Source organism: Rhabdaerophilum calidifontis, from assembly GCF_008641065.1.
GTDB classification, from domain to species: domain Bacteria; phylum Pseudomonadota; class Alphaproteobacteria; order Rhizobiales; family Beijerinckiaceae; genus Rhabdaerophilum; species Rhabdaerophilum calidifontis.
The window spans coordinates 336,679-379,575 of the sequence record NZ_VTRS01000003.1 but is presented as its reverse complement, the minus strand read 5'-3'; the positions used below and the strand labels follow the sequence as shown (position 1 = coordinate 379,575).

General features: G+C 67.5%; 36 protein-coding genes and 3 tRNA genes (1 of these 39 only partly in view). 37 read left to right on the top strand and 2 right to left on the bottom strand.

Translation table 11 applies throughout. From position 1 onward, the window contains the following. Positions 1 to 381: 381 nt before the first annotated feature. The 9 genes from FWJ24_RS08160 (at position 382) to FWJ24_RS08120 (ending at position 9,732) form a co-directional block, all read left to right on the top strand. Positions 382 to 466: transfer RNA gene (locus tag FWJ24_RS08160), tRNA-Leu, on the top strand. Between the two features lie 156 nt (positions 467 to 622). Then, the gene (gene tig, locus FWJ24_RS08155) at positions 623 to 2,062 is read left to right on the top strand and encodes a trigger factor (RefSeq protein ID WP_150287304.1); all 1,440 of its coding nucleotides are present in this window, start codon (positions 623 to 625) and stop codon (positions 2,060 to 2,062) included. Positions 2,063 to 2,281: 219 nt separating this feature from the next. Continuing rightward, a complete protein-coding gene (locus FWJ24_RS08150; protein WP_150287303.1) occupies positions 2,282 to 3,442 on the top strand; it encodes a benzoate/H(+) symporter BenE family transporter in 1,161 nt (386 codons plus the stop codon). A gap of 104 nt (positions 3,443 to 3,546) precedes the next feature. Next, positions 3,547 to 4,182: an ATP-dependent Clp protease proteolytic subunit gene (locus FWJ24_RS08145; protein WP_150287302.1), complete on the top strand. Its 636-nt coding sequence runs from the start codon at positions 3,547 to 3,549 to the stop codon at positions 4,180 to 4,182. 275 nt (positions 4,183 to 4,457) lie between these two features. Continuing rightward, on the top strand, positions 4,458 to 5,723 hold the full coding sequence (gene clpX, locus FWJ24_RS08140; RefSeq protein WP_150287301.1) for an ATP-dependent Clp protease ATP-binding subunit ClpX: 1,266 nt from the start codon (positions 4,458 to 4,460) through the stop codon (positions 5,721 to 5,723). A gap of 328 nt (positions 5,724 to 6,051) precedes the next feature. Beyond that, on the top strand, positions 6,052 to 8,499 hold the full coding sequence (gene lon / locus FWJ24_RS08135; RefSeq protein ID WP_150287300.1) for an endopeptidase La: 2,448 nt from the start codon (positions 6,052 to 6,054) through the stop codon (positions 8,497 to 8,499). A 115-nt stretch (positions 8,500 to 8,614) separates the two neighbouring features. Then, a tRNA-Val gene (locus FWJ24_RS08130) sits at positions 8,615 to 8,690 on the top strand. Between the two features lie 251 nt (positions 8,691 to 8,941). Then, on the top strand, positions 8,942 to 9,565 hold the full coding sequence (locus FWJ24_RS08125) for a COG3904 family protein (protein WP_150287299.1): 624 nt from the start codon (positions 8,942 to 8,944) through the stop codon (positions 9,563 to 9,565). Between the two features lie 90 nt (positions 9,566 to 9,655). Then, positions 9,656 to 9,732, top strand: a tRNA-Asp gene (locus tag FWJ24_RS08120). Between the two features lie 108 nt (positions 9,733 to 9,840). Here FWJ24_RS08120 and FWJ24_RS08115 read toward each other — a convergent pair. Then, the gene (locus tag FWJ24_RS08115) at positions 9,841 to 10,590 is read right to left on the bottom strand and encodes an SDR family NAD(P)-dependent oxidoreductase (RefSeq protein ID WP_150287298.1); all 750 of its coding nucleotides are present in this window, start codon (positions 10,588 to 10,590) and stop codon (positions 9,841 to 9,843) included. 201 nt (positions 10,591 to 10,791) lie between these two features. Here FWJ24_RS08115 and FWJ24_RS08110 point away from each other — a divergent pair, with 201 nt between their 5' ends. The 22 genes from FWJ24_RS08110 (at position 10,792) to FWJ24_RS08005 (ending at position 33,456) form a co-directional block, all read left to right on the top strand. Next, positions 10,792 to 11,157: an NADH-quinone oxidoreductase subunit A gene (locus FWJ24_RS08110; RefSeq protein WP_150287297.1), complete on the top strand. Its 366-nt coding sequence runs from the start codon at positions 10,792 to 10,794 to the stop codon at positions 11,155 to 11,157. Positions 11,158 to 11,176: 19 nt separating this feature from the next. Then, complete coding sequence (locus tag FWJ24_RS08105; RefSeq protein ID WP_150287296.1) at positions 11,177 to 11,740, top strand: NuoB/complex I 20 kDa subunit family protein; 564 nt, start codon at positions 11,177 to 11,179, stop codon at positions 11,738 to 11,740. A 111-nt stretch (positions 11,741 to 11,851) separates the two neighbouring features. Further along, a complete protein-coding gene (locus tag FWJ24_RS08100; RefSeq protein ID WP_150287295.1) occupies positions 11,852 to 12,454 on the top strand; it encodes an NADH-quinone oxidoreductase subunit C in 603 nt (200 codons plus the stop codon). Positions 12,455 to 12,459: 5 nt separating this feature from the next. Beyond that, a complete protein-coding gene (locus FWJ24_RS08095; RefSeq protein WP_150287294.1) occupies positions 12,460 to 13,653 on the top strand; it encodes an NADH-quinone oxidoreductase subunit D in 1,194 nt (397 codons plus the stop codon). Between the two features lie 271 nt (positions 13,654 to 13,924). After that, positions 13,925 to 15,058 (top strand): NADH-quinone oxidoreductase subunit NuoE, encoded by a 1,134-nt coding sequence (gene nuoE, locus FWJ24_RS08090; protein ID WP_150287293.1) that lies wholly within the window; start codon positions 13,925 to 13,927, stop codon positions 15,056 to 15,058. 3 nt (positions 15,059 to 15,061) lie between these two features. Continuing rightward, the gene (locus FWJ24_RS08085; protein ID WP_150287292.1) at positions 15,062 to 15,589 is read left to right on the top strand and encodes a peptidase associated/transthyretin-like domain-containing protein; all 528 of its coding nucleotides are present in this window, start codon (positions 15,062 to 15,064) and stop codon (positions 15,587 to 15,589) included. A 6-nt stretch (positions 15,590 to 15,595) separates the two neighbouring features. Then, positions 15,596 to 16,897, top strand: coding sequence for an NADH-quinone oxidoreductase subunit NuoF (gene nuoF, locus FWJ24_RS08080; protein WP_150287291.1), 1,302 nt, complete (start codon positions 15,596 to 15,598; stop codon positions 16,895 to 16,897). 5 nt (positions 16,898 to 16,902) lie between these two features. After that, positions 16,903 to 18,966 (top strand): NADH-quinone oxidoreductase subunit NuoG, encoded by a 2,064-nt coding sequence (gene nuoG / locus FWJ24_RS08075; protein ID WP_150287290.1) that lies wholly within the window; start codon positions 16,903 to 16,905, stop codon positions 18,964 to 18,966. A gap of 8 nt (positions 18,967 to 18,974) precedes the next feature. Then, positions 18,975 to 20,147 carry an NADH-quinone oxidoreductase subunit NuoH gene (gene nuoH / locus FWJ24_RS08070; RefSeq protein ID WP_150287289.1) on the top strand — a complete coding sequence of 391 codons (1,173 nt, stop codon included), beginning with the start codon at positions 18,975 to 18,977 and terminating at the stop codon, positions 20,145 to 20,147. Between the two features lie 11 nt (positions 20,148 to 20,158). Further along, positions 20,159 to 20,650, top strand: a complete 492-nt coding sequence (nuoI, locus tag FWJ24_RS08065; RefSeq protein WP_150287288.1) for an NADH-quinone oxidoreductase subunit NuoI — start codon at positions 20,159 to 20,161, stop codon at positions 20,648 to 20,650. Between the two features lie 12 nt (positions 20,651 to 20,662). Then, a complete protein-coding gene (locus FWJ24_RS08060; protein ID WP_150287287.1) occupies positions 20,663 to 21,337 on the top strand; it encodes an NADH-quinone oxidoreductase subunit J in 675 nt (224 codons plus the stop codon). A gap of 2 nt (positions 21,338 to 21,339) precedes the next feature. Continuing rightward, the gene (gene nuoK, locus FWJ24_RS08055) at positions 21,340 to 21,657 is read left to right on the top strand and encodes an NADH-quinone oxidoreductase subunit NuoK (protein ID WP_150287286.1); all 318 of its coding nucleotides are present in this window, start codon (positions 21,340 to 21,342) and stop codon (positions 21,655 to 21,657) included. A 6-nt stretch (positions 21,658 to 21,663) separates the two neighbouring features. Then, on the top strand, positions 21,664 to 23,757 hold the full coding sequence (gene nuoL / locus FWJ24_RS08050; protein WP_150287285.1) for an NADH-quinone oxidoreductase subunit L: 2,094 nt from the start codon (positions 21,664 to 21,666) through the stop codon (positions 23,755 to 23,757). Next, entirely contained in the window at positions 23,757 to 25,259 is a 1,503-nt protein-coding gene (locus FWJ24_RS08045; RefSeq protein ID WP_150287284.1) for an NADH-quinone oxidoreductase subunit M, read from the top strand. The genes nuoL and FWJ24_RS08045 overlap by 1 nt, the downstream gene beginning before the upstream one ends. A 12-nt stretch (positions 25,260 to 25,271) precedes the next feature. Beyond that, the gene (gene nuoN / locus FWJ24_RS08040; protein ID WP_150287283.1) at positions 25,272 to 26,714 is read left to right on the top strand and encodes an NADH-quinone oxidoreductase subunit NuoN; all 1,443 of its coding nucleotides are present in this window, start codon (positions 25,272 to 25,274) and stop codon (positions 26,712 to 26,714) included. 1 nt (position 26,715) lies between these two features. Continuing rightward, a complete protein-coding gene (locus FWJ24_RS08035; protein ID WP_150287282.1) occupies positions 26,716 to 27,507 on the top strand; it encodes a biotin--[acetyl-CoA-carboxylase] ligase in 792 nt (263 codons plus the stop codon). Next, entirely contained in the window at positions 27,504 to 29,168 is a 1,665-nt protein-coding gene (locus tag FWJ24_RS08030; protein ID WP_150287281.1) for a ribonuclease J, read from the top strand. The genes FWJ24_RS08035 and FWJ24_RS08030 overlap by 4 nt, the downstream gene beginning before the upstream one ends. Positions 29,169 to 29,171: 3 nt before the next feature. Beyond that, on the top strand, positions 29,172 to 29,576 hold the full coding sequence (gene mce, locus FWJ24_RS08025; protein WP_150287280.1) for a methylmalonyl-CoA epimerase: 405 nt from the start codon (positions 29,172 to 29,174) through the stop codon (positions 29,574 to 29,576). Further along, positions 29,576 to 29,803 carry a DUF1467 family protein gene (locus FWJ24_RS08020; RefSeq protein WP_150287279.1) on the top strand — a complete coding sequence of 76 codons (228 nt, stop codon included), beginning with the start codon at positions 29,576 to 29,578 and terminating at the stop codon, positions 29,801 to 29,803. Before mce ends, FWJ24_RS08020 begins: the two co-directional genes overlap by 1 nt. Before the next feature lie 391 nt (positions 29,804 to 30,194). Then, positions 30,195 to 31,517, top strand: a complete 1,323-nt coding sequence (gene proS / locus FWJ24_RS08015; RefSeq protein WP_150287278.1) for a proline--tRNA ligase — start codon at positions 30,195 to 30,197, stop codon at positions 31,515 to 31,517. Further along, positions 31,514 to 32,767 carry a lipoprotein-releasing ABC transporter permease subunit gene (locus FWJ24_RS08010; protein WP_150287277.1) on the top strand — a complete coding sequence of 418 codons (1,254 nt, stop codon included), beginning with the start codon at positions 31,514 to 31,516 and terminating at the stop codon, positions 32,765 to 32,767. The genes proS and FWJ24_RS08010 overlap by 4 nt, the downstream gene beginning before the upstream one ends. A 5-nt stretch (positions 32,768 to 32,772) precedes the next feature. Further along, complete coding sequence (locus FWJ24_RS08005; RefSeq protein WP_150287276.1) at positions 32,773 to 33,456, top strand: ABC transporter ATP-binding protein; 684 nt, start codon at positions 32,773 to 32,775, stop codon at positions 33,454 to 33,456. A gap of 16 nt (positions 33,457 to 33,472) precedes the next feature. On the opposite strand, the gene FWJ24_RS08000 is transcribed toward FWJ24_RS08005, so the two are convergent. After that, the gene (locus FWJ24_RS08000; RefSeq protein ID WP_166443632.1) at positions 33,473 to 34,528 is read right to left on the bottom strand and encodes a CHAD domain-containing protein; all 1,056 of its coding nucleotides are present in this window, start codon (positions 34,526 to 34,528) and stop codon (positions 33,473 to 33,475) included. A gap of 329 nt (positions 34,529 to 34,857) precedes the next feature. On the opposite strand from FWJ24_RS08000, the gene dnaE reads away from it, so the two are divergent. The 6 genes from dnaE to FWJ24_RS07970 all read left to right on the top strand — a co-directional run. Next, positions 34,858 to 38,310, top strand: coding sequence for a DNA polymerase III subunit alpha (dnaE, locus tag FWJ24_RS07995; protein WP_150287274.1), 3,453 nt, complete (start codon positions 34,858 to 34,860; stop codon positions 38,308 to 38,310). Positions 38,311 to 38,458: 148 nt separating this feature from the next. Next, on the top strand, positions 38,459 to 39,451 hold the full coding sequence (locus FWJ24_RS07990; RefSeq protein ID WP_150287273.1) for a 30S ribosomal protein S2: 993 nt from the start codon (positions 38,459 to 38,461) through the stop codon (positions 39,449 to 39,451). A 99-nt stretch (positions 39,452 to 39,550) separates the two neighbouring features. Further along, on the top strand, positions 39,551 to 40,477 hold the full coding sequence (gene tsf / locus FWJ24_RS07985) for a translation elongation factor Ts (protein WP_150287272.1): 927 nt from the start codon (positions 39,551 to 39,553) through the stop codon (positions 40,475 to 40,477). A gap of 99 nt (positions 40,478 to 40,576) precedes the next feature. Beyond that, positions 40,577 to 41,317 carry a UMP kinase gene (gene pyrH, locus FWJ24_RS07980; RefSeq protein ID WP_150287271.1) on the top strand — a complete coding sequence of 247 codons (741 nt, stop codon included), beginning with the start codon at positions 40,577 to 40,579 and terminating at the stop codon, positions 41,315 to 41,317. 151 nt (positions 41,318 to 41,468) lie between these two features. Further along, positions 41,469 to 42,032 carry a ribosome recycling factor gene (gene frr / locus FWJ24_RS07975; protein WP_150287270.1) on the top strand — a complete coding sequence of 188 codons (564 nt, stop codon included), beginning with the start codon at positions 41,469 to 41,471 and terminating at the stop codon, positions 42,030 to 42,032. A 196-nt stretch (positions 42,033 to 42,228) separates the two neighbouring features. After that, positions 42,229 to 42,897, top strand: partial view of an isoprenyl transferase gene (locus FWJ24_RS07970; protein WP_150287269.1) — the 5' portion only. Its footprint extends 93 nt past the window's final position; 669 of the gene's 762 nt are visible here — the first part of the coding sequence; it begins with the start codon at positions 42,229 to 42,231; its stop codon lies off the right edge, out of view.

The window sequence follows — 42,897 nt, the reverse complement described above, 5'->3', positions numbered from 1 at the left end:
GGCTGGGCGCGGGCAGCGGAGGGCGGGGCGATGCCGCCGGCCAGCAGCGCGGCGAGCCCCGCCAGCGCCGCGCGCCGGTTTGGGGCCGCGAATTCTGCCGGCGCCGCGCGCCGGCTTGGGGCGGCGGGTTGCGGCTCGGTTGCGGGCGGGGAGGGAGTGGCGCGCATGGCGGATCCGGATCGGGGCGGGGAGCATGGCAATGGCCGGGCCGGTGCGGCGGCGTCAAGGGGCGCGTCGCGGCCCGACATGCCGCGCGATGCCGCGCGCGCGGCGGGAGAGCCGGATTTTTTTGCTGCGGAGCGCGAAAACCGTGATATGACGCCGCCGCGGACGGGGTCTGGCCCCGCCGCGCGCGCGATCATTTCGGATCGCAGATCCCTTGCGGGCGTGGCGGAACTGGTAGACGCGCCGGATTTAGGTTCCGGTGACGAAAGTCGTGGGGGTTCGATTCCCTTCGCCCGCACCAGCCGCCCGCGACGGACCCTGCGAGGGAGAGCGTGCCGCCGGGTCGGCGGCGGGCGGGAATGCGGCGCGCATAGGGCAACACAGGCATGCTCGTAAGGGGCTTGCTTTATCGGAACGACGCGGGCGGAACGCCCGGCATTGGCAATCAAGGTTCATCATGCAGGTCACCCAAACCCTCGCCGAAGGGCTCAAGCGTCAGTTCAAGGTGGTCATCCCCGCGGCGGATCTCGGGCAGCGGTTCGACAGCGAGATCGATCAGCTCCGCGGCAAGGTCAATCTCAACGGGTTCCGGCCGGGCAAGGTGCCGGCCGCGCATCTGCGGCGCCTCTACGGCAAGTCGGTGATGGCCGATGTGATCCAGAGCAGCGTCAACGACGCCAACAAGAAGATCGTCGACGATCACGAGTTGCGCCTTGCGGCCGAGCCGCAAGTGACCTTCCCCGAGGACCAGGCGGTTATCGAGAAGGTGCTGAACGGCGAGGCCGATCTCGATTTCGCGGTCGATCTCGAGATCCTGCCGGAGGTCGAGATCAAGGATCATACCGGGCTGGCGCTGACGCGCGAGACGGCCAAGGTCGAGGAGAGCGAGATCGATTCGGCCATCGAGCGCATGGCCGCCGCCCGCCGGCCCTTCACGCCGCGGGGCGACCAGGAGACGGCCGCGGCCGGGGATCGCGTCACGATCGATTTCGTCGGCACGATGCAGGGCGAGGCCTTCCCCGGCGGCAGCGGCACAGATGTCAATCTCGTGCTGGGCTCCGGCCAGTTCATCCCCGGCTTCGAGGATCAGCTCGTCGGCGCCCGGAAGGGCGAGCAGCGGCAGGTGAATGTCCGCTTCCCGGACACCTATCAGGCCGTCGATCTCGCCGGCAAGGAGGCCGTGTTCGCGGTGACGGTGAAGGCGGTCGCGGCGCCGGGCGAACTGGCGATCGACGACGAATTCGCGAAATCCTTCGGGCTCGACACGGTCGAGAAGCTGCGCGACGCGCTGCGGGCCTCGCTCCAGCAGGAGCTGGACGAGCAGGCCCGGCTCAAGGTCAAGCGCCGCCTGCTCGATGCGCTCGACGCGGTCTATGATTTCGACCTGCCACCGTCGATGCTCGAGCAGGAATTCAGCGTGGTCTGGCAGCAGATCATGACCGACATGCAGCGCAGCGGCCAGAGTTTCGGCCCCGGCGAGGAAGAGGAGACGCGCGCCGAATACCGCAAGATCGCGGCGCGGCGTGTCCGGCTCGGCCTCGTCCTCGCCGCGATCGGCGAGAAGATCAGCGTCAAGATCACCGACAAGGAGATCACCGACGCGATCGTCGAGCGTGCGCGCCAGTTCCCGGGCCAGGAGAAGCAGGTCTTCGAATATTACCGCAAGAACCCGGAAGCGATCGCCGATCTCCGTGCGCCGCTGATCGAGGAGAAGGTGGTCGATTACCTGCTCGGCATCGCCAATGTCGCCGAGACGCCGGTGAGCCGCGAGGTGCTGTTCGCCGATCCGGATGCCGAGCCTGCCGAAGCGGCCACGCCGGAGAAGCCGAAGAAGGCGAAGGCAACCAAGAAGGCGGCCGAAACCTCTGCCGGCACGGAGGCGGGTGCCGCCGAATAGGCGGGCAGCCATCCGCTCGCCCGGCTCCGGCCTTGCGCGGCCGCGCCGACGCGGCCATGATCGAGGTCATCCTCGCGCGGTTCCGCGCGAAATCCCGGGGCCAATCCCGCGCCGCCTTCCGGGGCGGCGCGCTCCTTTCGGAGCCTTGACCATGTATCGTTTCGCATGAGCGGTCTCGAACGCGGCAAGGCCGCCGGAGCAGGCGGCTTGCGCGGATTTATGGCGGATTTTTCGGCCCAGGCGCTGATCCAGGGGCTGATCGTCGCGATCGTTGGCTATGCGAGTTCGGTCGCGATCGTGATCAAGGGGCTCGCGGCGGTCGGGGCCGGCGCCGATGAAATCGGCTCGGCGCTGCTTTTCGTCGGGCTCGCGATGGGCATCGCCTCGATCCTGCTCTCGCTGCGGAGCGGGATGCCGGTCTCGGTGGCGTGGACCACGCCCGGCATGGCGCTGCTCGCGGGCACGGGGACGGTCGCCGGCGGGTTCGGCGCGGCGGTCGGCGCCTTCGCCGCGGTGGGGCTGCTGATCGTGCTGGCGGCGTTCTGGCGGCCGCTCGCGGCTCTGGTCGCGGCGATCCCGAAATCGATCGCCAATGCGATGCTGGCCGGGATCCTGCTGAAGCTCTGCCTCGCGCCGTTCCTCGCCCTGCGCGAGACGCCGGTTACCGCCTTCGCGATCCTGGCGGTCTGGCTGGTCATGCTGCGGGTCGCGCGGCTCTGGGCGGTGCCGGCGGCCGTTATGGTCGCGCTGGCGGCGATCGTCCTGCAGACGGGCGGGCAGGCGGGCATCTCTGGTGGGTTCGCGCTGCCGAGGCCGGTTCCGGTCCTGCCGGTCTTCACGATCGAAGCGCTGTTCTCGCTCGCGCTGCCGCTCTTCGTCGTCACCATGGCCTCGCAGAACATCACCGGCCTCGCGGTGCTCGCGACCTTCGGCTATCGCCATCCGGCGCGCGAGGGGCTCGCGGTCACGGGGCTGCTTTCGGCGCTGACGGCGCCGTTCGGCGCGCCGACGATCAATTATGCCGCGATCACCGCGGCGCTCTGCGCGGGGAGCGACGCGCATCCGGATCCGGCGCGCCGCTATGTCGCGGCGGTGTTCTCCGGCATCGGCTACATCCTGCTCGTCGTGCTCGCGGCGGCGGCGGCCCGGCTCGTGCTCGCGGCCTCGCCGGCGCTGATCGAGGCGGCGGCCGGGCTCGCGCTCGTCGCGGCGTTCGGCGGCGCGATCAAGGCCGCGACCGAGGACGAGGCGGAGCGGCTGCCGGCGCTGCTGACCTTTCTCGTCACGGCCTCGGGGTTCTCGGCCTTCGGCATCGGCGGTGCGTTCTGGGGGCTTGTCCTGGGCTGGGGCGTGCGCGCCGCGTTCCGCGCCGGCGGCTGAGCCGGCCTGCCCCCTTTTCACGGCCGGCGGGGCCGCTTATCTGACAGAAGAGTTCACGACACGGATTCGGCCGGTTCCGGCCAGAGCAACGAGCAGAGGCAGCCATGCGCGACCCGATTGAGACCTACAATTCGCTTGTCCCGATGGTGGTCGAGCAATCGAGCCGCGGCGAACGCGCCTTCGACATCTTCTCCCGCCTCCTGCGCGAACGGATCATCTTCCTGATCGGCCCGGTCGAGGATTCGATGGCGAGCCTCGTCGTCGCGCAGCTGCTCTTTCTCGAGGCGGAGAACCCGAAGAAGGAGATCTCGCTCTACATCAACTCGCCCGGCGGCGTCGTCACTTCCGGCCTGTCGATCTACGATACGATGCAGTTCATCCGCTGCCCGGTGACGACGCTGTGCACGGGGCAGGCGGCCTCGATGGGCTCGCTGCTGCTCACCGCTGGCGCCAAGGGCCAGCGCTTCGCGTTGCCCAACGCGCGGATCATGGTCCACCAGCCTTCCGGCGGCTATCAGGGCCAGGTAACGGATATCCTGATCCACGCCAAGGAGGTGGAGAGCCTCAAGAAGCGGCTCAACGAGATCTATGTCCAGCATACCGGCCGCGATTACGAGACGATCCACAGCGCGCTCGAGCGCGACAATTTCATGACCGCCGAGATGGCGAAGGAATTCGGCCTGATCGACCAGGTGCTCACCAAGCGCCTCGACGAGCCCGAGCCGCCGAAGCCGCTCTGAGCCCCTTCACGTCCCGGAACGGGGCGGACGGGACGGCCTGCGCCACCCGATGCGTCGCATCGGGGCAGGCGGGGCCGGAAATCTGCGGTCTGTGTCTTGCAACGCGGGATGAAGTCATTACCCTTGGTTGACCGGGGGCGGCCCGGCGTCGATTAACGTTTCTTTCGTTGCCCGGCGCCGATAGTATTGGAATTGTTCGGGCGCGGTCCGCCGCGCCATTGTCCGGAATGCGTGCGGCCAAGGCCCGCGGCACCCCCCGGCGAGGAGGTTATGCGATGAGCAAGTCAGCCGGCGGCGATTCCAGGAGCACTCTCTATTGCTCCTTCTGCGGCAAGAGCCAGCACGAGGTGCGCAAGCTGATCGCGGGCCCCACCGTCTTCATCTGCGACGAATGCGTCGAACTCTGCATGGATATCATCCGCGAGGAATCGAAGACGCTCGTCAAGGCGAAGGACGGCGTGCCGACCCCGAAGGAGATCGCCAAGATCCTCGACGATTACGTGATCGGCCAGTTCTACGCCAAGCGCGTGCTGGCCGTGGCGGTGCACAACCATTACAAGCGCCTCAACCACGCGTCGAAGCACAACGACATCGAACTCGCGAAGTCGAACATCCTGCTCATCGGCCCCACCGGCTGCGGCAAGACCTATCTCGCCCAGACGCTCGCGCGCATCCTCGACGTGCCCTTCACCATGGCGGACGCGACGACGCTGACCGAGGCGGGCTATGTCGGCGAGGATGTCGAGAACATCATCCTGAAGCTGCTCCAGGCCGCCGATTACAATGTCGAGCGCGCGCAGCGCGGCATCGTCTATATCGACGAGATCGACAAGATCAGCCGCAAATCCGACAATCCCTCCATCACCCGCGACGTTTCGGGCGAGGGCGTCCAGCAGGCACTGCTCAAGATCATGGAGGGCACCGTCGCCTCGGTGCCGCCGCAGGGCGGGCGCAAGCATCCGCAGCAGGAATTCCTGCAGGTGGACACCACCAACATCCTCTTCATCTGCGGCGGTGCCTTCGCGGGCCTCGAGAAGATCATCTCCTCGCGCGGCAAGGGCACCTCGATCGGCTTCGGCGCCAAGGTCGAGGCGCCGGATGATCGCCGCGTCGGCGATGTGTTCCGGCAGGTCGAGCCGGAGGATCTGCTGAAATTCGGGCTCATCCCGGAATTCATCGGCCGCCTGCCGGTGATCGCCACCCTCGAGGATCTCGACGAGGAGGCGCTGAAGCGCATCCTGACCGAGCCGAAGAACGCGCTGGTCAAGCAGTATCAGCGCCTGTTCGAGATGGAAGATGTCGAGCTGACCTTCAACGACGATGCGCTCTCGGTCGTCGCCCGCAAGGCGATCGAGCGCAAGACCGGCGCGCGCGGCCTGCGCTCGATCATGGAGGCGACGCTGCTCGACACGATGTTCGACCTTCCGGGCCTCGACGGGGTCGATCAGGTGGTCGTCGGCGCCGAGGTCATCGAGGGCAAGGCGAAGCCGCTCTATATCTACGGCGAGCGCAAGGAAGAGCCGGAGGCGGCGAGCGCCTGAGCGCCGCCGCCCGGCCGTTCGGCCCGCCCCAGCCGGCGCGGCGTTTCTCCCGGGGCGTCAGCCGGGGAGCGGCGCCGCCCGGCTTCACGATCATGCGAGGGTGGAAGATGCGCGCCGCGGCGTCGCCGCCCCTTGCACCGGGGGCGAATCCACCCCACGTTCGGATTCAACCAGGCATCGCGGGGCGCCTCCGAGGGTCCCGCCCTTTCCCAGCGCAGAAGCGGGGAGGCACGGATGCCGCCATCATTCCCGGCCGCCGCGCCGGGGGCCGTGCCCATATCCGGAGCCGTGATTTCCGGCGGGGCGTGCCGCAAGAGAGGACTATCCCATGAGCGCCGACAAGAAGCGTCCGCATCCCGTTCCCGGCTCCGTCGAGGCGGTTCCGGTGCTGCCGCTGCGCGATATCGTCGTGTTCCCGCACATGATCGTGCCGCTTTTCGTCGGCCGCGAGAAATCGATCCGCGCCCTCGAGGAGGTGATGAAGAGCGAGCGGCACATCCTGCTCGCCACGCAGTTCAACGCAACCGATGACGATCCCTCGCTCGACCAGATCTACGAGGTCGGCAGCCTCGCCACCGTGCTCCAGCTCCTCAAGCTGCCGGACGGCACCGTGAAGGTGCTGGTGGAGGGCGTGAGCCGCGCCAAGCGCCTGCGCGCGGTGGAGAACGAGGCCTTCCTCGAGGCGGAGGTGACGGTGGTCGCCGAGGATTACGGCGACAAGGTCGAGACCGAGGCGCTCGCGCGGTCGGTGACGACCGAATTCGAGGGCTATGCCAAGCTCAACAAGAAGGTTTCACCCGACATCGTCGCGACGGTGGGGCAGATCGAGGATTATTCCAAGCTCGCCGATACGATCGCCTCGCATCTCGCGGTCAAGATCGCCGACAAGCAGGGCGTGCTCGAGGCGTTCAAGGTCTCGAAGCGTCTCGAGAAGGTGCTCGGGCTGATGGAGAGCGAGATCTCGGTTCTCCAGGTCGAGAAGCGCATCCGCACGCGCGTCAAGCGCCAGATGGAGAAAACCCAGCGCGAATATTACCTCAACGAGCAGATCAAGGCGATCCAGAAGGAACTCGGCGACGAGGACGGCAAGGACGAACTCGCCGAGCTTGAGGACAAGATCGCGCGCGTCAAGCTCTCCAAGGAGGCGCGCGACAAGGCGCATCACGAGCTGAAGAAGCTGCGGCAGATGTCGCCGATGTCCGCCGAGGCCACGGTGGTGCGCAATTACCTCGACTGGATCCTCTCGCTGCCCTGGGGCAAGAAATCCAAGATCAAGAAGGATCTCCGCCTCGCGCAGGAGATTCTCGACGCGGATCATTTCGGCCTCGAGAAGGTCAAGGACCGGATCATCGAATATCTCGCGGTGCAGAGCCGCGCCAACAAGCTCACGGGGCCGATCCTGTGCCTTGTCGGCCCGCCCGGCGTCGGCAAGACCTCGCTCGGCAAGTCGATCGCGAAATCGACGGGGCGCGAATTCGTGCGGATGTCGCTCGGCGGCGTGCGCGACGAGGCCGAGATCCGCGGCCATCGCCGCACCTATATCGGCTCGATGCCGGGCAAGATCATCCAGTCCCTGCGCAAGGCCAAAACCGCGAACCCGCTGTTCCTGCTCGATGAGATCGACAAGATGGGCATGGATTTCCGCGGCGATCCGTCCTCGGCGCTGCTGGAGGTGCTCGATCCCGAGCAGAACACCACCTTCAGCGACCATTATCTCGAGGTCGATTACGATCTCTCGAACGTCATGTTCGTGACGACGGCGAACACGCTCAACATCCCGGGGCCGCTGATGGACCGGATGGAGATCATCCGCATCGCCGGCTATACCGAGGATGAGAAGGCCGAGATCGCCCGCCGTCACCTGATCCCCAATTCGCTCAAGAAGCACGGGCTTGACGACAAGGAATGGTCGATCACGCCCGAGGCGCTGCAATTCCTCGTCCGCCGCTACACGCGGGAATCGGGCGTGCGCAACCTCGAGCGCGAGATCTCGAATCTCGTGCGCAAGGCGGTGAAGGAGATCCTGCTCTCGGCCGGCACCGATCAGCCGGTCCGGAGCGTGGTGATCGACGAGGCCAAGGTGCAGGATTATCTCGGCCCGCCGAAATACCGCTATGGCGAGGTGGAGGCCGAGGACCAGGTGGGCGTCGTCACCGGGCTCGCCTGGACGGAGGTCGGCGGCGAATTGCTGACCATCGAGGGGGTCATGATGCCCGGCAAGGGCAAGATGACCGTCACCGGCAACCTGCGCGACGTGATGAAGGAATCGATCTCGGCGGCGGCGTCCTATGTCCGCAGCCGCGCGATCGAGTTCGGCATCAAGCCGCCGCTCTTCGACAGCCGCGACATCCATGTCCATGTGCCGGAAGGCGCGACGCCGAAGGACGGCCCCTCCGCCGGCATCGCCATGGCGACGGCGATCGTCTCGGTGATGACGGGCATTCCCGTGCGGCGCGACATCGCCATGACCGGCGAGGTGACGCTGCGCGGCCGGGTTCTGCCGATCGGCGGCCTGAAGGAGAAGCTGCTCGCGGCGCTCCGCGGCGGCATCCGCATGGTCCTGATCCCCGAGGAGAACGTCAAGGATCTTGCCGATATCCCGGCCAATGTGAAGAACGGGCTCGAGATCGTGCCGGTTTCGAGCATGGGCGAGGTGCTGCGCCGGGCGCTGCTCCGCCAGCCCGAGCCCATCACCTGGGACGAGGAGGTCGAATCCCGCCCGCGCGCCCAGCCGGGCGCCGAGGAGGAGGATGCGGTCGCCGCCCGCGCGCATTGAACCCGCGCCCGGATCCGGGCGTCGCAGCACCCGGCGCTCGCCTCTTCCCGTGCGGGCCTTGTCTCGCGCGGGAAGATCGTGTTTACCGCATTCTCGCGGAGCGGCCAAACCGGCCGGGCGGTTAGCTCAGTTGGTAGAGCGCCTCGCTTACACCGAGGATGTCGGGAGTTCGAGCCTCTCACCGCCCACCAGCCGCGCCGATGGTGCCCGCGTCCCTGCTTGGGACGCCGCCGCGCGGCGGCGGGCAACGTTGCGTAAAGACCGTTCGTTCACCATAATCATGCCGTCTCGTTCAGGCGGTGCGTTGGTGTCGGGGGTCTTTCGATCCATGCGTTCGCGTGTCCTTTGCCGTTCTCGTGCCGTTTTCCGTTTCTTTCCGCGTTGCGCTTCTGTCGCGCTCGCCCTGCTGGGCGTCCTTGCCGCCGGCCGCATGGCCGGCGCCATGGAGTTTGCCACCATTCCCGTCGGCGCGCGATGCGATGCGACGGCCTGTCCGCGCGCTCTGATTGCCGAGGGCGAGATCACGGCGGATGCGCCGGCGCGGTTCGCGCGGTTCCTGCGCCAGGAATTGCAGACACCCGGCCTGCACGCCGTGGTGTTTCTCAATTCTCCCGGCGGCAATGTCGAATCCTCGCTCAAGCTCGGCGCGATGATCCATGATGCCGGCGCGGCGGTGGTGATCGGACGGCCGCTGGCGATGAACGGCGCCGCGCCGCGCGGCCGGCGGGTCAGCGTCGGCAGCATCGGCGTCGTGCCGGGGCAATGCGCCTCGGCCTGCGTCTATACGCTGATGGGCGCGCGCCGGCGCGTGGTGCCCAATGGCGCCCGGCTCGGCGTGCACCGGATGTCGGCGCGGCTCTACGCGCTCGATCCCGCCGGCGGCGGCGCGCGTACTGGGCGGGTCTATGCCGGCAGCGAGGAGATCGCGACGCTGCGCGCCTATGCCAGCCGGGTCGGCGGCAGCCAGGAACTGATCAGCCTCGCCGAATCGATCCCGCACGACCAGATCCGCATCCTCTCGGGTGCCGAGATCCGGAAATACCGGCTCGGCACGCCGGCGCTGTGACAATGGAAAAGCCTGCCGGAGCGGCTTGACAGGCAAGCGGCGCTTCGCGTAACCCTTGCCGCCTCGCCGGGGGGGCTTCCCCGGCCGGTTGCGGGCGTAGCTCAGTCGGTTAGAGTGCCGGCCTGTCACGCCGGAGGTCGCGGGTTCGAGCCCCGTCGCCCGCGCCATCTCCCCGATATCCCGGTGCCGGATATCTCCTCCCCTGGCGATCCCTGCCTGCTGGGCATTGCACCGGGCGGATGACGGCCCGATTCGGCGGCGTCCGGCTGCGCGCCTCAATAGGTTGCCCGACCGCCGGAAAGGTCGAACACCGCGCCGGTTGTGAAGGAATTCTCCTTGCTCGCGAGCCAGGCGACCATGTTCGCGATCTCCTCGACCTCGACGAAGCGGCCGCGCGGGATCTTGGAGAGCATGTATTCGATGAATTCCGGCTTCATCTGCTCGAAGATCGCGGTGCGCGCGGCGGCGGGCGTGATGCAATTCACCGCGATGTCATGGGTGGCGAGTTCCTTGCCGAGCGATTTCGTCAGCGCGATCACCCCCGCCTTCGAGGCCGAATAGGCCGACGCGTTGGGGTTGCCCTCCTTGCCGGCGATCGAGGCGGTGTTGACGATGCGGCCATAGCCGCGCGCCACCATGCCCGGCACCACGGCCTTGCAGCCATGGAACACGCCGTCGAGATTGATCGCCATGATCCGCCGCCATTCCGCGACCGGGTATTCGGCGACGGAGGTGTTCATGCCGGCGATCCCGGCATTGTTGACCATGATATCGATCGGGCCGAGCGCCTTCTCGACCGCTTCGATCGCGCCCGCGACCGAATCAAAATTCGTGACGTCGGTCCGGATCGCGATCGTGTTCTGGTTCAGGGCACGCGCCGCCGCCTCGGCGAGAGGCAGGTCGAGATCGAGCAGCGCGACCCGCGCGCCCGAGGCGACGAAGCGGCGGGCGATGGCGAGCCCGATTCCCTGCGCGCCGCCGGTGATCGCGGCCACGCGGCCGGCGAGATCGATCTGATTGGCCATAAGATGAATTTCCTCCCTGTTCCGTCCATTGAGGCATCCGAATCGGGTGCGCGCAAGGGGGGCGAGGGGGGGCGCGAGGGGGCGCGGGGCCGGAGCAGCGCGCGCCCTCCAACGGAAGGATGAGGCGGGGGGCGCGGAAAGCGCCCGGCCGCGACGAGGCGGCGCTTGCGCCGGGGCGCGGGCTCGATTAATCGGGGGGGCATGCAAACGCTTCTCGCCGATTACCTGCCGCTGGTGCTCTTCATCGGGCTGAGCCTCGTCGTCGGGCTCGCCTTCATGGTGGCGCCGTTCCTGCTTGCCTACAGGAACCCGGATCCGGAGAAGCTCTCGGCCTATGAATGCGGCTTCAACGCCTTCGACGATGCGCGCATGAAGTTCGATGTGCGCTTCTACCTCGTCGCGATCCTGTTCATCATCTTCGACCTCGAGGTCGCCTTCCTGTTTCCCTGGGCGGTGGCGCTCCAGGATGTCGGGACATTCGGCTTCTGGTCGATGATGATCTTCCTCGCCGTGCTGACGATCAGCTTCGTCTACGAGTGGAGGAAGGGCGCGCTCGAGTGGGATTGATGGAACGTCCGGTGAGATCATGAACACGCTCGTCGCGCCTGCGCCCAAGGGCATTCTCGACCCCGCGACCGGCAAGCCGGTCGGGGCGACCGATCCGTTCTTCACGGAGATCAACAACGAACTCGCGGACAAGGGGTTCCTCGTCACCGCGACGGACGATCTCATCGCCTGGGCCCGCACCGGCTCGCTGATGTGGATGACCTTCGGGCTCGCGTGCTGCGCGGTCGAGATGATGCAGCTCTCGATGCCGCGCTATGATGTCGAGCGTTTCGGCTTCGCGCCCCGTGGCTCGCCCCGCCAGTCCGACGTGATGATCGTCGCTGGCACGCTGACCAACAAGATGGCGCCGGCGCTCCGCAAGGTCTACGACCAGATGCCGGAGCCGCGCTACGTCATCTCCATGGGCTCCTGCGCCAATGGCGGCGGCTATTACCATTACAGCTATTCGGTGGTGCGCGGCTGCGACCGCGTGGTGCCGGTCGATATCTATGTGCCCGGCTGCCCGCCGACCGCCGAGGCCCTGCTTTACGGCGTGCTGCTGCTCCAGAAGAAGATTCGCCGCACCGCGACGATCGAACGGTGAGGGACGGCTCGGGCGGATGGTCGGGAATGCCCCGCGATCCGCGACCTGAGCACAACGAGACCAGGACGGGATGCCCGGCGCAAGGCCGGGCATGACGTTGGAGAGGACCTGATGACCGAGCCCCTTTCCCTCCTTGCCGCGCATGTCGAGAAGGCCTTGCCGGGCAAGGTCATCGGCCACAAGATCGCCTATGGCGAGCTCACGCTCCAGGCCGAGGCCGAGGCGATCGTCGAGGTGGCGACCTTCCTGCGCGATGATCCGGATTGCGCCTTCCTCAACATCACCGATATCTGCGGCGCCGATTATCCGGCGCGGGAGAAGCGGTTCGACGTCGTCTACCATCTCCTCTCGCCGCGCCATGTCCGGCGTGTGCGGGTGAAGGTCGAGGCCGGCGAGCAGGACAGCGTGCCCTCGGTCACCGGGGTGTTTCCCGGCGCGAACTGGTTCGAGCGCGAGGCCTACGACATGTATGGCATCGTCTTCACCGGCCATCCGGATCTGCGGCGCCTGCTCACCGATTACGGCTTCCAGGGCCACCCCTTGCGCAAGGATTTCCCGCTGACCGGCTTCGTCGAGGTGCGCTACGACGATACCGAGAAGCGCGTGGTCTACGAACCGGTGAAGCTCAACCAGGAATTCCGCAACTTCGATTTCCTCTCGCCCTGGGAAGGCACGGATTATGTGCTGCCGGGCGACGAGAAGGCCGCGAGGTGAGGGCCATGACCGAACAGCCGAACATGCGCAACTTCACCATCAATTTCGGGCCGCAACACCCGGCGGCGCATGGCGTGCTGCGGCTGGTGCTGGAGCTTGATGGCGAGGTCGTCACCCGCACCGATCCGCATATCGGGCTCCTCCATCGCGGCACCGAGAAGCTGATCGAGGCCAAGACCTATCTTCAGGCGGTGCCGTATTTCGACCGGCTCGACTACGTCGCGCCGATGAACCAGGAGCACGCCTTCGCGCTGGCCGTGGAGCGGCTACTCGGCATCGAGGTACCGAAGCGCGGGCAGTTGATCCGCGTGCTTTATTCCGAGATCGGGCGCATCCTCTCGCATCTGCTCAACATCACTACGCAGGCGATGGATGTCGGCGCGCTGACGCCGCCGCTCTGGGGCTTCGAGGAGCGCGAGAAGCTGATGATCTTCTACGAGCGGGCCTCGGGCGCACGCATGCACGCCGCCTATGTGCGGCCGGGCGGCGTCCACCAGGACCTGCCGGCCGAGCTGATCGACGATATCGAGGCGTTCTGCGACCCGTTCCTGAAGCTCTGCGACGATCTCGAGGGGCTGCTGACCGACAACCGCATCTTCAAGCAGCGCAATGTCGATATCGGCATCGTCAATCTCGATGATGCCTGGGCCTGGGGTTTCTCGGGCGTGATGGTACGCGGCTCCGGCGCCGCCTGGGACCTGCGCCGCGCCATGCCCTATGAATGCTATTCGGAACTGGAATTCGACATTCCGGTCGGCAAGAACGGCGACAATTACGACCGCTACTGCCTGCGCATGGAGGAGATGCGGCAATCCGTCCGCATCATGAAGCAATGCATCGCCAGGCTGCGCGGGCCGGACGGCCGGACGCCGATCTCCGCGCTCGACGGCAAGATCGTGCCGCCGAAGCGGGGTGAGATGAAGCGCTCGATGGAGGCACTGATCCACCATTTCAAGCTCTATACCGAGGGCTACCACGTGCCCGCCGGCGAGGTCTACGCTGCGGTCGAGGCGCCCAAGGGCGAGTTCGGCGTCTATCTCGTGGCGGACGGCACCAACAAGCCCTATCGCTGCAAGCTGCGCGCGCCGGGCTTCGCCCATCTCTCGGCGATGGATTTCATGTGCAAGGGCTACATGCTCGCCGATGTCTCGGCGATTCTCGGCTCGCTCGATATCGTGTTCGGCGAGGTCGACCGCTGAGCACCGCCGGGAGGCGATTCGCTTAACCTGCGGGCAACCACGTTGCGGAATGGGCGTGCCATGCCCGCCCGCCCCCTGGCGAATCCGGGATAGGTGCCGGGCATCCTGCCGTGTCTCGGCGAGGCAGGAACGGGGCGGGGGCTTCTTCCCCGACTTAGGCGGAAGTCGGGCATCTTTTAGCGTTTCCAGACTTGCCCCGCGCCGCGAGGGTGGTAAGACCCGTCCGACCGCTGCACTGCCGCATGCCGGCCAGCGTTTCGAGGAAGAGCCGATGTCCGTCCGCCGCCTTGCGCCCGATGCCCTTCAGCCGGCCAGCTTCGCGTTCGATGAGCCCAACCGAGCCTTCGTCGCCGCGCAGATCGCGAAATATCCGCCCGGCCGCCAGGCCTCGGCCGTGATCCCGCTGCTCTGGCAGGCGCAGAAACAGGCCGGCGGCTGGCTGCCCCGCGCCGCGATCGAGCATGTCGCCGAGGTGCTCGACATGCCGAAGATCCGGGTGATGGAGGTTGCGACCTTCTACACCATGTTCAATCTCGAACCGGTGGGCCAGCATTTCATCCAGCTCTGCGGCACCGTTCCGTGCCATTGCATGGGCGCGGAGGATCTCAAGGCGGTGCTGAAGACGCGGATCGGCGAGGAGCGCCAGGTGAGCGCCGACGGCAAGTTCTCCTGGCTCGAGGTCGAATGCCTCGGCGCCTGCACCAATGCGCCGATGGTGCAGATCAACGACGATTATTTCGAGGACCTGACGCCCGAGACTTTCGGCCGGCTGCTCGACGATCTCGCCGCCGGCCGCCCGGTCAAGGTCGGGCCCCAGAACGGCCGCGCGAAATCGGAGCCGCTCGGCGGTCCGAAAACGCTGCTCGAGCCCGGCCTTTACGACGGCTCCGCCGTCGGGGCCTGGACGGCGGCGTTCGACGAGCGCATCGCCGCCCAGAAGGCCGCCAAGGAAGCTGCCGCGCGGGCCGCGGCGGAAGCCGCGCAGGTTGCCGCTGCGCAGCCGGCGCCGGTCCCGGCGCCCAAGCCCGCTGAGCCCAAGCCCGCCGAATCCAAGCCTGCGGAATCCAGGGCCGGCCAGTCCAAATCCGCTGCGCCGGCACCCGCGGCTGCCGCCGCCGATGATGCGGCGAAGCCCGCGCTTCTCTCCGCCGCGCGCGACGGCAGGCCGGACGATCTCAAGCTGATCTGGGGCGTCGGCCCCAAGCTCGAGACGATGCTCCACCGGATGGGCGTGTTCCATTTCGACCAGATCGCCGGATGGAGCGCCGCCAATCTCGCCTGGGTCGATCAGAATCTCGAAGGGTTCAGGGGCCGCGCCGTGCGCGACGACTGGATCGGCCAGGCCAAGAAGCTCGCCGCCGGCTGGCGCCCGGAAAGCGCCGTCGGCGAAAAGCCGACGAAGTGAGGCATGATGCGCCGCTCCCCGGCCCTGACGCGCCCCCATGTCCTGCCAGCCGCCGCCGGCGTGCTGGCGATGCAGGCGCTTGCCGGTTGCGCGCGGCCGGAGGTCGAGAAGAGCATCGGCTTCGATGCCGGCGCGCATGCCGCCTGGCGTGCGCCGGGCCGCGCGTCGATTGCCGGCGAGGGGTTCCTGCGCCGGCCGAATGGCTGGCTTGCGCGCTGCTCGGGGGGAACGGTCTATCTCGCGCCGGCTTCGCCCTATTTTCGCGAATGGGTCGAGATCCACCGGTCCGGCGGGCGGGTCGCCAATGCCGCTGCGCTCGACCGGCTGCATGACGGCGTGGTCCGCAAGACGCAATGCGACGCGACCGGTCGCTTCGCGTTCGAAGCCCTGCCGGCCCAGCGCTGGCTGGTCGTGACCCGGATCAGCTATCAGGGTGTCGGCTGGAATGCCGACATGACGCTCGCCGCCGAGGTCGAAACAAAAGCCGGGGAGGCCACGCAGGTGATCCTCTCCAACCCGAACCGGATCTGAGGCGCCATGCTCCACGATCGCGACCGCATCTTCACCAATCTCTATGGCCGGCAGGATCCGGGTCTTCAGGCTGCGCTCCGGCGCGGCAACTGGGACGGCACCAAGCATATCCTCGCGCAGGGGCGGGACTGGATCCTCGACGAGATGAAGGCTTCGGGCCTGCGCGGGCGCGGCGGCGCGGGCTTCCCGACCGGCATGAAATGGTCGTTCATGCCCAAGGTGAATGACGGGCGCCCGCATTATCTCGTCATCAATGCCGACGAATCGGAGCCCGGAACCTGCAAGGACCGCGAGATCCTGCGCCACGACCCGCATCTCCTGATCGAAGGCGCGATGATCGCGAGCTTCGCGATGGGCGCGCACGCGGCCTATATCTATGTCCGCGGCGAATTCATCGCCGAGCGGATCGCGCTCCAGAAGGCGGTGGACGAGGCCTATGCCGCGAAGCTGATCGGCAAGGACAATGTCCACGGCTATCCGTTCGATTTCTACGTCCATCACGGCGCCGGCGCCTATATCTGCGGCGAGGAGACGGCGCTGCTTGAAAGCCTTGAGGGCAAGAAGGGCCAACCGCGCCTGAAGCCGCCCTTTCCGGCCAATATGGGCCTTTATGGCTGCCCCACCACGGTCAACAACGTCGAATCGATCGCCGTCGCCGGCACGATCCTGCGCCGGGGCGCAGGCTGGTTCGCTGGGATCGGCCGGCCGAACAATGTCGGAACCAAGCTCTTCTGCGTCTCCGGGCATGTGAACACGCCCTGCAATGTCGAGGAGGCGATGGGCATCACCTTCCGCGAGCTGGTGGACCGGCATTGCGGCGGCATCCGCGGCGGCTGGGACAATCTCAAATGCGTCATCCCCGGCGGCTCCTCGGTGCCGCTGGTGCCGGCGGAGCAGATCGCCGACGCCTTCATGGATTTCGACACGCTGCGGGGCCTCAAATCCGGCCTCGGCACCGCGGCGGTGATCGTGATGGACAAGAGCACGGATATCGTGCGCGCGATCGCGCGGATCGCGCATTTTTACAAGCACGAGAGCTGCGGCCAGTGCACGCCCTGCCGCGAGGGGACGGGCTGGATGGCGCGGGTGATGGCGCGCATGGCCGAGGGCCGCGCGCAGAAGCGCGAGATCGACATGCTGCTCGATGTCTCGACCCGCATCGAGGGGCACACGATCTGCGCGCTCGGCGACGCGGCGGCCTGGCCGATCCAGGGGCTGATCCGGCATTTCCGCCACGAGATCGAGGCGAAGATCGACCAATATTCGGCGAACCCGCACGGCGACCCCGTGCGGATCGCGGCGGAGTGACGGACATGACCAAGATCCTCGTCGATGATGTCGAAGTCGATGTGCCGCCGCATTACACGCTGCTCCAGGCGGCGGAGGCGGCGGGCGCGGAGGTGCCGCGCTTCTGCTTCCACGAGCGGCTCTCGATCGCCGGCAATTGCCGGATGTGCCTCGTCGAGGTGAAGGGCGGGCCGCCGAAGCCCCAGGCCTCCTGCGCCATGAACGTGCGCGACGTGCGCCCCGGCCCCAACGGCGAATTGCCGCAGATCTTCACCAAGAGCCCGATGGTGAAGAAGGCGCGCGAGGGGGTGATGGAGTTCCTGCTCATCAACCACCCGCTCGATTGCCCGATCTGCGATCAGGGCGGGGAATGCGACCTCCAGGACCAGGCTGTGGCCTATGGCATGGACAATTCGCGCTTCCACGAGAACAAGCGTGCGGTCGAGGACAAGTATATCGGCCCGCTGGTGAAGACCGTGATGACGCGCTGCATCCATTGCACGCGCTGCGTCCGGTTTACCACCGAGGTGGCCGGCATTTCCGAACTCGGCCTCATCGGCCGCGGCGAGGATGCCGAGATCACCACCTATCTCGAGCAGGCGATGAGCTCGGAATTGCAGGGCAATGTCATCGATCTCTGCCCCGTCGGCGCGCTGACCTCGCGGCCCTATGCCTTCAATGCCAGGCCGTGGGAACTCACCAAGACCGAAAGCATCGACGTGATGGACGCGCTCGGCTCCGCGATCCGCGTCGATACGCGCGGGCCGGAGGTGATGCGCATCATGCCGCGCCTCAACGAGGCGGTGAACGAGGAATGGATCTCGGACAAGACCCGCTTCATCTGGGACGGGCTCAGGACGCAGCGCCTCGACCGGCCCTATATCCGCGAGAACGGCAAGCTGCGGCCCGCGACATGGGCCGAGGCCTTCGCCGCCATCGCCGCGCGGGTGAAATCCGCGAAGCCCGAGCGGATCGGCGCGCTCGCCGGCCAGCTCGCCGGCGTGGAGGAGATGTTCGCGCTCAAGGGGCTGATGGCGGCGCTCGGCGCCGGCAATGTCGATTGCCGCTATCCCGGCTCGCCGCTGCACCCGAAGCACGGGCGCGCGAGCTATCTCTTCAACGCCACGATCGCCGGCATCGAGGCGGCGGACGCGATCCTGCTGATCGGCACCAATCCGCGCAAGGAGGCGGCGGTGCTCAATGCCCGCATCCGCAAGCGCTATCTCAAGGGCGGGCTGACGCTGGGGCTGATCGGCGAGCAGGCCGATCTCACCTATCCCTACACCTATCTCGGCGCGGGGCCGGAGAGCCTCGAGCAACTCGCCGGCCACGCGCCGGCCAAGGCCGAAAGGCCGATGTTCATCCTCGGGCAGGGGGCGCTCAACCGCCCGGACGGCGCGGCGGTGCTGGCGCTGGCGGCGCGGGCGGCGGCGGCGATCGGGGTGGTGAAGGAGGGCTGGAACGGCTTCTCGGTGCTCCACCACGAGGCGGCGCTCGTCGGCGCGCTCGATCTCGGCTTCGTGCCGGGCGAGGGCGGGCTCGATACCGCCGCGATGCTGGCGCCGGGCGCGCTCGATCTCCTGTTCAATCTCGGCGCCGACGAGGTCGAGGTGCCGGCCGGGGCCTTCATGGTCTATATCGGCACGCATGGCGATCGCGGCGCGCATCGCGCCGATGTCATCCTGCCCGGCGCCGCCTATACCGAGAAGAGCGCGACCTTCGTCAATACCGAGGGGCGCGTGCAGATGACCAACCGCGCGGGCTTCCCGCCGGGCGAGGCGCGCGAGGATTGGGCGATCCTGCGCGCGCTCTCCGAGGCACTCGGGCACCGGCTGCCCTATGACAGCCTCGCGCAGCTCCGGGCGGCGCTCTACGCGGCGCATCCGCATTTCGCGGAGATCGACGCCATCGCCGCCGGGGATCCGGGCGCGATCGCGGCCCTGGCCGCGCTGCCGGGCAAGCCGGCCAAGGCGCCGTTCGAGAGCCCGGTCAAGGCATTCCATCTCACCAATGCCATCGCGCGGGCCTCCAAAGTCATGGGCGAATGCGCGGGGCTCGCGGCCGGATCGGCTAGGGTCGCGGCGGAATAGGGGGCAATATGGTCGACATCACGCCAACCAATCCGCGCAAGCGTCCGTCGCTGGCGCCACTGGCCCTGATCGGGCTTGGGCTTCTCGTGCTGGTCGCCGCGGCCTATGCGGCCTTCTGGGTGCTGCGATTCCTGATCGTCGAGACGACCTGGTTCGTCCCGCTGCTGCTCGTCGTGCTGAAGAGCCTCGCGCTGATGGTCGGGCTGCTGATCTTCATCGCCTTCATCCTGCTCGCCGACCGCAAGATCTGGGCGGCGGTGCAGCTCCGGCGCGGGCCGAATGTCGTCGGGCCGCTGGGCCTGCTCCAGAGCTTTGCGGATTTCCTGAAATTCGTGCTCAAGGAGCCGGTCATTCCCTCGGGCTCGGACCGGTTCCTGTTCCTGCTCGCGCCGGTGCTGACCTGCGTTCTGGCGCTGGCGGCCTGGGCGGTGGTGCCCGTCAATGCCGGCTGGGCGGTGGCGGACATCAATGTCGGCGTGCTCTACATCTTCGCGATCTCGTCGCTGGGGGTTTACGGCATCATCATCGGCGGCTGGGCCTCGAACTCGAAATATCCGTTCCTCGGCGCGCTGCGCTCGGCGGCGCAGATGGTCTCCTACGAGGTTTCGATCGGCTTCGTGATCATCACCGTGCTGATGATCGTCGGCTCGCTCAACCTCACCGATATCGTGCTGGCGCAGGAGAAGGCCGGGATCGCGCATATGCTCGGCATCCCCTGGTTCACGATGCTGAACTGGTTCTTCATCCCGCTCTTTCCGATGTTCGTGATCTTCTTCATCTCGGCGCTGGCCGAGACGAACCGGCCGCCCTTCGATCTGCCGGAGGCGGAATCGGAGCTCGTGGCAGGGTTTATGAGCGAATATTCCTCCACGCCCTACCTGCTGTTCATGCTCGGCGAATACGTGGCGATCATGACCATGTGCGCGCTGACGACGATCCTGTTCCTCGGCGGCTGGACGCCGCCGCTCAGCCTGCCGCCCTTCACCTGGGTGCCGGGTGTGATCTGGTTCATTGTCAAGGTCTCGGCGGTGTTCTTCATGTTCGCGATGGTGAAGGCCATGGTGCCCCGCTACCGCTACGATCAGCTCATGCGGCTCGGCTGGAAGGTGTTCCTGCCGCTCAGCCTCGCGGCGGTGGTGATCGTGGCCGGCGCGTTGCAGATCACCGGCTGGTACCGGTAAGGGAGGGGATGATGTCCGCGCTCGCGCAAGCCGCGAAAGGCCTGCTCCTCCGGGAATTCGTCTCGGCGTTCTTCCTGACAATGCGGTATTTCTTCAAGCCGAAGCCGACGCTCAACTACCCGTTCGAGAAGGGGCGGACCTCGCCGCGCTTCCGGGGTGAGCATGCGCTGCGCCGCTACCCGAACGGCGAGGAGCGCTGCATCGCCTGCAAGCTCTGCGAGGCGATCTGCCCGGCGCAGGCGATCACCATCGAGGCCGGTCCCCGCCGCAACGACGGCACGCGCCGCACCACGCGTTACGATATCGACATGACGAAATGCATCTATTGCGGCTTCTGCCAGGAGGCCTGCCCGGTCGATGCCATCGTCGAGGGCCCGAATTTCGAATTCGCGACCGAGACGCGCGAGGAGCTCTTCTACGACAAGGAGAAGCTGCTCGCGAATGGCGCGCGCTGGGAGCGCGAGCTGGCCCGCAACATCGCGCTCGACGCGCCCTATCGCTGAGGAGCGGACGCGATGACCCTTGTCAGCCTCTTCTTCTACCTGTTCTCGGGGATCATGATCGCCTCGGCGGTGATGGTGGTGTCGTCGCGGAACCCGGTGCATTCCGTGCTGTTCCTGATCCTCGCCTTCGTCAATGCGGCCGGGCTCTTCCTGCTCTTGGGGGCGGAGTTCCTGGCGATGATCCTGGTCGTCGTCTATGTCGGCGCCGTCGCGGTGCTGTTCCTGTTCGTCGTCATGATGCTCGACGTCGATTTCTCGGAATTGCGCCAGGGATTCCTGCAATATCTGCCGCTCGGCGCGCTGATCGCCGGCATCTTCTTCGTGGAACTGGCGCTGGTGGTCGGAACCTGGCAGCTCGCGCCGGATGCGCTGGCGATGCGCAAGGCGGCGGCGGCCGTGCCGGTCGAGGCGATGAATGCCCGCGCGCTCGGGCGCGTGCTCTATACCGAATATGTCTATTTCTTCCAGGCAGCGGGGCTGGTGCTGCTGGTGGCGATGATCGGCGCCATCGTGCTGACGTTGCGCGAGCGCACCGGCGTCAAGCGGCAGGACGTGGCGGCGCAGAACGCCCGCACCAAGGCCGCGGCGATGACGATCGTCTCCGTGCCGCCGGGGCAGGGGGTCACGAATGCCGGTGTGAAGCGTGCCGATGCGGCCGGGCAGGATTTTGTGGGGCAGGGGAGCTGAGCATGGCGGAAACCGGAATCGGGCTCGCCCATTATCTCGTCGTGTCGGGGGCGCTGTTCACGCTCGGCTGCTTCGGCATCTTCGTGAACCGCAAGAACGTGATCGTCATCCTGATGTCGGTCGAACTGATCCTGCTCGCGGTGAACATCAATCTGGTCGCCTTCTCCACGCATCTTGCGGATCTCACCGGGCAGGTCTTCGCGCTGCTGGTGCTGACCGTGGCGGCGGCGGAGGCGGCGATCGGGCTTGCGATCCTCGTTACCTATTTCCGCAACCGCGGCACGATCGCGGTCGAAGACATCAACGTGATGAAGGGCTGAGGGGTCATGGCACAGGCAATCGTCTTCCTGCCGCTCTTCGGCTTCCTGATCGCGGGGCTCGCGAGCCTCATCGCGCACCGCCCGGCGCGCGAGGCCGAGGTCCGCGCCTTCGGCGACGCGGATCATTCCGGCCATGGCGGGCACGGGTATCAGGATTACGGGCACCAGGATCACGGGCATGACGACCACCACGCGGCCGAGCCCTCGCCGCATTCGGAAGGGGTCTCGCGTTTCGCCGAGGTGATCACCACCGGCTTCCTCGCCATTGCCTGCATTCTCTCCTGGGCGGAATTCGCGCAGGTCGCGCTCGGCAGCGGCGCCGCCTTCCGCGTCCAGATCGCGGACTGGATCCATGTCGGCGGGTTTGTTGCCGATTGGTCGCTGCGGATCGACACGCTGACGGCGGTGATGCTCGTCGTGGTGACGAGCGTCTCGATGCTCGTCCATCTCTATTCCATCGGCTATATGCACGAGGATCCGGCCCGGCCGCGCTTCTTCGCCTATCTCTCGCTCTTCACCTTCGCGATGCTGATGCTGGTTACGAGCGACAACCTCGTGCAGATGTTCTTCGGCTGGGAGGGGGTCGGCCTCGCGAGCTATCTGCTCATCGGCTTCTGGTTCAAGAAGAAGAGTGCCAACGACGCAGCGATGAAGGCGTTCATCGTCAACCGCGTCGGCGATTTCGGCTTCGCGCTCGGCATCTTCCTTACCTTCTGGCTGTTCGGCGCGGTGTCCTTCGACCCGATCTTCGCAGGGGTCGCCGGCAAGGCGAAGGAGGCGACCGTCTTCCTCGGCTATTCGGTGCCGGCGCTGGAGCTTGCCTGCGTGCTGCTGTTCATGGGCGCGATGGGCAAGAGCGCGCAGTTTCTGCTCCATACCTGGCTGCCGGACGCGATGGAGGGGCCGACCCCGGTCTCGGCGCTGATCCATGCCGCGACCATGGTGACGGCGGGAGTGTTCATGGTGGCGCGGCTGTCGCCGCTCTTCGAGCACGCGCCCGTCGCGCAGAGCGTGGTGCTGGTCATCGGCGCGACGACGGCCTTCTTCGCCGCGACCGTGGGGCTCGTGCAGAACGACATCAAGCGCGTGATCGCCTATTCGACCTGCTCGCAGCTCGGCTATATGTTCGTGGCGCTCGGCACCGGCGTCTATGCCGCCGGCATCTATCACCTGTTCACGCATGCCTTCTTCAAGGCGTTGCTGTTCCTGGGCGCCGGCTCGGTGATCCATGCCATGCATCACGAGCAGGATATTCGGAAGATGGGCGGGCTCGCGCGCAAGATCCCGTTCACCGCGGCGATGATGGCGATCGGCACGATCGCGCTGACGGGTTTCCCCTTCACCGCCGGCTTCTATTCGAAGGATGCGATCATCGAGGCGGCCTATGTCGCGCACCAGCCGGGGCATGTCTATGCCTTCATCTGCGTGGTGCTCGCCGCCGGGATGACCTCGTTCTATTCGTGGCGGCTGTTCTTCCTGACCTTCCTGGGCCGGACGCGCGCCGATCACCACACCTACGAGCACGCGCATGAGAGCCCGCTCGTCATGCTGGTTCCGCTCGGCGTGCTTGCCGCCGGGGCGATCCTGGCCGGCTTCCCGCTGGTCGGGAAGTTCATCGGCCATGATTACGACGCCTTCTGGAAGGGGGCGCTGTTCACCGGCGCCAACAACCACACGCTGCACGACATGCACGATTCCACCAAGCTCGCGGCCTGGGTGCCCTGGTCGCCCCTCGTGATGATGGTGGCCGGGTTCGTGCTCGCCTATCTGTTCTATCTGCGCTGGCCGGAAATTCCCGGCCGGCTCGCGGCGCGGCACCCGACGATCTACCGTTTCCTGCTCAACAAATGGTATTTCGACGAGCTTTATGACCGCATCTTCGTGCGGCCCGCCAAGGCGCTCGGCCATTTCCTCTGGAAGAAGGGTGACGGCGCGATGATCGACGGGTTCGGACCGGACGGCGTGTCCGCCACGGTGCTGCGCGTCACCGGCCGCGTCGTGCGGCTCCAGACCGGCTTCGTCTATCATTATGCCTTCGCGATGCTGCTCGGCGTCGCCGGCTTCGTGACCTGGTATCTCTTCGCAGGGGGGGCCCGCTGATGTTCGGCTTCGGCATCCTGTCCGGCCTTCTCGTCCTGCCGCTCATCGGCGCAGCCTTCGTGCTGCTCCAGAAGAGCGACGAGGCCGGGCTCCGCAACGCGCGCTGGGGCGCGTTCTGGACGACGATCGTCACCTTCATCCTGAGCCTCGTCGCGCTCGCGCGGTTCGATGCGGCCAAGGCCGGGTTCCAGCTCGTGGAGCGCAAGGCCTGGCTCGGCACCGAGATCGTCTACCAGCTCGGCGTCGACGGCGTCGCGATGCCCTTCGTCATCCTGACGACCTTCCTGATGCCCTTCTGCATCCTGGCCTCGTTCAACGCGATCCGCACCCGCCAGAAGGAATATTACGCGCTGTTCCTGCTGCTCGAGACGCTGATGATCGGCGTGTTCGTGGCGCTCGATCTCGTGCTGTTCTACGTGTTCTTCGAGGCCGGCCTGATCCCGATGTTCCTGATCATCGGCATCTGGGGCGGGGCGCGGCGGATCTATGCGAGCTTCAAGTTCTTCCTCTACACGCTCGTGGGCTCGCTGCTGATGCTGCTCGCGATCATGGCGATGTACTGGTCCGCGGGCTCGACCGACATCGTCAAGCTGCTCGCCTACAAGTTCCCGGCAGGCATGCAGACCTGGCTGTGGCTCGCCTTCTTCGCCTCCTTCGCGGTGAAGATGCCGATGTGGCCGGTGCATACCTGGCTGCCGGACGCGCATGTCGAGGCGCCGACGGCCGGCTCGGTGATCCTGGCCGGCATCCTGCTCAAGATGGGCGGCTACGGCTTCCTGCGCTTCTCGCTGCCGATGTTTCCGGAGGCGAGCCTGCAATTCGCCAACCTGGTCTTCGCGCTCTCGGTGGTGGCGATCGTCTACACCTCGCTCGTCGCGCTGATGCAGGAGGACATCAAGAAGCTGATCGCCTATTCCTCCGTCGCCCATATGGGCTTCGTGACGATGGGGCTGTTCACGCTCAACGCCCAGGGGGTGCAGGGCGCGGTGTTCCAGATGGTGAGCCACGGGCTCGTCTCCGGCGCGCTCTTCCTCTGCGTCGGCATCGTCTATGACCGGATGCATACCCGCGAGATCAAGGCCTATGGCGGGCTCGCGAACCGCATGCCGCTTTATGCGCTGGTCTTCCTGGTCTTCACCATGGCCAATGTCGGGCTGCCGGGCACCTCGGGTTTCGTCGGCGAGTTCCTGACGCTGCTCGGCTCCTACAAGGCCAACACCGCCGTGGCGCTGGTCGCGACGAGCGGCGTGATCCTCTCGGCGGCCTATGCGCTCTGGCTCTTCGCCCGCGTCGTCTACGGCAAGGTCGAGCGGCACGCGCTCGAGACGATCCCCGATCTCGACCGGCGGGAACTGGCGCTGCTGGTGCCGCTTGCGCTGTTCGTGATCTATTTCGGCGTGCAGCCGAACGCGATCCTCGACATGTCCGCGGCGTCCGTGGACGGTATTCTGGCGGCGGTGAAATCCGGGCTCGGCGGCAGGCTGGCCGGGCTCGCGCAATAAGGGGTGAGGCAGATGAATCCGGTTGTTTCCCCCGTTCCCGCGCTCGGCCCGGCGCTGCCGGAGATCGTGATCGCCCTTGCGGCGCTGGCGCTGGTGCTGATCGGCGCGCTGCGGGGCGATGGCGCGAAGCGGCTGATCGACGCGCTGGCGCTCGCCGCGCTGGCGGTTGCCGCGCTGATCCTGCTCGACCAGGGGCCGGGGCGGCTCGCGACCTTCAACGATGCCTTCGTCGTCGACGGCTTCGCGCGCGCGATGAAGATCCTGACGCTGATCGGCTCTGCCGCGGCGATCGTGCTCTCGACGCGCTTCCTCGTCGAGGAGAAATTCGCGCGGTTCGAATACACGATCCTCGTGCTGCTCGCGACGATCGGCATGATGATGATGGCCTCGTCGAACGAGCTGATCTCGCTCTATCTCGGCGTCGAGCTGCAAAGCCTCGCGCTCTATGTCGTCGCGGCGATCAACCGCGACAATGCGAAATCCTCCGAGGCGGGCCTCAAGTATTTCGTGCTCGGCGCGCTTTCCTCCGGCATGCTGCTCTACGGAATGAGCCTCGTCTACGGCTTCACCGGTTCGGTCACCTTCCCGACGATCGCCAAGGCGGTGTCCGGCGCGGGCGGGACGGGGGTGATGATCGGGCTCGTCTTCATCATCGCGGGGCTCGCCTTCAAGATGAGCGTCGTGCCGTTCCACATGTGGACGCCGGATGTCTATGAGGGCGCGCCGACGCCGGTGACGGCGTTCTTCGCGACCGCGCCGAAAATGGCGGCGGTGGCGATGACGACCCGGCTGCTGATCGACGGCTTCCTGCCGGTGGCGAAGGATTGGCAGCCGATCATCGCCTTCGTGGCGATCGCCTCGATGGGCCTCGGCGCCTTCGCGGCGATCGGCCAGCAGAATCTCAAGCGGCTGATGGCCTATTCCTCGATCGCCAATATGGGCTATGCGCTGGTCGGGCTGGCGGCCGGCACGGTGCAGGGCATCGAGGGCGTCATCATCTTCATGGCGGTCTATCTCGCGATGACGATCGGCGTCTTCGCGGTGATTCTGGCGATGCAGGCGAACGGGACGCGGCTCGAGACGATCGGCGATCTCTCGGGGGCGGCGCGCAACCATCCCGGCCTCGCCTTCGTCATGGCGGTGCTGATGTTCTCGCTGATCGGCATTCCGCCGCTCGCCGGCTTCTTCGGCAAGTTCTACGTCTTCGCGGCGGCGATCGAGGCGAAGCTTTTCGCCCTCGCCGTGATCGGCATGCTCGCGAGCGCGGTCTCGGCCTATTATTACCTGCGCATCGTCAAGGTGATGTATTTCGACGCCCCGGCGCCGGCTTTCGGCCGGGCGGGGCCCGAGATCCGCGGGCTGATGTGGGCCTCGGCGGCGTTCGTGCTGCTCTTCGCCGTGGTGGCGAACCCGATCCGGACCATGGCCGCCGCCGCGGCCCGGTCGCTGTTCTGATATGGACCTGTCCGACGCGGCGCGCGCCGCCGGGTTCAGCCTCCAGCATCGGGACGAGATCGGCTCGACCAATTCGGCCGCGCTGGCCGCGGCCGAGGCGGGGCGGGATCGCGCCTGGATCGTCGCCGACCGGCAGATGGCCGGCCGCGGCCGACATGGCCGGGGCTGGGTCTCGCCCGCGGGCAATCTCCATGCGAGCCTGGCGCTTGTCGATCCCTGCCCGCCGGCGGCGACGCCGCTGCTCGGCTTCGTTGCGGGGCTGAGCCTCGCCGAGGCGATCCTGGCGCTTGCGCCGGGGCTGCGGCTGGTTCTGGCGCTGAAATGGCCGAATGATTGCCTGATCGCGGGCGAGAAGCTCGCCGGCATCCTGCTCGAAGGCGCGAGCCGGCCGGGCGGCGGGCAGGCGGTGGCGATCGGGATCGGCGTCAATGTCGCCGCCGTGCCCGAGGGGCTCGACCAGCCGGCGACGGCCTTGCACCGGCACGCGCCGCATGCGGATGCGGCGGCGCTGTTCGCACCGCTCTCCGCGCGCCTCGCCGCCAATCTCGCGCTGTTCGCGCGCGGCGGCGGGTTTCCGGCAATCCGCGCCGGCTGGCTGGCGCATGCGCTGCCCGAAGGGGCGCCGATCCGCGTGCGGCTGCCCTCCGGCGAGCGGAACGGCGTCTTCGCCGGCCTCGGCGCCGATGGTCAGCTCCTGATCCGGACCGCGGGCGGGCTCGAATCGATCATTGCCGGCGATGTCGTCGGCGCGGCGCCGATGACGCCGGAAGCCGCCGTGAGGACCCATCTATGAGGAATTCGGACCTCGTCTTCGTGCCCCTCGGCGGGCTCGGCGAGATCGGCATGAACATGGCGCTCTACGGCCATGGCCGGGGCAGGGCGCGCAAATGGCTGATGGTCGATTGCGGGGTCGCCTTCGCGGGGGAGGACCTGCCCGGCATCGACCTCCTGATGCCGGATATCCGCTTCATCGAGGCGGAGAAGGCCAATCTTCTCGGCATCGTCATCACCCATGCGCATGAGGACCATTTCGGTGCCCTGGCCGATCTCTGGCCGCGGCTCGGCGCGCCGGTCTACATGACGCCATTCGCGGCCAATCTGCTCGAGGCGCGGCGGCTTTCCGAGCCCGGCGCGCCGCGCATCCCGGTGCGGCAGATCGCGCAGGCGAGCCGCTTCACGCTCGGGCCGTTCGATGTCGAGACCATCCCGGTCGCGCATTCCATCCCGGAATCCATGGCGCTGGCGATCCGCACGAAAGCCGGAACCGTCATCCATACCGGGGACTGGAAGATCGACGAGACCCCCGTGCTCGGCCTGCCGACCGACGGCAACCGCCTGCGCGAGATCGGCGACGAGGGCGTGCTGGCGCTGGTCTGCGATTCGACCAATGTCGTCCGGGACGGCATCTCGCCCTCCGAGACCGAGGTGCGCGAGAACCTGAGGGCGATCATCGCCGAAGCGAAGGGCCGGGTGGCGGTGACGACCTTCGCCTCGAATGTCGCGCGCATCCGCGCGGTGGCGGAGGCTGCGGCGGCGGTCGGGCGCGAGGTGATCCTCGTCGGCCGGGCGATGGACCGCGTCGTCGATGTCGCGGGCGAGGGCGGCATGCTCGAAGGCATCGCGCCCTTCCGGTCCCCGGAGCGGTTCAAGAGCCTCGCGCGCGACCGGTGCGTGGTGCTGCTCACCGGCAGCCAGGGCGAGAACCGCGCGGCCTTGGCGCGCGTCGCGGCGGGCGATCATCCCGATATCGCGCTCGCGCCGGGGGATATGGTGATCTTCTCTTCCCGCACCATTCCCGGCAACGAGCGCGCGGTGGGGGCGATCGTCAACAATCTGGTGCGGATGGGGGTCCGTATTGTCACGGATCGCGAGCGGCTGGTGCATGTCTCCGGCCATCCGCGCCGCGACGAATTGCAGCGCATGTATGAATGGGTGCGGCCGAGGATCGCGATCCCCGCCCATGGCGAGGCGCTGCACCTGACGCTGCACCGCGATTTCGCCCGGGCGCGCGGGGTGGAGCAGGTGATCCGCGCCTTCAACGGCGAGGCGGTCAGCCTCGCGCCCGGCCCGGCGGCGATCGTCGAGCAGGTGCCGGCCGGGCGGCTGGTCAAGGACGGGACCCTGCTCATCCCCGCCGGGGACCAGGCGATCGTGGAGCGCAAGCGGCTCGCCTTCGCCGGGATCGTGGTGATCGCGCTCGCCATCGACGATCGCGGCCAATTGGCGGATGATCCGCAGATCGAGCTGGCAGGGTTGCCGGCGGCGGATGACGAGGGCGAGGCGATGCTCGATCATGTCCGCGATCTCGTCGACGAGGTGCTGGCGACGCTGCCGAAGGCGAAGCGGCGCGATCCCGACGCGCTGCGTCTCGCGGTTGAGCGCGGCGTGCGGGCGGGGATCGCCGAGATCTGGGACAAGAAGCCGGTGACGAAGGTTCTGGTGCTGGAGGTCTGAGGGATGATCGGGCGGCTCAACCATGTCGCGATCGCGGTGCCGGATCTCGCGCGCGCGGTCGCGACCTATCGCGATGCGCTCGGCGCGCGGATCTCGGCGCCGCAGGCGCTGCCGGAACACGGCGTGACGGTGGTGTTCGTCGAATTGCCGAACACCAAGATCGAGTTCCTCGAACCGCTCGGCGCGACGTCGCCGATCGCGAAATTCCTCGAGCGGAACCCGGAAGGCGGGATGCATCATCTCTGCTACGAAGTCAGTGATCTCCGCGCCGCGCGGGACCGGCTGGTCGCGGCCGGGGCGCGCGTGCTCGGCGACGGCGAGCCGCGGATCGGGGCGCATGGTCGCCCGGTCCTGTTCCTGCATCCGAAGGACTTCCTCGGCACGCTGACCGAGCTTGAGGAAGTGTAATGTCGCTCGGCAGCGGGGTTGCGATCTATTTCGTCATCTGGTGGACGACGCTGTTCGCGGTGCTTCCTTTCGGCATCCGTTCGCAGCGCGAGGCGGGAACGGTGGCGCCGGGTTCCGATCCCGGCGCGCCGGCCGCGACGCGCCTCGGACGCATCGCCTTCTGGAACAGCCTCGTGGCCGCGGCAGTCTTCCTGCTGTTCCGCTACGCGCTCTGGCCGCTGCTCTGAGGCGGCGGATCGGTCGACCGGCCGAAAGAAAAAGCAGGGCCTCGGCCCTGCTTCAAACCTTGGTTCTGGTTCTTGGACGGCCGGATAAACGTCAGACCGACAAGAACGCCGCTCGACGCCACCCTGTGGGGCTTCTCTTCTTGCTTCTCCCGTCCGCGCCGGAGCGCGGAAGCGGTGCCCCGCCTGCCACCTTCCTGACTAATTTATGCGGAAGCTCCTGTCATCATGCGGCGCAACATTCTTTAAATTGAATGTGTTTCGGCCTCCGCAAGGCCTTTCCGGGCACCTCCCGCCTCCGGGAACTGCGCCGCGCGGCATTTGCAAGGGCCGCGATTTGTGACAGAAGCATGAGCCGTTTCAAACCGTTCGCCGCCCCGCCGCCGGAGTTCCCATGCGTCTGTCCCGCTATTTCCTGCCGACCTTGCGCGAAACGCCGAAGGAGGCCGAGATCGTCTCGCACCGGCTTGCGCTCAGGGCCGGGCTCATCCGGCAGGAATCGGCGGGAATCTATGCCTGGCTTCCGCTCGGCCTCCGGGTGCTGAACCGGATCTGCGCGATCATCCGCGAGGAGCAGAACCGTTCCGGCGCGATCGAATTGCTGATGCCCACCATCCAATCCGCCGATCTCTGGCGCGAATCGGGCCGCTACGACGCCTATGGCAAGGAGATGCTGCGCATCACCGACCGGGCGGAGCGCGAGATGCTGTTCGGGCCGACCAACGAGGAGATGATCACCGAGATCTTCCGGGCCTATGTGCGTTCCTACAAGGCACTGCCGCTCAATCTCTACCATCTGCAATGGAAGTTCCGCGACGAGATCCGCCCACGTTTCGGCACCATGCGCTCGCGCGAGTTCCTGATGAAGGATGCCTATTCCTTCGATCTCGACCAGGAGGGCGCGCGCCACGCCTATAACCGCATGTTCGTCGCCTATCTTCGCACCTTCGAGCGGCTGGGGTTGAAATCCATCCCGATGCGCGCCGATACCGGGCCGATCGGCGGCGATCTCTCCCATGAATTCATCATCCTCGCCTCGACCGGCGAGAGCCAGGTCTTCTGCCACCGGGATTATCTCGATTTCCACGTTCCCGGGCCGGATACGGATTTCGACTCGCGCGCCGATCTCGAGGGAATCGTGAAGAAATGGACCTCGCTCTACGCCGCCACCGAGGAGATGCACGATCAGGCCGCCTTCGACGCGCTGCCCGAGGGGAGCCGCGTTTCCGCGCGCGGCATCGAGGTCGGGCATATCTTCTATTTCGGCACCAAATATTCCGAGCCGATGAAGGCCTATGTCACCGGTCCGGACGGCAAGGAGGTGCCCGTGCATATGGGCTCCTATGGCATCGGCCCGACGCGGCTCGTGCCGGCGATCATCGAGGCGAGCCATGACGAGGCCGGCATCATCTGGCCGGACGCGGTCGCGCCGTTCGACGCGGCGATCCTCAACCTCAAGCCGGGCGACGGCGCCACCGATCGTGTCTCGGCCGAGATCGAGGCGGCGCTCGGCGCGCGCGGGCTCTCGGCGCTGATCGACGATACCGACGAGCGGCCGGGCGCCAAATTCGCGACGGCGGACCTGATCGGCCTGCCCTGGCAGGTGATCGTCGGGCCGAAGGGGCTCGGCGAGGGCAAGGTCGAGCTCAAGCGCCGCGCGACCGGCGAGCGGGTTCTGGTTTCGCCCGACGAGGCGGTGGAGCGGATCGCGTCGTGAGCGGCGTGTTCAGCCGGTTCGAATGGATCGTCGCCTGGCGCTATCTGCGCGCACGGCGGCGCGACGGGTTCATCTCGGTGATCGCCGGGTTCTCCTTTCTCGGCATCATGCTCGGGGTCGCGACGCTCATCGTCGTGATGGCTGTGATGAACGGCTTCCGCCAGGAGCTGATGGGCAAGATCCTCGGCGTGAACGGCCATGCCTTCATCCAGCCCTATGGCGATGCGCTGACCGATTACGAGGGAATCGCCGCCCGCGTGGCGAAGGCGAAGGGCGTGACGCTGGCGGCGCCGATCGTCGAGGGGCAGGTGCTCGCGGCTTCGCCCGGTTCGACCAGCGGCGCGCTGGTGCGCGGGGTGCGCGAAGCGGATCTGCGGCGGTTTTCCTCTATTGCGAACAACATCATCGACGGCTCGCTCGACGGGTTCGACGGTTCGGAGAAGATCGCGATCGGGCGCCGCCTCGCGGGCTTTCTCGGCCTCGGCATCGGCGACAAGCTCCGGCTGCTGTCGCCCAAGGGGCCCTCGACGCCGTTCGGCTCGGCGCCGCGCCAGAAGGCCTACGAGATCGGCGCGATCTTCGAGATCGGCATGAGCGAGTTCGATTCGAGCTTCATCTTCATGCCGCTCAAGGAGGCGCAGCTCTATTTCGACATGGAGGGGCAGGCGGCCCTGATCGAGGTGTTCGTCGAGAACGCCGACCGCATGGACGACGTGCTGCCGGCCATCCGCGAGGCGGTGGGCAAGCCGCACGCCTTGACCGATTGGCGCTTCCGCAACCGCACCTTCTTCGGCGCGCTCGAGGTGGAGCGCAACGTGATGTTCCTGATCCTGACGCTGATCGTGCTGGTCGCGGCGCTCAACATCATCTCGGGGCTGACGATGCTCGTGAAGGACAAGGCGCGCGGCATCGCGATCCTGCGCACCATGGGCGCGACGCGGCGCTCGATCCTGATGATCTTCGTCATCGCCGGGGCGGCGATCGGCGTCGGCGGCACCTTCTTCGGCTTCCTGCTCGGGGTGTTGATCACCTGGAATGTCGAGAGCCTGCGGCAATTCGTGTCCTGGGTCTCGGGGTCGCAGATCTTTCCGCCGGAACTCTATTTCCTCTCGCGGCTTCCCGCCGACATGCGCCCGGCCGAGGTGGTGGCCATCGTCGTCATGGCGCTGACGCTCTCGCTGCTCGCGACGCTCTATCCCGCCTGGCGCGCGGCAAAGCTCGACCCTGTCGAAGCGTTGCGCGGCGAGTGAGAGCCATGTCCATCCCCGCCCTCCAGCTCGCGAATATCTGCCGCGCCTACCGGCAAGGGGAGAATGTCGTCACCGTGCTCGCCGGGGCCGATCTCGAAATCCATCCCGGCGAGATGGTGGCGCTGGTCGCGCCTTCCGGCGCCGGGAAATCGACGCTCCTCCACATTGCCGGGCTGCTCGAACACCCCGATCAGGGCGAGGTCTTCATCGGCGAGCGGGCGACTGCCGCGCTCGATGACGAAACCCGCACCCTGCTGCGGCGCAGCGAGATCGGATTCGTCTACCAGTTCCATCATCTCCTGCCGGAATTCACCGCGCGGGAGAATGTCACCCTGCCGCAGCGCGTGGCGGGGCTCGGCGAGACCGAGGCGAATATCCGCGCCACCGAGATCCTGACCTTTCTCGGGCTCGGGCATCGGCTCGATCACCGCCCGGCGGAATTGTCCGGCGGCGAGCAGCAGCGCGTCGCGATCGCCCGCGCAGTCGCAAACACCCCGCGGCTGCTGCTCGCGGACGAGCCCACCGGCAATCTCGATCCCGTCACCGGGGATCACGTCTTCACCACCCTCGCGGCGATCGTGAAGCAATCGGGGCTCGCGGCCCTGGTCGCGACGCATAATCTCGATCTTGCGGCCCGGATGGACCGGCGCATCACCCTCCGCGAGGGGCGGGTCGTCGCGCTCGCCTGAGGCGTCCCGCTGCGGATCAGGCCGGCTGGGTTACCTCCATGACGGGTGCTTCCTGGCCCGGCGCGGTTCTGTCCAGCGCGAGCCAGGCGCGACGGCGCGGCCCGCTCTTGCCGCCGAACAGCGTGCCGCCGAGCTTCAACGCCTTGCGCGCGAGTTGCCGATGCCGGTCGGCGATTGCGGCCTGTATCGCCGGGGCCGCGGCGTGATCGGCAGGGATCCGGGCCGCAAGCACCGCCAGATCATGGTCGCGGCCGAGCACCTCGCTCAGCCGGTCGAGGCGGCTTTCGCGCGGCGGTTTCCGTTCGGGCCAGCGCCGCGCGAAGATGCGGGCGAGATGCAGCCTGTCCTGCACCCTGCGCCGCCATTCATGCAGCGTCTCGGCATCCGGAGCGGCCTGGGCGCGACGCCAGCCCTTGCGCGCGCGCCGGTAGATTGTCGCGAGGCGCGGCAGGATCAGCGCCGAGGGCGGCGCCGGCCGCCCCGGAACGGCAAGCCGCGCTCCGACATGTCGTTCCGCCGCGCGGAGCCGCCGCGCCGCCCGGCCGGGGCCGGGGCCGGCCTGGCCGAGCCGTGCGGCCTCCATCCGGGCGTGATCGGCGATCGATGCGAGCAGCGCTTCCTCCGCGGGTCGGGCGATGCGGCGTGCGAGCGTCTCGGCGGTTTCGGCCAGCACCGATGCATCGCGCGCGCCGGCCAGCGCCTTCGAAGCGTCGCGCAGCATCGCGGCAAGCGCAGGGGCATCCGCTTCCGGCACGGGGCGGAGGAGGCGCACGATCGCCCGCGCGCGCTTCAGGCGGCGGCGCGCGGCGTGGATGACCAGGGGCGTGCTCTGTGCGGCCTGTGCCGCGAGCAGGGCGCGCGCGGCCGCGATCTCGGTCTTCAGCAGGCGGACCAGCCCGCGGGCGATATCCTCGTGCCGGCGAAGGGCGGGCGGCGGCGCGCGCAGCAGGGCCTTCGCCGGCTTGGGCTTGGGCGGGGATCGCGTCCGCCCGCGCGGCCGCGCCGCATTGGCAGGGGCCGGAGCCGCAGCATTCATCGTCATGGTATCCGGGGCGATGATTCCCACGGTCATGGCGGGGTTATCCTCGGAACATCGTGTACGCGCATGGTTTCCTCCCCGCTTTCCGGAGCAACGCAGCCTTTTGGCGCAATCCATGCGCCGGCAAACCAGTCTAGCGTGAAACGTGCGCCTGTCACGGGTGCGAATCACCGACAGGATGGCGCTTGACAAACAAGCGGCGGCAATCTAGAACAAAACATGAACATTTGGCGGGAGGCAGGCATGCGGGCTGTGGAAGAGATGATCGAACTGGCTTCGATCGGTGCATTCTTCGTTATGGTGGCGTTCTGGGCCGGGATCGGCGGCGCTTGGCCGCTGATCTGAGGCGGCGGGAGAGGGTGATGGCGGCGGGGCCGGGTTTCGTTCATCTGCATGTGCATTCCTCGTTCTCGCTGCTCGAGGGAGCGCTGACGATCGGCAAGCTCGCCAAGCTCGCCGCCGAGGACCGGATGCCGGCCCTGGCGCTGACCGACACCAACAACCTGTTCGGGGCGCTGGAATTCTCGGAGAAGCTCTCCGGCACCGGCATCCAGCCGATCACGGGGATCGAGCTCTGCGTGGATTTCGGGGACCGGCCGGCGCGGATGCGGCCGGGTATAGGGTCGGAGGCGCGCGGCGCGCTGGTCCTGCTCGCGGCGAGCCCCGAGGGCTATGCGCGGCTGATGGCGCTCTCGAGCCGGGCCTTCCTCGACAATCCGGCGGGGGATTCGGTTCATCTCCCCATCGCCGCACTGGAGGGGCAGACCGAAGGGCTGATCGCGCTGACCGGCGGCGGTATTGGCCCCATTGACCGCGCCTTCGCGCTTGGCGGCGTCGATCTTGCCCGCACGCGGCTGCGGATGCTCCGGCGCCTGTTCCCGAACCGGCTCTATATCGAGCTGGAGCGCTTCGGGCTCGCCGAGGCGCGGGCGATCGAGCCGGCGCTGATCGATCTCGCGATCGACGAGCGCTTGCCGGCGGTGGCCGCGAACAATGCCTATTTCGCCGCCGCAGAGGATTTCGAAGCACATGATGCGCTGCTCTGCATCGCCGGCGGCGTCGCGGTCGATGCGCCGAACCGGCGGCGGCTGACGCCCGAACACCGCTTCAAGACCCGCGCCGAGATGGCGGCGCTGTTCGCCGACCTGCCGGAGGCCCTGGAGGCGAGCGTCGAGATCGCCGAGCGCTGCCATGTCCGCCCGCGCACGCGCCGCCCGATCCTGCCGCGTTTCACGGCCGGCGATGTGGCGGATGAGGCCGCGGAATTGCGGCGTCAGGCGGAGGCGGGGCTCGCGGCACGGCTCGCCGCGCATGGCCCGGCCCCGGGGCGCACGGCAACGGAATACCACGAGCGGCTCGCTTTCGAGCTCTCGGTGATCGAACGTATGCAATATCCGGGCTATTTCCTGATCGTCGCGGATTTCATCCAGTGGGCCAAGGCGCAGGCCATTCCGGTGGGGCCGGGCCGCGGTTCGGGCGCGGGGTCGCTTGTCGCCTATTCCTTGACGATTACCGATTTGGACCCGTTACGTTACGGTCTTTTCTTCGAGCGATTTCTTAATCCCGAGCGCGTCTCGATGCCGGATTTCGACATCGATTTCTGCCAGGATCGGCGCGACGAGGTGATCCGCTATGTCGTGGGGCGCTACGGGGCCGGGCGGGTCGCGCAGATCATCACCTTCGGCACGCTGCTCGCGCGCGGCGTCCTGCGCGATGTCGGCCGCGTGCTCGGCCTGCCCTATGGCCAGGTCGACCGGCTGACCAAGCTGGTGCCGCAGAACCCCGCCAATCCGATCACGCTTGCCAAAGCGATCGAGGAGGAGCCGCAATTGCGCGCCGCGGCGGCGGAGAACGAGGCCGTGGGGCGGATGCTCGCCATCGCGCAGAAGCTCGAGGGGCTCTATCGCCACGCCTCGACCCATGCTGCCGGCATCGTGATCGGCGACCGGCCGCTCGAGGAGCTGGTGCCGCTCTATCGCGATCCGAAATCCGACATGCCAGTCACCCAGTTCAACATGAAATGGGTGGAACCCGCAGGGCTCGTGAAATTCGACTTCCTCGGGCTGAAGACGCTGACGGTGTTGCAGGGCGCGGTCGACCTGCTCGCGCGTCAGGGGATCACGGTCGATCTGCTGGCGATTCCGCTCGACGATCCAGCGAGCTATGCGATGCTGGCGCGGGGCGAGACGGTCGGGGTGTTCCAGGTCGAATCGGCGGGCATGCGGCGGGCGCTGGTCGAGATGAAGCCCGACCGGATCGAGGATATCATCGCCCTCGTCGCGCTCTACCGGCCGGGGCCGATGGCCAATATCCCGGTCTATTGCGACGTCAAGCACGGGCGGCAGAAGGCGGATTACGCCCACCCGATGCTCGAGCCGATCCTGGCCGAAACCTTCGGCGTGATCGTCTATCAGGAACAGGTGATGCAGATCGCCAAGGTCATGGCGGGCTATTCCCTCGGCGAGGCCGACATGCTCCGCCGCGCAATGGGCAAGAAGATCAAGGCCGAGATGGATGCGCAGCGTGCGCGGTTCGTCGAGGGCGCAGTCGCGAACGGGGTCGGTGCGGGCGAGGCCGACCAGATCTTCGACCTGCTGGCGCGCTTCGCGGATTACGGCTTCAACAAGAGCCACGCGGCGGCCTATGCGCTCGTCGCCTACCAGACCGCCTATCTCAAGGCCAATTACCCGGTCGAGTTCCTGGCGGCATCGATGAGCCTCGAATTGTCGAATACCGACAAGCTCGGCGAGTTCCGGCGCGAGGCGCAGCGGCTGGGGATCCGCGTCGAACCGCCGGATGTGAACCGCTCGCAGGTCGCCTTCGATGTGCGCGACGGGGCGATCCTCTACGCGCTTGCGGCGGTCAAGGGGGTCGGCATCGAGGCGGCGCGCGCCATCGTGGCGGCGCGGGAGCAAGGGCCGTTCCGGTCGGTCGCGGATTTCGCGCGGCGGATCGATCCACGGCTCGTCAACAAGCGCACGCTGGAGCAGCTTGTCGGCGCCGGCGCGCTCGATGCGCTCGAGCCCAATCGCGGCCGACTGGTCGCCGGGCTCGACGCGATCCTCGCCGAGGCCAACGCGCATGGCGCCGAGCGTGCGAGCGGGCAGGGGGGGCTGTTCGGCGGCGGCGAGGAGAGCGCGCTGCTGGTGCTGCCCGAGGCGCAGCCGCTCGGGCTCGCCGAACGGTTGCGGCGCGAGCATGCCGCGGTCGGCTTCTTCCTTTCGGGCCACCCGCTCGATCCCTATGCCGCGCTGCTCGACCGCGCCTCGATCGGCGATTTCGCGACCTTCCAGCGCGCGGCGCGCGACGGGGCGACGCATGCGCGGCTCGCCGCCACGCTGGTGGGGATGGAAATTCGGCGCACGCGCAACGGCAACAAGATCGCGATCCTCGCATTGTCGGATCGGTCGGGGCAGTTCGAGGCGATGCTGTTCTCGGAAATGCTGCAGACGAAGCGGGCCCTGCTGGAGCCCGGCGCGGCCCTGCATCTTACGGTGGCGGGGTCTGTCGAGGGCGAGGATCTGCGCGTCCGCGTACTGGAGCTCGAGGGGCTGGAAGCGGCGCTGGCGCGGGCCCGGCGCGGGATCCAGCTTGTCGTGACCGAACAGGCGCTGCGCGATCCCCGGCGACCGGCGGCGCTCGGCGGCCTCGAACAGGTTTTGAAGCGCGGCGTCGATGGCGAAGTGGCGATGACGATCATGCTCGCCGATGGCCGGGAGGTGGATATCAAGCTCCCCGGCCGCTTCGCGCTGCCTGCGGCGGCGGCGGCAACGCTCGCCGCGATCCCCGGAATTCTGGAGGTAAAGCCGTTCTAGCGCGGAATTCGACGCGGCGAGACTTGCTTTTTGCCCGGGCTTGGATTAGGCGCGCAGCATTCCTCACGCAGGGCATGTCGATTGATGTCGATCCGGTGTCGCCGGCCAAGGCGGCTCGTCCCTGCGGCGGCTCAACCGGAGAACGAATATGGCGCTTCCTGACTTCTCGATGCGCCAGCTTTTGGAAGCTGGCGCGCATTTCGGCCATCAGGCCCATCGCTGGAATCCGAAGATGGCTCCCTACATCTTCGGCACCCGCAACAACATCCACATCATCGATCTCGCGCAGACGGTGCCGATGCTGCATCGCGCGCTCGAGGCGATCTCGGATACGGTGGCGCGCGGCGGCCGCGTGCTGCTCGTCGGAACTAAGCGCCAGGCGCAGGAGCCGATCGCCCAGGCGGCAAAATCCTCGGCGCAGTATTTCGTCAATTCGCGCTGGCTCGGTGGCATGCTGACCAACTGGAAGACGATCTCGAATTCGATCCAGCGCCTGCGCAAGCTCGACGAGATCCTGGCCGGTGGCGCGCAGGGCCTGACGAAGAAGGAGCGCCTGATGCTCACGCGCGAGCAGGAGAAGCTCACGCGCGCGCTCGGCGGCATCAAGGATATGGGCGGCACGCCCGATCTGCTGTTCGTGATCGACACGAACAAGGAGCAGCTCGCCATCCAGGAGGCGAACCGCCTCAACATCCCGGTCGTCGCGATCGTGGATACCAACTCGAACCCCGACGGCGTGGCCTTCCCGATCCCGGCCAATGACGATGCGGGCCGGGCGCTCGCGCTCTATTGCGATCTCGTGAGCCGCGCCGCCATCGACGGAATCGCCCGCGGTCAATCCTCGCTCGGCATCGATATCGGCGCCGCGGCCGCGCCGATCGCCGAGGATCTGCCGGAGCAGCCGGCGGGCGAGGGCTTTGTGCGGCTCTCTGCGCCGCGCGGCGCGCCGGACGATCTGTCGAAGCTCGGCGGCATGAGCCCGCAGCTCGAAGCCCGGCTGAACGAATACGGGATCTTCCATTTCTGGCAGATCGCGGCCATGTCGGAGGCGGATGTCGCCGCGCTCGACATGGAACTGAAGCTCAACGGCCGCGCGACGCGCGATCATTGGCTCGATACCGCCCGCGCGCTGGCGGCCTGAGACGGCCGGCCACGGCCGGTTTGGACAAGACAAGCAAGGCCGCAGCCATCCGGTTGCGGCCTTCCGTTGCACGCTGAGGTTCAAGGAAGGGGTTCGATCATGGCGGCGATCACCGCGAGCATGGTGAGCGAGCTGCGCCAGTCCACTGGCGCCGGAATGATGGATTGCAAGGCCGCGCTCACCGAGACGGGCGGGGATATCGAGGCGGCTGTCGATTGGCTGCGCAAGAAGGGCCTCGCCAAGGCGGCGAAGAAGGCCGGCCGGGTTGCGGCCGAAGGGCTCGTCGGCATCGCGGCGTCCGGCAACCGGGGCGTGGCGGTCGAGGTCAATTCCGAGACCGATTTCGTCGCCCGCAACGACCAGTTCCAGGCGCTGGTGCGCGAGATCGCCGGCGTCGCGCTCGGCGGCGCGACCGAGCTCGAAGCGCTCAAGGCCGCCGCCTATCCCGGTGGCGGCAGCGTCGAGGCGGCGATCGCCAATGCGGTTGCGACCGTCGGCGAGAACATGACGCTGCGGCGCGTCGGCGCGCTCGCGGTGGAGACGGGGATCGTCGCGAGCTACCTGCACAATGCGGTCGCCGACGGGCTCGGCAAGATCGCGGTGCTGGTGGCGCTCGAATCGACCGGCAATGCCGAGGCGCTCGCGGCGATCGGCCGCCAGGTCGCGATGCATGTCGCGGCAACCAACCCGCAGGGACTCGACGCGCATTCGATCCCGGCAGATGTCGTCGAGCGCGAGCGCGCGGTGCTCGCCGAGAAGGCACGCGCCAGCGGCAAGCCGGAGAACGTGATCGAGAAGATCGTCGAGTCCGGGCTCAAGACCTTCTTCAAGGAGGTTGCGCTCCTCGATCAGCCCTTCGTGCATGATCCGGGCAAGAGCGTCGCCCAGGCGGTGAAGGAGGCCGAGAAGGCCGCCGGCGCGCCGATCACGCTCAAGGCCTTCATCCGGTTTGCGCTCGGCGAGGGAATCGAGAAGGAAACCTCCGATTTCGCGGCCGAGGTTGCGGCCGCGGCCGGCAAGGCCTGAGGCCGGAAAGGCGGCGCGAGCCGCCTTTTTCGTCTCGCTTCCCGCCACGCACCCGGCACGAGATGCCTTTTCTTGCCGCGCATGGGCCCGGAGGATGATATGAGCGACGAGCGCAGACCCAGTGCCGGAATTCCGGTCTTCAAGCGGGCCCTGGTCAAGCTCTCGGGGGAGGCGCTGCTCGGTGCCGAGGCCTTCGGGATCCATCAGCCGACCGTGCGGCAGATCGCGGAGGATCTGATCGAGGCGGTCGAACTCGGTGTCGAGATTGCGGTGGTGGTCGGCGGGGGCAACATCTTCCGCGGCGCGCAGATGCACGGGATGGGGCTGTCGCGCCCGGCCGCGGATGCCATGGGCATGCTCGGCACGGTGATGAATGTGATCGCCATCGAGGCGCAGCTCGCCTCGCTCGGCGCGCCGGCCCGCGCGATGAGCGCCGTGGCGATGCCCTCCGTCGTCGAGACCTATACGCGCCAGCAGGCGATGGACCATCTCTCGAAAGGGCGGATCGTGCTGCTCGCCGGCGGCACGGGGAACCCGTTTTTCACCACCGATACCGGGGGCGCGCTGCGCGCGGCCGAACTCGAATGCGACGTGCTGCTGAAGGCCACGCAGGTCGACGGGGTCTACACTGCCGATCCGCGCAAGGACCCTGCGGCGCGGCGCTACGAGACCGTGACCTTCGACGAGGTGATCCGAAACGATCTCAAGGTGATGGACACGGCCGCCTTCGCGCTCGCACGCGATGCGCGGCTTCCCGTCGCCGTCTTCGCGATCCAGGAGCGGGGCTCGATCGCGGCGGTGCTTCGGGGCGAGGGGCGCTCGACCCTGGTGACGATGTGACCCGGATCGCGCCGGGCGCTTGATCTTTGCCGCCGCTTCCGACAAGGAAGCCGCCTGAATTCCCGGAATCCGGGCGCCGTTCACCCCATCGGCGCCGGATTCCACGGGACAGGGCCGGATGCCGGCCCGTCCAGAACAAGGAGACCGGCCGATGAGTGCCCCGACCTATGACATCCAGGACGTCAAGCGCCGCATGCAGGGCGCCGTTGCGGCGCTGAAATCCGATTTCGCCTCGCTGCGCACCGGGCGTGCCTCGACGAATATCCTCGATCCGATCGAGGTCGAGATCTACGGCGCCAAGATGCCGCTCAACCAATGTGCCACCGTCTCGGCGCCGGAGCCGCGGCTGCTCTCGGTGCAGGTCTGGGATCGCGGCAATGTCCACGCGGTCGAGAAGGCGATCCGCGAATCGCCGCTCGGGCTCAACCCGCAGAGCGAGGGCCAGACGATCCGCATCCGCATGCCGGAACTCAACGAGCAGCGGCGCAAGGAAATGGTCAAGGCCGCCCATAAATACGCCGAGAATGCGCGCGTCGCCGGGCGTCATGTCCGGCGCGACGCGCTCGACGTGCTCAAGAAGCTCGAAAAGGACGGCAAGATCAGCGAGGATGAGTCCGCGCGCCACGCCGATCAGGTTCAGAAGGCGACCGACCAGACCATCCAGGAGATCGACCAGCTCCTTCAGCAGAAGGAGAAGGAGATCATGCAGGTCTGAACCCGTCCGGGCCGCCGCGGGGCCGCGCCCGGAACGGTCCGGGATTTGCGAGCCGCGGCATGGGGACGGATCTTCGGGATTCGCGACCCCAGGGTTGCCTCGTGGTCCCGTGCGGCGCATCGTGCCGCGAAAGCCGGGGCCGGCCGGGCTCCGCGCCGCGGAGGGGAATGGCGATACCACCCGGGAGGGGGAGACGATGCCGGGCATCGTGCCGAATCGAGCCGCTGGTCCTGAGCACGACGCGCCGGCGCCGGGCGCGAGCTGCGGCGTTGTGCATCTCGCCTTCATCATGGACGGCAATGGCCGCTGGGCCACGCAACGCGGCCTGCCGCGCGTCGCCGGGCACCGGGCCGGGCTCGAGGCCGTGCGTCGCCTCGTCCGCGCCGCGATCGCGCGCGGGATCGGCTATCTGACGCTTTATTCCTTCTCGACCGAGAACTGGGCGCGCCCGGCCGAGGAGGTGGGCGAGCTGATGCGGCTGCTGCGCTTCTTCATCCGCTCTGATCTCGCGACGCTCAACGCGCGCAATGTGCGGGTCCGGATCATCGGCGAGCGCGAGGGATTGCCGGAGGATATTCTTGCGCTCTTGCGCGAGGCGGAAGCGGTGACGGCGGCCAATACCGGGCTCATGCTGATCGTTGCCTTCAATTACGGCGCGCGTGCGGAACTGGTCCGGGCCACGCGCCGGCTCGCGGAGGAGGCCGCTTCCGGGCGGATCGCGCCGGAGGCGATCGGCGAGGCCGAGATCGCCGCGCGGCTCGACACCGCCGGCATTCCCGATCCCGACCTGCTGATCCGGTCCTCGGGCGAGCAACGCATCTCGAATTTCCTGCTCTGGCAATGCGCCTATACCGAATTCGTGTTC

What these genes read in the sequence shown, in the direction of transcription:
- tig (WP_150287304.1), top strand. Translation starts at nt 623, where the DNA reads ATGCAGGTCACCCAAACCCTCGCCGAAGGGCTCAAGCGTCAGTTCAAG.
- FWJ24_RS08150 (WP_150287303.1), top strand. Translation starts at nt 2,282, where the DNA reads ATGGCGGATTTTTCGGCCCAGGCGCTGATCCAGGGGCTGATCGTCGCG.
- FWJ24_RS08145 (WP_150287302.1), top strand. Translation starts at nt 3,547, where the DNA reads ATGCGCGACCCGATTGAGACCTACAATTCGCTTGTCCCGATGGTGGTC.
- clpX (WP_150287301.1), top strand. Translation starts at nt 4,458, where the DNA reads ATGAGCAAGTCAGCCGGCGGCGATTCCAGGAGCACTCTCTATTGCTCC.
- lon (WP_150287300.1), top strand. Translation starts at nt 6,052, where the DNA reads ATGAGCGCCGACAAGAAGCGTCCGCATCCCGTTCCCGGCTCCGTCGAG.
- FWJ24_RS08125 (WP_150287299.1), top strand. Translation starts at nt 8,942, where the DNA reads ATGGAGTTTGCCACCATTCCCGTCGGCGCGCGATGCGATGCGACGGCC.
- FWJ24_RS08115 (WP_150287298.1), bottom strand. Translation starts at nt 10,590, where the DNA reads ATGGCCAATCAGATCGATCTCGCCGGCCGCGTGGCCGCGATCACCGGC.
- FWJ24_RS08110 (WP_150287297.1), top strand. Translation starts at nt 10,792, where the DNA reads ATGCAAACGCTTCTCGCCGATTACCTGCCGCTGGTGCTCTTCATCGGG.
- FWJ24_RS08105 (WP_150287296.1), top strand. Translation starts at nt 11,177, where the DNA reads ATGAACACGCTCGTCGCGCCTGCGCCCAAGGGCATTCTCGACCCCGCG.
- FWJ24_RS08100 (WP_150287295.1), top strand. Translation starts at nt 11,852, where the DNA reads ATGACCGAGCCCCTTTCCCTCCTTGCCGCGCATGTCGAGAAGGCCTTG.
- FWJ24_RS08095 (WP_150287294.1), top strand. Translation starts at nt 12,460, where the DNA reads ATGACCGAACAGCCGAACATGCGCAACTTCACCATCAATTTCGGGCCG.
- nuoE (WP_150287293.1), top strand. Translation starts at nt 13,925, where the DNA reads ATGTCCGTCCGCCGCCTTGCGCCCGATGCCCTTCAGCCGGCCAGCTTC.
- FWJ24_RS08085 (WP_150287292.1), top strand. Translation starts at nt 15,062, where the DNA reads ATGATGCGCCGCTCCCCGGCCCTGACGCGCCCCCATGTCCTGCCAGCC.
- nuoF (WP_150287291.1), top strand. Translation starts at nt 15,596, where the DNA reads ATGCTCCACGATCGCGACCGCATCTTCACCAATCTCTATGGCCGGCAG.
- nuoG (WP_150287290.1), top strand. Translation starts at nt 16,903, where the DNA reads ATGACCAAGATCCTCGTCGATGATGTCGAAGTCGATGTGCCGCCGCAT.
- nuoH (WP_150287289.1), top strand. Translation starts at nt 18,975, where the DNA reads ATGGTCGACATCACGCCAACCAATCCGCGCAAGCGTCCGTCGCTGGCG.
- nuoI (WP_150287288.1), top strand. Translation starts at nt 20,159, where the DNA reads ATGTCCGCGCTCGCGCAAGCCGCGAAAGGCCTGCTCCTCCGGGAATTC.
- FWJ24_RS08060 (WP_150287287.1), top strand. Translation starts at nt 20,663, where the DNA reads ATGACCCTTGTCAGCCTCTTCTTCTACCTGTTCTCGGGGATCATGATC.
- nuoK (WP_150287286.1), top strand. Translation starts at nt 21,340, where the DNA reads ATGGCGGAAACCGGAATCGGGCTCGCCCATTATCTCGTCGTGTCGGGG.
- nuoL (WP_150287285.1), top strand. Translation starts at nt 21,664, where the DNA reads ATGGCACAGGCAATCGTCTTCCTGCCGCTCTTCGGCTTCCTGATCGCG.
- FWJ24_RS08045 (WP_150287284.1), top strand. Translation starts at nt 23,757, where the DNA reads ATGTTCGGCTTCGGCATCCTGTCCGGCCTTCTCGTCCTGCCGCTCATC.
- nuoN (WP_150287283.1), top strand. Translation starts at nt 25,272, where the DNA reads ATGAATCCGGTTGTTTCCCCCGTTCCCGCGCTCGGCCCGGCGCTGCCG.
- FWJ24_RS08035 (WP_150287282.1), top strand. Translation starts at nt 26,716, where the DNA reads ATGGACCTGTCCGACGCGGCGCGCGCCGCCGGGTTCAGCCTCCAGCAT.
- FWJ24_RS08030 (WP_150287281.1), top strand. Translation starts at nt 27,504, where the DNA reads ATGAGGAATTCGGACCTCGTCTTCGTGCCCCTCGGCGGGCTCGGCGAG.
- mce (WP_150287280.1), top strand. Translation starts at nt 29,172, where the DNA reads ATGATCGGGCGGCTCAACCATGTCGCGATCGCGGTGCCGGATCTCGCG.
- FWJ24_RS08020 (WP_150287279.1), top strand. Translation starts at nt 29,576, where the DNA reads ATGTCGCTCGGCAGCGGGGTTGCGATCTATTTCGTCATCTGGTGGACG.
- proS (WP_150287278.1), top strand. Translation starts at nt 30,195, where the DNA reads ATGCGTCTGTCCCGCTATTTCCTGCCGACCTTGCGCGAAACGCCGAAG.
- FWJ24_RS08005 (WP_150287276.1), top strand. Translation starts at nt 32,773, where the DNA reads ATGTCCATCCCCGCCCTCCAGCTCGCGAATATCTGCCGCGCCTACCGG.
- FWJ24_RS08000 (WP_166443632.1), bottom strand. Translation starts at nt 34,528, where the DNA reads ATGACCGTGGGAATCATCGCCCCGGATACCATGACGATGAATGCTGCG.
- dnaE (WP_150287274.1), top strand. Translation starts at nt 34,858, where the DNA reads ATGGCGGCGGGGCCGGGTTTCGTTCATCTGCATGTGCATTCCTCGTTC.
- FWJ24_RS07990 (WP_150287273.1), top strand. Translation starts at nt 38,459, where the DNA reads ATGGCGCTTCCTGACTTCTCGATGCGCCAGCTTTTGGAAGCTGGCGCG.
- tsf (WP_150287272.1), top strand. Translation starts at nt 39,551, where the DNA reads ATGGCGGCGATCACCGCGAGCATGGTGAGCGAGCTGCGCCAGTCCACT.
- pyrH (WP_150287271.1), top strand. Translation starts at nt 40,577, where the DNA reads ATGAGCGACGAGCGCAGACCCAGTGCCGGAATTCCGGTCTTCAAGCGG.
- frr (WP_150287270.1), top strand. Translation starts at nt 41,469, where the DNA reads ATGAGTGCCCCGACCTATGACATCCAGGACGTCAAGCGCCGCATGCAG.